At 67.3% G+C, this 56,011-nt stretch carries 57 protein-coding genes and 1 pseudogene (1 of these 58 cut by a window edge); 34 read left to right on the top strand and 24 right to left on the bottom strand.

Annotation, left to right across the window (positions count from 1 at the left end):
- The 6 genes from EV580_RS10865 to EV580_RS10840 form a co-directional block, all read left to right on the top strand.
- Positions 1-641 carry the 3' portion of an MFS transporter gene (locus tag EV580_RS10865; RefSeq protein ID WP_133691198.1) on the top strand. It extends 634 nt beyond the left edge of the window, so 641 of the gene's 1,275 nt are visible here — the last part of the coding sequence; its start codon lies beyond the left edge, outside the window; it ends in the stop codon at positions 639-641.
- Positions 642-670: 29 nt separating this feature from the next.
- The gene (locus EV580_RS10860) at positions 671-1,333 is read left to right on the top strand and encodes a TetR/AcrR family transcriptional regulator (RefSeq protein WP_133691197.1); all 663 of its coding nucleotides are present in this window, start codon (positions 671-673) and stop codon (positions 1,331-1,333) included.
- Between the two features lie 39 nt (positions 1,334-1,372).
- A complete protein-coding gene (locus EV580_RS10855; protein WP_133691196.1) occupies positions 1,373-2,014 on the top strand; it encodes a TetR/AcrR family transcriptional regulator in 642 nt (213 codons plus the stop codon).
- Positions 2,015-2,117: 103 nt separating this feature from the next.
- Positions 2,118-3,413, top strand: coding sequence for a citrate synthase (locus EV580_RS10850; RefSeq protein WP_133691195.1), 1,296 nt, complete (start codon positions 2,118-2,120; stop codon positions 3,411-3,413).
- A 123-nt stretch (positions 3,414-3,536) separates the two neighbouring features.
- A complete protein-coding gene (locus EV580_RS10845; protein WP_133691194.1) occupies positions 3,537-4,979 on the top strand; it encodes an MFS transporter in 1,443 nt (480 codons plus the stop codon).
- Entirely contained in the window at positions 4,969-5,385 is a 417-nt protein-coding gene (locus tag EV580_RS10840) for a MarR family winged helix-turn-helix transcriptional regulator (protein ID WP_133691193.1), read from the top strand. Before EV580_RS10845 ends, EV580_RS10840 begins: the two co-directional genes overlap by 11 nt.
- Here the strand turns inward: EV580_RS10840 and EV580_RS10835 are convergent.
- Genes EV580_RS10835 through EV580_RS10825 form a run of 3 tightly spaced genes read right to left on the bottom strand, consistent with a single transcriptional unit; the run spans position 5,378 to position 8,588 of the window.
- Positions 5,378-5,626, bottom strand: coding sequence for a DUF2630 family protein (locus EV580_RS10835; RefSeq protein WP_133691192.1), 249 nt, complete (start codon positions 5,624-5,626; stop codon positions 5,378-5,380). The two genes, EV580_RS10840 and EV580_RS10835, sit on opposite strands and share 8 nt — an antisense overlap.
- Positions 5,627-5,654: 28 nt before the next feature.
- Positions 5,655-6,974 carry an aspartate aminotransferase family protein gene (locus EV580_RS10830; protein ID WP_133691191.1) on the bottom strand — a complete coding sequence of 440 codons (1,320 nt, stop codon included), beginning with the start codon at positions 6,972-6,974 and terminating at the stop codon, positions 5,655-5,657.
- Between the two features lie 42 nt (positions 6,975-7,016).
- A complete protein-coding gene (locus EV580_RS10825) occupies positions 7,017-8,588 on the bottom strand; it encodes an APC family permease (protein ID WP_133691190.1) in 1,572 nt (523 codons plus the stop codon).
- Between the two features lie 283 nt (positions 8,589-8,871).
- Here EV580_RS10825 and EV580_RS10820 point away from each other — a divergent pair, with 283 nt between their 5' ends.
- From EV580_RS10820 to EV580_RS10800, 5 genes are read left to right on the top strand one after another with little or no spacing between them, the layout of a single operon-like run.
- Positions 8,872-9,891 carry a phosphotransferase enzyme family protein gene (locus EV580_RS10820; protein WP_133691189.1) on the top strand — a complete coding sequence of 340 codons (1,020 nt, stop codon included), beginning with the start codon at positions 8,872-8,874 and terminating at the stop codon, positions 9,889-9,891.
- A complete protein-coding gene (fabG, locus tag EV580_RS10815; protein ID WP_133691188.1) occupies positions 9,884-10,660 on the top strand; it encodes a 3-oxoacyl-ACP reductase FabG in 777 nt (258 codons plus the stop codon). The genes EV580_RS10820 and fabG overlap by 8 nt, the downstream gene beginning before the upstream one ends.
- 4 nt (positions 10,661-10,664) lie before the next feature.
- Positions 10,665-11,450 (top strand): GntR family transcriptional regulator, encoded by a 786-nt coding sequence (locus tag EV580_RS10810; RefSeq protein WP_133691187.1) that lies wholly within the window; start codon positions 10,665-10,667, stop codon positions 11,448-11,450.
- Positions 11,451-11,467: 17 nt separating this feature from the next.
- Positions 11,468-11,827: an FKBP-type peptidyl-prolyl cis-trans isomerase gene (locus tag EV580_RS10805; RefSeq protein ID WP_133691186.1), complete on the top strand. Its 360-nt coding sequence runs from the start codon at positions 11,468-11,470 to the stop codon at positions 11,825-11,827.
- A gap of 41 nt (positions 11,828-11,868) precedes the next feature.
- Positions 11,869-12,609, top strand: coding sequence for an SDR family oxidoreductase (locus tag EV580_RS10800; protein WP_133691185.1), 741 nt, complete (start codon positions 11,869-11,871; stop codon positions 12,607-12,609).
- Here EV580_RS10800 and EV580_RS10795 read toward each other — a convergent pair.
- Positions 12,606-13,514 carry a D-2-hydroxyacid dehydrogenase gene (locus EV580_RS10795; RefSeq protein ID WP_208114599.1) on the bottom strand — a complete coding sequence of 303 codons (909 nt, stop codon included), beginning with the start codon at positions 13,512-13,514 and terminating at the stop codon, positions 12,606-12,608. The two genes, EV580_RS10800 and EV580_RS10795, sit on opposite strands and share 4 nt — an antisense overlap.
- 60 nt (positions 13,515-13,574) lie before the next feature.
- Here EV580_RS10795 and EV580_RS10790 point away from each other — a divergent pair, with 60 nt between their 5' ends.
- Positions 13,575-14,324: a class II aldolase/adducin family protein gene (locus EV580_RS10790; protein WP_133691183.1), complete on the top strand. Its 750-nt coding sequence runs from the start codon at positions 13,575-13,577 to the stop codon at positions 14,322-14,324.
- Positions 14,325-14,327: 3 nt separating this feature from the next.
- Here the strand turns inward: EV580_RS10790 and speB (EV580_RS10785) are convergent, their stop codons facing one another.
- Genes speB (EV580_RS10785) through EV580_RS10770 form a run of 4 tightly spaced genes read right to left on the bottom strand, consistent with a single transcriptional unit; the run spans position 14,328 to position 18,553 of the window.
- Positions 14,328-15,278, bottom strand: coding sequence for an agmatinase (speB, locus tag EV580_RS10785; RefSeq protein WP_133691182.1), 951 nt, complete (start codon positions 15,276-15,278; stop codon positions 14,328-14,330).
- A complete protein-coding gene (gene speB / locus EV580_RS10780) occupies positions 15,278-16,372 on the bottom strand; it encodes an agmatinase (RefSeq protein ID WP_133691181.1) in 1,095 nt (364 codons plus the stop codon). Before speB (EV580_RS10780) ends, speB (EV580_RS10785) begins: the two co-directional genes overlap by 1 nt.
- Positions 16,373-16,391: 19 nt before the next feature.
- Complete coding sequence (locus EV580_RS10775) at positions 16,392-16,994, bottom strand: TetR/AcrR family transcriptional regulator (protein WP_133691180.1); 603 nt, start codon at positions 16,992-16,994, stop codon at positions 16,392-16,394.
- Entirely contained in the window at positions 16,991-18,553 is a 1,563-nt protein-coding gene (locus EV580_RS10770; protein ID WP_133691179.1) for an ABC transporter substrate-binding protein, read from the bottom strand. The genes EV580_RS10775 and EV580_RS10770 overlap by 4 nt, the downstream gene beginning before the upstream one ends.
- A gap of 153 nt (positions 18,554-18,706) precedes the next feature.
- Here EV580_RS10770 and EV580_RS10765 point away from each other — a divergent pair, with 153 nt between their 5' ends.
- On the top strand, positions 18,707-19,501 hold the full coding sequence (locus EV580_RS10765) for an SDR family NAD(P)-dependent oxidoreductase (protein ID WP_133691178.1): 795 nt from the start codon (positions 18,707-18,709) through the stop codon (positions 19,499-19,501).
- Here the strand turns inward: EV580_RS10765 and EV580_RS10760 are convergent.
- Together EV580_RS10760 and EV580_RS10755 are read right to left on the bottom strand one after the other, a co-directional pair.
- Positions 19,498-20,835, bottom strand: coding sequence for a HAMP domain-containing sensor histidine kinase (locus EV580_RS10760; RefSeq protein WP_133691177.1), 1,338 nt, complete (start codon positions 20,833-20,835; stop codon positions 19,498-19,500). The two genes, EV580_RS10765 and EV580_RS10760, sit on opposite strands and share 4 nt — an antisense overlap.
- Before the next feature lie 4 nt (positions 20,836-20,839).
- Positions 20,840-21,541: a response regulator transcription factor gene (locus tag EV580_RS10755; RefSeq protein ID WP_005139558.1), complete on the bottom strand. Its 702-nt coding sequence runs from the start codon at positions 21,539-21,541 to the stop codon at positions 20,840-20,842.
- Between the two features lie 221 nt (positions 21,542-21,762).
- On the opposite strand from EV580_RS10755, the gene EV580_RS10750 reads away from it, so the two are divergent.
- From EV580_RS10750 to EV580_RS10735, 4 genes and pseudogenes are all read left to right on the top strand, one after another.
- Positions 21,763-23,697, top strand: a complete 1,935-nt coding sequence (locus tag EV580_RS10750) for an ABC transporter ATP-binding protein (RefSeq protein ID WP_370581577.1) — start codon at positions 21,763-21,765, stop codon at positions 23,695-23,697.
- Positions 23,694-25,511 carry an ABC transporter ATP-binding protein gene (locus EV580_RS10745; RefSeq protein WP_133691174.1) on the top strand — a complete coding sequence of 606 codons (1,818 nt, stop codon included), beginning with the start codon at positions 23,694-23,696 and terminating at the stop codon, positions 25,509-25,511. Before EV580_RS10750 ends, EV580_RS10745 begins: the two co-directional genes overlap by 4 nt.
- A gap of 27 nt (positions 25,512-25,538) precedes the next feature.
- Positions 25,539-26,186 (top strand): annotated as a pseudogene (locus tag EV580_RS10740) (phosphoribosyltransferase); the annotation flags it as partial.
- A 58-nt stretch (positions 26,187-26,244) separates the two neighbouring features.
- Complete coding sequence (locus EV580_RS10735) at positions 26,245-26,838, top strand: NUDIX hydrolase (RefSeq protein WP_133691172.1); 594 nt, start codon at positions 26,245-26,247, stop codon at positions 26,836-26,838.
- 8 nt (positions 26,839-26,846) lie between these two features.
- Here EV580_RS10735 and EV580_RS10730 read toward each other — a convergent pair whose 3' ends face one another.
- Entirely contained in the window at positions 26,847-28,079 is a 1,233-nt protein-coding gene (locus EV580_RS10730; RefSeq protein ID WP_133691171.1) for an acyl-CoA dehydrogenase family protein, read from the bottom strand.
- An 81-nt stretch (positions 28,080-28,160) separates the two neighbouring features.
- Here EV580_RS10730 and EV580_RS10725 point away from each other — a divergent pair, with 81 nt between their 5' ends.
- Entirely contained in the window at positions 28,161-28,751 is a 591-nt protein-coding gene (locus EV580_RS10725) for a TetR/AcrR family transcriptional regulator (protein WP_133691170.1), read from the top strand.
- Here EV580_RS10725 and EV580_RS10720 read toward each other — a convergent pair.
- Positions 28,748-30,220, bottom strand: coding sequence for a carboxyl transferase domain-containing protein (locus tag EV580_RS10720; RefSeq protein ID WP_133691169.1), 1,473 nt, complete (start codon positions 30,218-30,220; stop codon positions 28,748-28,750). The genes EV580_RS10725 and EV580_RS10720 overlap by 4 nt on opposite strands.
- Before the next feature lie 34 nt (positions 30,221-30,254).
- Between EV580_RS10720 and EV580_RS10715 the strand changes: the two genes are divergently transcribed.
- From EV580_RS10715 to EV580_RS10690, 6 genes are read left to right on the top strand one after another with little or no spacing between them, the layout of a single operon-like run.
- Complete coding sequence (locus EV580_RS10715) at positions 30,255-30,989, top strand: enoyl-CoA hydratase (protein WP_133691168.1); 735 nt, start codon at positions 30,255-30,257, stop codon at positions 30,987-30,989.
- A 5-nt stretch (positions 30,990-30,994) separates the two neighbouring features.
- Positions 30,995-32,104 (top strand): MBL fold metallo-hydrolase, encoded by a 1,110-nt coding sequence (locus EV580_RS10710; protein ID WP_133691167.1) that lies wholly within the window; start codon positions 30,995-30,997, stop codon positions 32,102-32,104.
- Positions 32,105-32,122: 18 nt separating this feature from the next.
- Positions 32,123-33,703: a serine hydrolase gene (locus EV580_RS10705; RefSeq protein WP_133691166.1), complete on the top strand. Its 1,581-nt coding sequence runs from the start codon at positions 32,123-32,125 to the stop codon at positions 33,701-33,703.
- A complete protein-coding gene (locus EV580_RS10700) occupies positions 33,700-36,102 on the top strand; it encodes a cation-translocating P-type ATPase (protein WP_133691165.1) in 2,403 nt (800 codons plus the stop codon). The genes EV580_RS10705 and EV580_RS10700 overlap by 4 nt, the downstream gene beginning before the upstream one ends.
- 3 nt (positions 36,103-36,105) lie before the next feature.
- Positions 36,106-36,312: an antitoxin gene (locus EV580_RS10695; RefSeq protein WP_133691164.1), complete on the top strand. Its 207-nt coding sequence runs from the start codon at positions 36,106-36,108 to the stop codon at positions 36,310-36,312.
- Between the two features lie 3 nt (positions 36,313-36,315).
- Entirely contained in the window at positions 36,316-36,762 is a 447-nt protein-coding gene (locus tag EV580_RS10690) for a type II toxin-antitoxin system Rv0910 family toxin (RefSeq protein ID WP_133691163.1), read from the top strand.
- Here the strand turns inward: EV580_RS10690 and EV580_RS10685 are convergent.
- Positions 36,759-37,130 carry a hypothetical protein gene (locus EV580_RS10685; protein ID WP_133691162.1) on the bottom strand — a complete coding sequence of 124 codons (372 nt, stop codon included), beginning with the start codon at positions 37,128-37,130 and terminating at the stop codon, positions 36,759-36,761. The two genes, EV580_RS10690 and EV580_RS10685, sit on opposite strands and share 4 nt — an antisense overlap.
- Before the next feature lie 143 nt (positions 37,131-37,273).
- On the opposite strand from EV580_RS10685, the gene EV580_RS10680 reads away from it, so the two are divergent.
- Positions 37,274-37,498, top strand: a complete 225-nt coding sequence (locus EV580_RS10680) for a three-helix bundle dimerization domain-containing protein (protein WP_255496888.1) — start codon at positions 37,274-37,276, stop codon at positions 37,496-37,498.
- Here the strand turns inward: EV580_RS10680 and EV580_RS10675 are convergent.
- Together EV580_RS10675 and EV580_RS10670 are read right to left on the bottom strand one after the other, a co-directional pair.
- Positions 37,495-39,054, bottom strand: coding sequence for a GAF domain-containing sensor histidine kinase (locus EV580_RS10675; RefSeq protein WP_133691160.1), 1,560 nt, complete (start codon positions 39,052-39,054; stop codon positions 37,495-37,497). The two genes, EV580_RS10680 and EV580_RS10675, sit on opposite strands and share 4 nt — an antisense overlap.
- A complete protein-coding gene (locus EV580_RS10670; RefSeq protein ID WP_133691159.1) occupies positions 39,047-39,688 on the bottom strand; it encodes a response regulator in 642 nt (213 codons plus the stop codon). Before EV580_RS10670 ends, EV580_RS10675 begins: the two co-directional genes overlap by 8 nt.
- Positions 39,689-39,915: 227 nt before the next feature.
- Here EV580_RS10670 and EV580_RS10665 point away from each other — a divergent pair, with 227 nt between their 5' ends.
- Positions 39,916-40,803, top strand: coding sequence for an amidohydrolase family protein (locus EV580_RS10665; RefSeq protein ID WP_133691158.1), 888 nt, complete (start codon positions 39,916-39,918; stop codon positions 40,801-40,803).
- Here EV580_RS10665 and EV580_RS10660 read toward each other — a convergent pair.
- Both EV580_RS10660 and EV580_RS10655 read right to left on the bottom strand, forming a co-directional pair.
- Positions 40,800-41,687 carry a hypothetical protein gene (locus tag EV580_RS10660; protein ID WP_133691157.1) on the bottom strand — a complete coding sequence of 296 codons (888 nt, stop codon included), beginning with the start codon at positions 41,685-41,687 and terminating at the stop codon, positions 40,800-40,802. The genes EV580_RS10665 and EV580_RS10660 overlap by 4 nt on opposite strands.
- A gap of 17 nt (positions 41,688-41,704) precedes the next feature.
- Positions 41,705-43,408, bottom strand: coding sequence for an NAD-binding protein (locus EV580_RS10655; RefSeq protein ID WP_133691156.1), 1,704 nt, complete (start codon positions 43,406-43,408; stop codon positions 41,705-41,707).
- A gap of 50 nt (positions 43,409-43,458) precedes the next feature.
- On the opposite strand from EV580_RS10655, the gene EV580_RS10650 reads away from it, so the two are divergent.
- The gene (locus EV580_RS10650; RefSeq protein ID WP_133691155.1) at positions 43,459-44,190 is read left to right on the top strand and encodes a 3-keto-5-aminohexanoate cleavage protein; all 732 of its coding nucleotides are present in this window, start codon (positions 43,459-43,461) and stop codon (positions 44,188-44,190) included.
- Here the strand turns inward: EV580_RS10650 and EV580_RS10645 are convergent.
- Positions 44,180-44,626: a cupin domain-containing protein gene (locus EV580_RS10645; RefSeq protein ID WP_133691154.1), complete on the bottom strand. Its 447-nt coding sequence runs from the start codon at positions 44,624-44,626 to the stop codon at positions 44,180-44,182. The two genes, EV580_RS10650 and EV580_RS10645, sit on opposite strands and share 11 nt — an antisense overlap.
- A gap of 147 nt (positions 44,627-44,773) precedes the next feature.
- On the opposite strand from EV580_RS10645, the gene EV580_RS10640 reads away from it, so the two are divergent.
- From EV580_RS10640 to EV580_RS10630, 3 genes are read left to right on the top strand one after another with little or no spacing between them, the layout of a single operon-like run.
- A complete protein-coding gene (locus EV580_RS10640; protein WP_133691153.1) occupies positions 44,774-46,342 on the top strand; it encodes an ABC-F family ATP-binding cassette domain-containing protein in 1,569 nt (522 codons plus the stop codon).
- A gap of 9 nt (positions 46,343-46,351) precedes the next feature.
- On the top strand, positions 46,352-46,774 hold the full coding sequence (locus EV580_RS10635) for a hypothetical protein (protein WP_133691152.1): 423 nt from the start codon (positions 46,352-46,354) through the stop codon (positions 46,772-46,774).
- Positions 46,771-47,364 carry a GNAT family N-acetyltransferase gene (locus tag EV580_RS10630; RefSeq protein ID WP_133691151.1) on the top strand — a complete coding sequence of 198 codons (594 nt, stop codon included), beginning with the start codon at positions 46,771-46,773 and terminating at the stop codon, positions 47,362-47,364. The genes EV580_RS10635 and EV580_RS10630 overlap by 4 nt, the downstream gene beginning before the upstream one ends.
- A 33-nt stretch (positions 47,365-47,397) precedes the next feature.
- Here the strand turns inward: EV580_RS10630 and EV580_RS10625 are convergent, their stop codons facing one another.
- Entirely contained in the window at positions 47,398-47,847 is a 450-nt protein-coding gene (locus EV580_RS10625) for an Hsp20/alpha crystallin family protein (protein ID WP_133692188.1), read from the bottom strand.
- Between the two features lie 163 nt (positions 47,848-48,010).
- Between EV580_RS10625 and EV580_RS10620 the strand changes: the two genes are divergently transcribed.
- Positions 48,011-48,622 carry an LpqN/LpqT family lipoprotein gene (locus EV580_RS10620; protein WP_133691150.1) on the top strand — a complete coding sequence of 204 codons (612 nt, stop codon included), beginning with the start codon at positions 48,011-48,013 and terminating at the stop codon, positions 48,620-48,622.
- Here the strand turns inward: EV580_RS10620 and EV580_RS10615 are convergent.
- Genes EV580_RS10615 through EV580_RS10605 form a run of 3 tightly spaced genes read right to left on the bottom strand, consistent with a single transcriptional unit; the run spans position 48,615 to position 52,307 of the window.
- Positions 48,615-49,571 carry a winged helix-turn-helix transcriptional regulator gene (locus EV580_RS10615; protein ID WP_133691149.1) on the bottom strand — a complete coding sequence of 319 codons (957 nt, stop codon included), beginning with the start codon at positions 49,569-49,571 and terminating at the stop codon, positions 48,615-48,617. The genes EV580_RS10620 and EV580_RS10615 overlap by 8 nt on opposite strands.
- Complete coding sequence (locus EV580_RS10610) at positions 49,571-51,088, bottom strand: carotenoid oxygenase family protein (protein WP_133691148.1); 1,518 nt, start codon at positions 51,086-51,088, stop codon at positions 49,571-49,573. The genes EV580_RS10615 and EV580_RS10610 overlap by 1 nt, the downstream gene beginning before the upstream one ends.
- Entirely contained in the window at positions 51,078-52,307 is a 1,230-nt protein-coding gene (locus tag EV580_RS10605) for an acetyl-CoA acetyltransferase (protein ID WP_133691147.1), read from the bottom strand. Before EV580_RS10605 ends, EV580_RS10610 begins: the two co-directional genes overlap by 11 nt.
- A 230-nt stretch (positions 52,308-52,537) precedes the next feature.
- On the opposite strand from EV580_RS10605, the gene EV580_RS10600 reads away from it, so the two are divergent.
- Both EV580_RS10600 and EV580_RS10595 read left to right on the top strand, forming a co-directional pair.
- Positions 52,538-53,221 carry an ANTAR domain-containing protein gene (locus EV580_RS10600; protein WP_133691146.1) on the top strand — a complete coding sequence of 228 codons (684 nt, stop codon included), beginning with the start codon at positions 52,538-52,540 and terminating at the stop codon, positions 53,219-53,221.
- A gap of 56 nt (positions 53,222-53,277) precedes the next feature.
- Complete coding sequence (locus EV580_RS10595; protein WP_133691145.1) at positions 53,278-54,402, top strand: GGDEF domain-containing protein; 1,125 nt, start codon at positions 53,278-53,280, stop codon at positions 54,400-54,402.
- Here EV580_RS10595 and EV580_RS10590 read toward each other — a convergent pair.
- Both EV580_RS10590 and EV580_RS10585 read right to left on the bottom strand, forming a co-directional pair.
- Complete coding sequence (locus EV580_RS10590) at positions 54,390-55,043, bottom strand: phosphoribosylanthranilate isomerase (protein WP_133691144.1); 654 nt, start codon at positions 55,041-55,043, stop codon at positions 54,390-54,392. The genes EV580_RS10595 and EV580_RS10590 overlap by 13 nt on opposite strands.
- Positions 55,040-55,375 carry a YciI family protein gene (locus tag EV580_RS10585; protein ID WP_133691143.1) on the bottom strand — a complete coding sequence of 112 codons (336 nt, stop codon included), beginning with the start codon at positions 55,373-55,375 and terminating at the stop codon, positions 55,040-55,042. Before EV580_RS10585 ends, EV580_RS10590 begins: the two co-directional genes overlap by 4 nt.
- Positions 55,376-55,519: 144 nt before the next feature.
- On the opposite strand from EV580_RS10585, the gene EV580_RS10580 reads away from it, so the two are divergent.
- Positions 55,520-55,909 (top strand): VOC family protein, encoded by a 390-nt coding sequence (locus EV580_RS10580; RefSeq protein ID WP_133691142.1) that lies wholly within the window; start codon positions 55,520-55,522, stop codon positions 55,907-55,909.
- The last annotated feature ends 102 nt before the right edge of the window (positions 55,910-56,011 follow it).

Genomic DNA, 56,011 nt, shown 5'->3' with positions numbered 1-56,011 from the left:
CCGTTTTCGAGGGCTTCCGCTTCCTGTCCGGGAACCGGGTCGTGCTGATGTCCTTCGTCGTCGACCTGATCGCGATGATCTTCGGGATGCCCCGGGCGCTGTTCCCGGAGATGGCGCACCAGAGTTTCGGCGGCCCGATCGAGGGCGGCACCACGATGGCCCTGCTGGCGGCCGCGATGTCGATCGGCGCGGTGGCAGGCGGTGTGTTCTCCGGCTGGTTTCCGCGCATCCGGCGCCAGGGCCTGGCCGTGGTGATCTCGATCGTGGTGTGGGGTCTGGCGATGGTCGGCTTCGGTGTCGCCGGTGGGCTGGCACACGGCGGCACCGGCACGATGCTGTGGATTGCCGTGGCGTTCTTGGCCATTGGCGGCGCCGCGGACATGGTCTCGGCGGCCTTCCGGTCGACCATCCTGCAGCAGGTGGCCTCCGACGATCTGCGTGGCCGGCTGCAGGGGGTGTTCACCGTCGTCGTCGCGGGCGGTCCCCGGCTGGCCGACGCCGCGCACGGCGCGGCCGCCGCGGTGGTCGGAACGACGATCGCCGCCGCGGGTGGGGGAGCGCTCGTGGTGGTCGGTGTACTCATCGCGGCGGCCGCGGTACCGGTGTTTGTTCGCTACCGGGTGCAACCGGCCAACCCGTAGGTCGGGACGTTCCGACTACGATTACTCAGGTGGCCGACGTCATCGCGCAGGCACTGCCTGGGCTGCGCGAACGAAAGAAACAACGAACCCGCGCCATGCTGGTCGATGCAGCAGTGAAGTTGTGCATCGAGCACGGCTACGACAACACCACGGTCGAGCAGATCGCGGCGGCCGCCGAAGTGTCGCCGCGCACCTTCAGTCGTTATTTTCCGACGAAGGACTCGGTGATGATGACCGTGCTCGACGACCTGGTGAACGCCGCGGTGGTCGAGCTGGCCACGATCGGGGACGACGTCCCGCCGCTGACCGCACTGGCCCAGGCCCATACCCAGGCGCTGCGCCGGGTGCCGTCGGGCGATGTCACCGAGCTGACCACTCACCGCCTGGTGCTGATGGTCAACGTCATCTCCTCGTCCAGCGCGCTGCGGCTGGCCGCGGCGGCGACGCGGCTCGTGCCGCTGGTCATCGGGGTGGCCGCTCGCCTCGGCGTCGACCCGAGGGACAAGCAAGTGGCACTGATCGTGTCCCTGTGGGGTGCGATCACCGCGGGTGCGTGGGGTCAGCTGGTGATCGGGCCCGACGACTACGACGACTGTGCGGCGATCATGGCCGAACGGCTCGAGACCGCCTTCGGTGAATTCCTCGATATCGCCGCCATGGAAGTCCGATCGGGGCTACCCTCGACCCCTTGACGTCCGGGGGCTCGCGAGAGGCGAGGGGGGTGGCGCGACGTGGCTGTTGTCGCGAACGCTGCCGCCACCGGCCTACGTGAACTGAAGAAACAACGAACCCGGGCCACCCTGATCGACGCGGCCATCCACCTGTGCATCGAGCAGGGCTACGAGAACACCACCGTCGAGCAGATCGCGGCCGCCGCGGAGATCGCACCGCGCACCTTCAGCCGCTACTTCCCGAGCAAAGAGGCGGTGATCGTCGCCATCCTCGGTGAGGTGGCAAACGATGTGGCCGCCTGTTACGCCGGTCAGCCGACCGACATCACTCAGTACGAGGCCCTGGCCCGCGCCCATCTCGAGGTCTTTCGCAGCACCCAGTACGGCAACCGGGACTCGGTGGCGTTCGAACGGATGCGGCTGTTGCTGACGATCGTGAACTCCGCTCCGGCGATCGGCCTCGGACCGTTCATGTTCCGCGCGGACGGGTTTCACTATGCGGCGGTCGAGGTGGCGGCGCAGCGGATGGGTGTGCCGGCGGGCCACCCGGCCATCCGCATCCTGTTCGACACCTGGGCGGTGGTGATGGGGGTGGCCTGTCACGGTCTGGGCACCGCGGGAGAACCGCCCGTCGAACCCGACATCCTGTGCAACCGAATCGAGTCCGTGTACGGCGTTTTCACCCGGCTCTGGAGGCCGTGACCGACCCCGCGCAAACCCCCCGCAAGCGTGTCGGCAGAATAGCGACTACCTTCACCTAATACGGACGCCTCAGCCGGCGTCGAAGAGCTCAGAAGGGGTTCCTGTGGCCGCAACCGACGAGACCGCCACCCTGAAGTACCCGGGTGGCGAGTTGGATCTCGACATCGTGAAAGCGACGGAGGGGTCTGACGGGATCGCGCTGGGCCCATTGCTGTCCAAGACCGGTTACACGACGTTCGACCAGGGTTTTGTGAACACGGCTTCGACCAAGAGCGCCATCACCTACATCGATGGTGACGCCGGCATCCTGCGATATCGCGGGTACCCGATCGAGCAGCTCGCGGAGAAGTCGACGTTCATCGAAGTGAGCTACCTGCTGATCTACGGCGAGCTCCCGACCACCGAGCAGCTGGAGAAGTTCACCACCCAGATCCAGCGCCACACCCTGCTGCACGAGGACCTCAAGCGGTTCTTCGATGGCTTCCCCCGTGACGCGCACCCGATGCCGGTGCTGTCCAGCACGGTCAACGCTTTGAGCGCGTACTACCCCGATTCGCTGGACCCGCTGAACAAGAAGCAGGTGGAGCTGTCCACGATTCGGTTGCTGGCCAAGCTGCCGACCATCGCGGCCTATGCGTACAAGAAGTCCGAGGGGCAGCCGTTCCTGTACCCGGACAACTCGCTGACGCTGGTGGAGAACTTCCTGCGGATGACCTTCGGTTTCCCCGCCGAGCCCTACGAGGTGGATCCCGAGATCGTCCGCGCGCTGGACATGCTGCTGATCCTGCACGCCGACCACGAGCAGAACTGCTCGACGTCGACGGTGCGGCTGGTCGGCTCCTCGCAGGCCAACCTGTTCACCTCGATCTCCGGTGGCATCAATGCGCTGTGGGGCCCGCTGCACGGCGGCGCCAACCAGGCGGTGCTGGAGATGCTGGAGAAGATCCGCACCGGTCAGGACGATGTGCAGACCTTCGTCAAGAAGGTCAAGAACAAGGAAGACGGTGTGAAGCTGATGGGCTTCGGGCACCGGGTCTACAAGAACTACGATCCGCGGGCGCGCATCGTCAAGGAGCAGGCCGACAAGATCCTGGGCAAGCTCGGCGGCGACGACGAACTGCTCGACATCGCCAAGCAGCTCGAAGAGATCGCCCTGACCGACGACTTCTTCATCGAGCGCAAGCTGTACCCGAACGTCGACTACTACACCGGCGTGATCTACCGGGCGATGGGCTTCCCGACGCGCATGTTCACCGTGCTGTTCGCGCTCGGCCGGCTGCCGGGCTGGATCGCGCACTGGCGGGAGATGCACGACGAGGGGAGCAGCAAGATCGGCCGTCCGCGCCAGATCTACACCGGCTACACCGAGCGGGACTACGCCCCGATCGACGGCCGCTAACGCTCCTTCTCTTTCGCCCAAACCGACATTTGGGCGAGGACGTTCGAGTGATCTTCACCATTTCGTCGATTTCGACGCTGTCCCCGCTTGACCTCTGAACGGTTGTAGTTTCACAATAGTTGTGTGATTACAACTGTCGGTGAGCTCAGCGCGCGGCGCAAGACGATCATCCTCGCGTCCTGCTGCCTGAGCCTGCTGATCGTGTCGATGGATTCGACGATCGTGAACGTCGCGATCCCCGCGATCCGCACCGACCTGCATGCGTCGGCTCCGCAGATGCAGTGGGTCATCGACATCTACACCCTGGTGCTGGCCTCGCTGTTGATGCTGTCCGGTGCGACCGGCGACCGGTTCGGCCGGCGCCGGGTGTTCCAGATCGGGCTGACCGTCTTCGCGCTGGGATCGCTGCTGTGCAGCCTTGCCCCCGATATCGACACCCTGATCGGCGCCCGGTTCGTCCAGGGTCTCGGCGGATCGATGATGAATCCTGTTGCGCTGTCGATCATTTCGCAGGTCTTCGTTGGTCGTGTCGAGCGTGCCCGCGCGTTGGGCCTGTGGGGCGCAGTGGTCGGCATCTCGATGGCGCTCGGTCCGATCGTGGGCGGCTTCCTGATCCAGGCGATCGGCTGGCGCGCGGTGTTCTGGATCAACCTGCCGATCTGCGCGGCCGCCGTCATCCTCACCGCGATCTTCGTTCCCGAGAGCAAGTCGGCCACCATGCGCGATATCGATCCGGTCGGCCAACTGCTGGCCGTGCTGGCACTGTTCGGTCTGGTGTTCGTGCTCATCGAGGCACCCGGGCTGGGCTGGACGAACCCGCGCATCATCGCGATCGCCGCCGGCGCCGCGGTTGCCCTGGTGGCCTTCCTGCGCTACGAGTCGCGCCGCCGCGATCCCTTCATCGATCTGCGGTTCTTCCGCAGCATTCCGTTCTCCTCGGCTACGGTCACTGCCGTGTGCGCCTTCGCCGCCTGGGGGGCCTTCCTCTTCATGATGTCGCTCTACCTGCAGGGAGAGCGCGGCTACTCGGCCGCCCACACCGGCCTGATCTACCTGCCGATCGCGATCGGTGCGCTGTTCTTCTCGCCGCTGTCGGGCCGCCTCGTCGGCCGGTTCGGCGCCCGCCCGTCGCTGCTGGTGTCCGGTGTCCTGATCACGGCCGCGTCGGTGATGCTGACGTTCCTCAACGCCACCACGCCGATCTGGGTATTGCTGGCGATCTTCGCGGTGTACGGCATCGGCTTCGGGATGATCAACGCACCGATCACCAACGCCGCGGTCAGCGGTATGCCGAGCGACCGCGCCGGCGCCGCCTCTGCGGTGACGTCGACCAGCAGGCAGGTCGGGGTGAGTATCGGTGTGGCACTGTGTGGTTCGGTCGCCGGCTCGGCGATGGCGGTGGCCGGCGTGGACTTCACGGCCGCGGCGCGGCCGCTGTGGTGGGTCAGCATCGGGCTGGGTCTGGTGATCACTGTGCTCGCTGTGGTGTCGACGTCGGGACGGGCCAAGCAGTCCGCGCAGCGGCTGGCCCCGCTGATCGAGCAGGAGCCCGCTCATGTCGGGTAACCCGGTGGCCGACCAGGTGTGGCGGTCGATGTCCAGCCTGGTGCTGGACAACAAGGACGGCTGGCGTCGTGCGGTGGTGGACCGAACGGGCTTGCCGTTCAGCAGGATTCGGATTCTGCGCCGGCTCGCCTCCCAACCGATGACGGTCAAGGAGGTCGCCGAGGCGGCCACCATCGATGCGCCGGCCGCGACGGTGGCGGTCAATGATCTGGAGACGCGCGGGCTGGTGGTCCGGGCGCCCCACCCGGACAACCGGCGCTGCAAGCTGGTGTCGCTGACCGACGCCGGCCGCGACGTCATCGCCGTACTCGACAACACCGACGACCCGGCGCCCCAAGCACTGGCCGCGCTGGACGAGCAGGACCTTCAGGCGTTGCGGGCGATCCTGGCGCGCCTGATCAGCTGAGGTAGCCCTCGACTTCGTCACCGGGCCGCACGCTGGCGTCGCTCGGATCGCCACCGGTCTCGCGCAGCGCTCGACGCTGGCGCAGCAGGTCCCAGCACTGGTCGAGCTCGACCTCGATGGCCCGCAGGCGCGCATGCTCCTCGGACTCGTCGATCTGCCGGTGTACCAATCGTTCACGCAGTTCGCGCTCCTGGGCCACGAGGTCGTGGATGCGCGCGAGGGTTTCGTTGTCTGATGCCACGGCTCCAGTGTGCCCGAGTGTGCGCTCGTCAGAACGGAGAAGCGAGCACAGCGGCGAATTCGGTGCAGAACCAGTCGACATCGGTGCTCGAGAACACCAGCGGCGGGCGGATCTTCAGCACATTGCCGTCCCGGCCGCATACCGAGATCAGCACCCGGCGGTCCCGCATCGCGTTGACCAGAGCCCGCGCGCCCGCCCGGTCCGGCGCGCCGGTATCGCCGATCACCTCGACGCCGACGTACAGGCCGGTGCCACGCACGTCGCCGATGCGCGGATGCCCGGCGCCGAGGGCGACCAGTTCGGTGCGTAACTCGGTGCCCACCTCGGCAGCGTTGCGCATCAGCTTCTCGTCCTCGATGACATCGAGGACGGCCGCGGCGGCGGCCACCGTCACCGGGTTGCCGCCGAACGTGTTGAAGTAGGGCACCCCGCGGGCGAAGGCGTCGAGGATGTCGGCGCGGGCCGCCAGCGCCGCGATCGGCATGCCGTTGCCCATAGGTTTGCCCATCGTCACCAGGTCGGGGACGACGCCGTGGCGCACGAAGCCCCACATCGCGTCGCCGGTGCGGGCGAACCCGGGCTGGACCTCATCGGCGATGAACACCCCGCCCGCGCGGTGAACGGCCTGCACCGCGGGAGCCAGCACCGAGGGATCGGGATAGATGCCGTCGGACGAGAAGATGGTGTCGACGATCAGCGCGGAGAATCCGGCACCGGAAGCCTTGAGGTCGGCAATCGCGGCGACGACGTCTTCGGTGAAGCGGGTCGCCAGTTCGTCTGCCGGGATCCGGTAGCTGTCCGGCGGTGGGATCGCGCGGACGTGTTCGCCGAGCGCCGTCGCCCCGCCGATCGACGGCGAGATGGCAGTGACCGCGGCGGTATTGCCGTGGTAGGCGTCGCTGGTGACGATGACACCTGTTGCACCCGTGTGCATTTCGGCCACCCGCAGGGCCAGGTCGTTGACCTCCGAACCGGTGCAGGCGTACATCACCTGATCGATCTGTTCGGGCATCGTGTCGAGCAGCCGCTGGCTGTAGTCGACGATGCCCCCGTGCAGGTAGCGGGTATGGGTGTTCAGGGTGGAGAGCTGCCTGCTGACGGCCTCCACCACGTGCGGGTGGCAGTGGCCGACGCTGGCGACGTTGTTGTAGGCGTCGAGATAGCAGGCGCCGTCGGCATCGTAGAGCCGAGTGCCCTCGCCGCGGACCAGGTGCACCGGCCGCTGATAGAACAGCCGGTAGGCCGGGCCCAGCATGCGGTCACGGGCCGCGATCAACGATTCGGTGGCGGGATCGACCGGCTGATCCGCGGAGTAGCTGTTGGAATCCATGATGTTCGAGAAACTCATAGCGCTACTCCTTCGCCTCGTTGACGCGACCCGTGACTGCCACTAGCGTTCGTGTGCTTCTTCGAGCACCGTCCGGCCCAGCTCCGAATACCGCTGCGGCGACGTGTATTTCAACACCACCGCCAGCACGATGCCGCCGATGCCGACCACACCCACCACCCAGGGGATCGCGGCGAAGACCCAGTCGGAAGCCGCGGTGCCCGCGGCGAACGACGCGTTCTTGGCCAGCAGGTAGATCACGTAGAGCATGCCCAGCCCGCCCAGCAGCGGCGCCAGGAAGGTGCGGAACCAGTTGGCCGTCTCCGGGTGGTTCTTGCTGACGTGGAAGTAGGCGATCACCGAGAACGCGGCCAGCGCCTGTACCAGCATGATCGCGGTGGTACCGAGCAGCGCCATCAGCCCGTACAGGCCGGTGTAGGGATCGCGTCCGGTGAGCGCGAAGAACAGCACCACGACCGTGGCGAAGCCGGTCTGGACGAATCCGGCGATGTGCGGCGACCCATGCGACGGGTGGGTGGCGCCCAGCGTCTTGCGCATGCCCGGGATGACGTTCTCACGGCCGATCGCGTAGATGTAGCGGGCGGCGCAGTTGTGGAACGCCATGCCGCAGGCGAACGATCCGGTCATCAGCAGGATCTTGAACAGGTCCACGGCCCAGGTACCCAGATGTGCACCGACCGGGCCGAAGAAGATGTCACCGGCAGTCGTCGAATCCTGGGCTAGCGCAACGGCATTCTGCGGGCCGGTGCCCACGATCGCCAGCCACGAGATGATGACGTAGAAGACGCCGATTCCGATCACCGAGCTGACCACCGCGATCGGGATGATCTTCTTGGGGTTCTTGGACTCCTCGCCGTACATCGCGGCGGACTCGAAACCGACCCACGACCAGAACGCGAAGAACAGGCCGATGCCTGCCGACCCGGCCACCGTGATCATGCTGCCGTCGGCGCCGGCCACCGCACCGGAGAGATTCTGAAATGCGTTGAGCGGGTTCAGCGATCCCCACGACCAGCCCTGCGGGCCGCCGCCGGTGAACAGCACCGACAACGCCATCAGCGCGAGCATCACGATCTCGGTGATCAGGAAGACCCCGAGCACCCGGGCGGCGACGTTGATGTCGAAGTAGGTCAGTAGCGCATTGATGGCCAGCATCGCGATGGCGAACACGATCCACGGAATGTTCACGTGGAAAAGGGAATTGAAGGTGTCATTGCCGAAGAAGGCGAAGATGCCGATCAGTGATGCCTCGAACACCATGTAAGCCATGGCGGTCAGGAAGCCTGCGCCGAGTCCGGCGATGCGGCCCAGACCGTGCGAGATGTAGCCGTAGAACGCGCCGGTGGCGGTGATGTGCTTGCTCATCGCGGCATAGCCGATCGCGAACAGCGTCAACACGATGGTGGCGACGAAGTACCCGGCGGGCGCGTAGACGCCGTTGCCGAATCCGACCGCGATCGGCACGTTGCCGACCATGGCGGTGATCGGCGCGGCGGTGGCGACGGCCATGAACAGCACGCCGATCAGGCCGACGGCATTGGGCTTGAGCCGCTGCACGGTTTCGGTCTTGCCACCCGTACCCGCGGGGGCGGGCGGATCGATGATGTCGCTCATAGTGTGAATATCCCATCTCGAGCGTGACTGGTGGTCGCGCCTGTTTTTGGTCTGGTTTGGCCCGGTTGCTGGTGCACCCGGGGAGCGAGGGCGATGTCGACGACGGCTCTGTGGTGCGACGACGACATTGTTACTCCCGCCAGATCGCCTGGTCAACAGGAACAATGGAGTGAATGCCGGCCGAATGTTTCGATCGTGTTTCCCAATCCTTTGGTAGGAAACAGCCGCGTTAAAACTGCCGATTTGGTCTGCTCGGTGCGCCATTATGGTCCACACTTGTCGCATGCCGGGACTGCCGCCGACTCATGAGTTCTTCGCGCGTGCAGCGCTGTCGGCCTATGGCCGTGACGGCGAGACACCGCTGCGGCTGCTCAGCCTGTCCGAGAACGCCACCTACCTGGTCGACGACGACGAGCCGATCGTGCTGCGTGTGCACCGGCCCGGCTACCACTCACTGGAGGCGATTCGCTCCGAGCTGGCGTGGATGCAGGCACTACGCGCCGAGACCTCGGTCGCCACACCGGAGTTGATCGCGGCCCGGGACGGGACCGACGTCGTGGTCGCCGAGTTCGACGGCGGCGCGCTGCACGTCGACGCAGTGACGTTCGTCGAGGGCTGTACCGCCGAGGAGGATCCCGAGGCCGTCGGGTTCGACGAGCTCGGCCGGCTCACCGCCGTCATGCACTCCCATGCGAGGAACTGGACCTTCCCTGCCGACTTCACCCGCTTCCGCTGGGACCTCGAGACGATCCTCGGTCCGCAGGCCCGCTGGGGCAATTGGCGCCTTGCTCCGGGTCTCACCGACGACGATCGGGCCCTGATCCAGCGTGCGGTCGACGACATCACCGCCAGGCTGACCGAATTCGGCTGCGGGCCGGACCGATTCGGGCTCGTGCACGCCGACCTCCGCCTGGCGAATCTGATGGTCGACCCCACCGATGTGGCAGCCGGTATCACCGTCATCGACTTCGACGACTGTGGCTGGTCGTGGTATCTCGCCGACCTCGGGGCGGCGGTGTCGTTCATCGAGGACACCCCGGCCGGTGAACGCATCATCGCCGAATGGCTCACCGGCTATTTCGAAGCCGGATCGTTCCCGGCCGAGGACCTGGCGTTGATCCCGTCGTTCGTGATGATGCGACGGATCATGCTCACCGCCTGGATCGCGTCGCACCATGACGCCGACGCGGCGATCGGCGTCGGTGAGCAGTTCGCGCCGAACACCGCTCGGCTCGCCCAACGTTATCTGGAAGACCCCACGTGGCTAAAGGATGCGATAGCAGAAGGGATTGCGCGTGTTTGATCTGCAGTCGACCGCGGTCGTGGTGACCGGTGGTAGCAAGGGCATCGGGCGGGGGATCGCCGCGGTGTTCGCCACGGCCGGAGCCAACGTGGCGATCGCCGCGCGATCCGCGGCCGAACTCGACGCCGCGGTGGCCGATCTCGACGCATTGGGTACCGGGAAGGTGATCGGCGTGCAGACCGATGTCGCCGATCCGATGTCCTGCGCCAACCTGGCGGCAGCGGCCGTCGACGCCTTCGGCGGCATCGACGTCGTCTGTGCCAATGCCGGTATCTTTCCCGACGCGCCGCTGGCCACCATGACCCCGGCGCAATTGTCGGAAGTTCTCGACGTCAACGTCAAGGGCAATGTGTTCACCGTGCAGGCCTGCCTGGACGCGCTCATCGCATCCGGGCGCGGCCGGGTGATCCTGACGTCGTCGATCACCGGGCCGATCACCGGGTTCCCGGGCTGGTCGCACTACGGCGCGTCGAAGTCGGCACAACTGGGCTTCATGCGCACCGCCGCAATCGAATTGGCTCCGCACGGCATCACCGTCAACGCGGTGCTGCCGGGCAACATCTACACCGAGGGCCTGTACGACAAGGGTGAGGAGTACATCGCGGGCATGACCGCGGCGATCCCGGCGGGCACGTTGGGCAAGCCGGAGGACATCGGTCATCTCGCCGCGTTCCTGGCCACGGTCGAGGCCGGCTACATCACCGGACAGGCCATCGCGGTCGACGGCGGCCAGGTGCTGCCCGAATCGCCGGATGCGGTGCGCCCCTAGTCCGATGGAGGAGTCGGAGGGGGGACCGATTGCCGAGGATGTGCGGCGACGCATCCTCTCCATGCTGGCGCAGGGCACCCTGCGGCCAGGATCGCGGCTGGGTACCGAGCGCGAGATGGCCGATCGCTTCGAGGTCTCCCGGTCCACCCTGCGCAGCGCGCTGCTGCCGTTGAGCCGGGCCGGCGTGCTGGAGCGCCGAACCGGCCGCAACGGTGGCACATTCGTGCGGGCCGATGTGGTGGAACGCAATGCCGCCGAATTGGCCGGGCTCCCAGCGAGGTTGCGCAGTGGCGGGCACACCAGTGCGACCCGCGTGCTGGCCACCGATCGCAGGCCGCCCACTCCGGCAGAGGCCGCGGCACTGGAAATCGACGATCGCCGAGAGGTTTTCGCGATCCGCAGGCTGCGCTACGCCGACGGGGTACCGCTGTCGGTGGACTTCTCCTGCTTCGTTGCCGATCACGTCGTCGATCTGCTGGAACAACCACTCGGCGGCTCGCTCTACGAGTTGTTCGCCGTCCGCTACGGCCTGGTGCCCGCCACGTCCAGCGAGACCATCGAGGTGGTCAGCGCCAGCCCGCGTGAGGCGCAGTGGCTCGGCGTCGCGCACCGGCGCCCGCTGGTGGCGATTACCCGGGTCACCCGCGACGCCGCCGATCGGCCGTTCGAGTACGCCTACGACCTGTTCCGGGCCGACCGGGTGCGGTTGACCGCGACAACCTCGACGGTCACCGCGCGGGAACGCAGGGGCACCGATGGTCGGGTAGAACGCTCGGTCAGCAGCGCCTGACCGGCTAGGGTGAGTGCGTGACCAAACCCGTGATCGAATTCCCCGACGGCCCGGCACCCACCGAACTGGTCATCAAAGACCTGGTGGTGGGCGATGGCGACGAAGCCAAGCCCGGTGCTGTCGTGGATGTCCACTACGTGGGTGTCGAGTACGACACCGGTGAAGAGTTCGACAGCTCGTGGAACCGCGGGGAGTCCATCTCCTTCCCGTTGCGTGGGCTGATCCAGGGCTGGCAGGACGGCATCCCGGGCATGAAGGTGGGCGGCCGTCGGCAGCTGACCATTCCGCCCGAGCAGGCCTACGGTCCGGCCGGTGGCGGACATCAGCTGTCCGGCAAGACGCTCATCTTCATCATCGATCTGCTGGCCACCCGCTAGCTCGACGTGCGGGCTGCTCCGCCGGCATGTGTAATGCCTCTGTGAGCAGCCAACCACGCAGTGCGATCCTCACCGGCGCGTCCGGCGGGATCGGTTCGGCGATCGCGGCGATGCTGCGCGAGGAGGGTTTCGCGACCACGCTCGTCGGTCGTGATCCGGACAAGCTTTCGGCGGTGGCGTCATCGCTGCCGGACGGGCCGCCCGTACACACGCTGTCGGGATCGCTGGCTGATGACGGGTTCCTCGACCGGATCGTCGACGAGCACACCGCGCGGCACGGCACGCTAGACCTGCTGGTCAACAATGCCGGCGTGGCGGGTGCTCGCCCGGTCGGTGAGATCACCGCGGAGTTTTTGGACGAGCAGCTCGCCGTGAACCTGCGCGCCGTCATCATGCTGACGAGCAAATGTCTGCCAATTCTCAAAGAGGCTGTGCAGGAGCGCAAGTCGGCGCAGGTGGTCAACATTGCGTCGAACGCGGGCAAGCGCGGCGAGGCCGGGCTGGCGTCGTATTCGGCGACGAAGTTCGGCGTCGTCGGGTTCACCGAGTCATTGCACGACGAGTTGTCCACCTCCGGGATCAAGGCCACCGCGATCTGTCCGGGCCTGGTTAACACCCCGATGGCCGACGGGTATCGCGACACCGTCGGTTCCGACGAGATGATTGCCCCCGCCGATATCGCCGAGGCGATCCGGATGACCATCCGGGTGTCTCGCAGCTGTGTGGTGCCCGAGATCGTGTTGCTGCGCCCGATCGAATGGCTGCAACCACCCGGTGCCTAACTCGGCACGTAGCCCAATGCCGGATCGACGACATTGTGCAGCTGCTCGCCGCGCCGCCAGCGCGCCAGGTTGTCGGTGAACACTGCCATCATGTCGATCTCGAACCCGATGTAGTCCCCCGACATATGCGGGGAGACAAGCACATTGGGCATCGACCATAACGGCGAGTCCACCGGCAGCGGTTCGACCTCGAACACGTCCAGTGCCGCGCCGGCGATGGTCCCGGACGTCAGCGCTTCGACCAGATCCGCCTCGACGACCGTCGGCCCGCGACCGACGTTGACCAGGAATCCGCGTGCTCCCAGCGCCCTGAGCACCTCGGCGCCGACCAGTGCGGTGGTCGCAGGCGTCAGCGGTGCGGCCAGGACCAGAAGATCCACCTCCGCGGCCACCGCGACCAGATCGGAGTCACGGCCGACGAGGGTCACGTCGACGTCGAGGCGCTGTAGCCGCTCGGCGATCGCCCGGCCGATCGAGCCGGTGCCCACCACGGCGGCGGGGGTACCGGCCAGCCGCCCGGTGGTCCGGTACTGCCAGCGGTGGTCGCGCTGCAAAGCCAAGGTGTCGGCAAGGCCCTTGACGTGGCTGAGCACCGCGGCGACCACCCACTCCGAGATCGGGATGTCGAACACCCCACGAGAGTTGGTCAGGGTGACCGCCGCCAGCTCGGGGCAGATCAACCTGTTGACCCCCACCGAGGCGGCGTGCACCCAGCGCAGCGTGCTGGTTCGGCGCAACAGCGCACCCAGCTCGGCGAAGCGGTGGTCCCAGATGTACAGCACCTGTGCGCCTGCCAACTGTTGGTCGGTGGGTGTCGCGCCGACTTCGACCACCTCGACGTCGGCAGGAATCAATTCCAGCGGGGGCGGGGGCAATTCGGGGTCGGGCTCGGTGAGGACCAGCACGACGGGGCGCTGAATGGTGTTGATTTCGCTAGGCTATCTCCAGACGAAGCGAGGTGCAGGATGGACGCTGACAGTGCGTTCCTCGACCCGGACGCCGCCGAGCCGGTCATCGCCGATCCGATCGAGTCACGGGCCCACCGCAAGCGCCGACTGGCGTTGGCCTACCGGGTTTTCGGCGCGATGGGGTGGGGCTCGCTGGGCGACGGGCACATCTCGGCGCGTGACCCCGAATACCTCGACAGTTTCTGGCTCGGACGCTACGGGGTGCCGTTCCGGTTCATGACCCCCGAGGATCTGGTCCTGGTACATGCCGACGGCACGGTCGAGGGCGGGGGCCACATCAATGTCGCCGCCTACTACATCCACGCCCCGGTACACGAGGCCCGTCCCGACGTCATCGCCGCCGCGCACTGCCACACCCCTTACGGCACACCGTTTTCGGCGGAGGTGACCAAGCTGACCCCGATCTCGCAGGAAGCGTGTGCGTTCTTCGACGATCACGAGATCTTCGACGACGAGGAAGTCAACATCGGCTCCACCGACGGCGGTAAACGCATCGCGGCCGCCATCGGCGAATGTAGGGCGGCGATCCTGCGCAATCACGGGCTGCTCACCGTGGGGGAATCGGTCGACGCCGCCGTCGGCTACTTCCTGCTGATGGAGCGCTGCGCCGAGGTACAGGTCAAGGCGCGGCACGCGAAGCCGATCAGCGCCGAGGCCGCGCGACGGGTGCACGACATGTACGACGAGCTCGCGGCCTGGCAGGTATTCCAGTGGGCGCAAAGGACATACGTGCCGGACGCGAGCTGATGGTCAGCCGCCCGCCACCATCAGGCTCAGCAGATCGAACACCACCGTCGCCGCCGCGATCGATGTGATCTCGGCATGATCGTAGGCCGGCGCGACCTCCACGACGTCCGCGCCGACCACGTGGAGCCCGTCCAGCTTGCGGAGCATCCGCAGCAGTTCCCGTGAGGTCAGGCCGCCCGATTCCGGGGTGCCGGTTCCTGGTGCGAAAGCCGGGTCGAGGACGTCGATGTCGATCGAGAGGTACACCGGCAGATCGTCGACGCGGCGGGCGACGACGTCGACGGCAGCCTCGACACCCATGACGTCGAGGTCGCCGGCCCGGATGATGCGAAAGCCCATCCTGGCGTCGTCCTCGAGGTCCATCCGGTCGTAGATCGGGCCGCGGATGCCGACGTGGATCGAATGGTCTTCGACCAGCAGGCCCTCCTCGAACGCCCGGCGGAACGGCGTGCCGTGGGTGACCGGAGCGTTGAAGTAGGTGTCCCAGGTGTCCAGATGAGCGTCGAAGTGCACCAGGGCAATTGGTCCGTGCACGGCATGCAGCGCACGCAGGTTCGGCAGCGCGACGGTGTGGTCACCGCCGATCGCGACGAACCTGCGCCCGCGGGCGCCGATGATGTCGCGCATGCCATTCTCGATCTGGGTGCAGGCTTCCGGGATGTCGAACGGAGTGATGGTGACGTCGCCGGCATCGACGATCTGCATGGCTTCCAGTGGCGCGACGCCGAATTCGACGTGGTAGCCGGGACGCAGGGTGCGAGCCGCTTGGCGGACGGCCATCGGCCCGAACCGAGCCCCCGGGCGGTAGGACGTGCCGCCGTCGAAAGGCAAACCCACGACGGCGATGTCGTAGTCGCCGACCTCGTGGATATCGGCGATGCGGGCGAACGTGCCCTTGCCGGCGTAGCGGGGGACCTGCGTCGACGGCAGCGCGCCGATGGGCGGCTCGGCCATCAGTGGTGGTGATGCGGTCGGGGGCTGCCTTCGCCACGGCGGCGGGCCTCTTCGCCCTCGGCGATCAGCCGGAGCTGTTCATCGACTTCGCGCCCGGCCAGCAAGGGTTTCATCGGATCCCACGTCGTGCCTTCGGCTTTGTCCTTGCGGCGTCGCGCGATCGCCGACACCACCTCCAGGATCACCCGATTGCCGAGCAGTGCGGTGATGTCGGCGTGGTCGTACGGGGGTGCCACCTCGACGACGTCCACGCCGAGGACCGGAAGCTCGTAGCAGATCCGCCGGACCGCGTCGAGCAGCTCCCGGGCCGAGAAGCCGCCCGGCTCAGGTGTTCCGGTGCCCGGCGCGTGCCCGGGATCGCACACGTCGATGTCCACCGACAGGAATACGCCCTCGCAGTCCGAGGTGGCGATGTCGAATGCCTCGGTCAGGCAGGTCTCCAGACCGCGCGCGACGATCTCGGTCATCTCGTAGGATCGCAGGCCGTGCGCCGCCATCCACTGCAGGACCGGCTCGTCAGGCCAGTAGCCGCGCAATCCCAACTGCAAGAACCGGTCTCCGCGCAGCGCACCGGATTCGATGAGCCTGCGCATCGGGGTGCCGTGCCCGATGAGTGAGCCGTTGTGAATATCCCCGGTGTCGGCGTGGGCGTCGAAGTGGATCATCGAGACCTTGCCGAACCCGTGGTGGCGGGCCACCCCGGTGTGGTCGGGCCAGGCGATCGTGTGGTCGCCGCCGAGGATGATCGGGATCGCGCCCGCCGCGCTGATCTTGTACACATCCTCTTCGATCAGCTGCACGGCCTGTTCGATATTGCCGCTGTAGAGCATCACGTCGCCGGCGTCGTAGACCTTCAGGTCTTTGAGGCCGTCGACCCGCAGCGCCAGGCTGGGGCGCGAACCGTCCTGCGGTAGATAGCAGGCCTGGCGCAGGGCCGACGGTCCGAACCGCGCGCCGGAGCGGTAATTCGTGCCGCCGTCGAGCGGGGCGCCGAGGATGACGATATCGGCGTCGGCATAACTGGACGGGTCGGTGAGATCGCAGCGGGGGACACCGAGAAACGTGATGTCGGGCCCGAAGAGGACTCCTGCCATGTGCGTTGCCTTTCGTTAGTCAGGTGTCGTGCAGGGCGATGACGGCGGTGAAGGCGTGCCGAAGGGTGGCGCGGATCCGCCGCTTGTCCACCGGCCCCAGCGGGCGGTACAGATTGTCGATCTCCAGGCCTGCCATCACCGCCATCACGGTGCGGGAGTCGAGTTCGGGCTGGCGCGAGCCGAGCTCACGAAACAACCGGCTCAGTGCGGGAATCATTGCCGCATACCAGGCTTCGAACATCGGCCGCAGGCGCTCGTCGCGGCTGGCCTCGGTGACCAGTTCGTAGCGGGTGACGATGGCGCCGCGCGGTGTGCTGAACCCGTCGATGATCATGTCGGCGACCAGATCGGCGAGCTGCTCGGGTGACATCGACGGTTCGAGACGCTCCGCGGTACGCACGACGCGGTCGATCTCGCGATCCGACAGTTGGGCGAACGCCTGCGCGATCAGATCGGACTTGTCGTCGAAGTAGTAGCTCAGGGCGCCCAGCGGGATCTGAGCCTGATTGGCCACCAGGCGCATCGACAGACCCGCGAGGCCGACCTGAGCCATCACCTCGATCGCGGCGTCGATGATCTCGGTACGGCGCGCCGCACCACGGGCGGTGGTGCCCGCCGTCATCCCTGATGCTTCAGGGCGGAGAAGTCGGTATCCCACATCCAGGCGGGCTGACTCTGCCAGCCGGAGTAGCCCTTTCGGGCCGCGACAGTGTTGTACAGATCGGACAGGTTGATCCAGCAGAAGGAATCCCGGTAAGCCTTGGCCGCGTCGACGTAGAGAGCCTGCGACTTCGCCGCGTCGGGCTCGGCACTGCCGGCGTCCAGGAGCTTGTCGGCCTCCGGAACCGAGCAGCCCTGAATGTTGACCGGTGCGTTGGTGTACTGGTAGATCCGCGACCAGGTGTCGGGATGCGCGGCGTCAGGATTGAACGAGGCGAGCATCAGATCCGGTCGCTGGTCCGGGTTTTGGGGCAGGGCGAAGAGCTGGGCCAGCGGAAAATCGCGGACGGTCGCCTTGAACCCGGCTCCCTGCAGGATCACCTGGATCTGGTTGGACAGGTCCTGCAGGCTGCTGTCGCCGGACGGATAGCCGATCGAGACATCACCACCGGCCTTGCCGAGCGCGGCCAGCTTCGAGGGGTCATAGTCGTGCTTGTCGGGAACCGCGCCGTCGGGCAGCATTCCGATCGGATAGAACTGGGTGGATGGGGCGCCTTGCGCACCGAATGCCTGTGTGGTCAAGGCGGTTTGGTCAAGACCGGCGCTCAACGCGGCCCTCGCTTCGCGGGAAGCGAAGACCGGGGAACTCGGACTGACCATCACCAGCGCCTTGACCAACGCCTTTTCCTGAAGAACCTCGGTGTCCGGGCCCGCGCTCAGCGCTTCGTAGTCGCCCTTGGACAATCCGTGCAGGACCATGTCCAGCTGGCCGTTGCCGAGCTCGAGGCGCTGCACCGCCGAGGCGGTGATCACCGGCATCTGCACCGAGGTGATCTGGCCGGCCGTGCCCCAGTAGTTCTTGTTCGCGCTCATCGTGTAGTGGCTGGCCGGTACCGCCTCGGTCAGTTCGTAGGGCCCGGTGCCCGCGGTGTGCGACGCCAGCCAGGCCGACGCGTGATCGTTGCCGGTGGCGTGCTGGGCGACCGCGGTCGGGCTGGTCATCAGCGGTCCGTAGGGCGAGGCGAGGTAATCCAGAAACGGCGCAACGGGTTTGGTGAGAGTGACGACGAAAGTGTGCGGATCCGGCGTCTGCATGTCCTTGACGTCGGCCAGCATGTAGGCCGGCCCGCCGGCCATGTCGACGCGCCGCTGGAAGCTGGCCTTGGCGGCCGCGGAGTCGAACGGTGTGCCGTCGGAGAACTTGACGCCGTCGCGCAGGGTGAAGGTGTAGGTCAGCCCGTCGGGGGTGACGTCCCACTTGGTGGCCAGCAGCGGTGCGATCTTCGTCGACCCCGGTGCGTACTGCAGTAGCCCCTGGTAGGCCGACGTCATGATCAGCAGACCCTCGGGCTGATAGAAGGTGTCGGGGTCCAGCGGCGGCGGATCGGACATCAGGGGAGTGCGCACCGTGGACGCGGCTCCCGCGGCATCGTTGGTGTTGTTGGTCTTTCCCGAACAGGCGGTGCCGGCCAGCAACAGCGCGGCGATCGCCAGGGGTGCGATTCCCGACCTGAGTTTCATGCGACGAGTCTCGGGGCAGCTGATTTCGGCGGTGTGACATGGCGGTTACCACCTTGTACGAACGTCCAAGATTTGGACGATTGACCTAGAAATGCCCGCTGCGGAGCCTTACCCTCGGCGAAGCACAGCCGAAATCCGAAGGGAGCAAGCACAATGCCCGCTACGCCACGTGCGTTCGATCTCACCGGACAGGTGGCCTTGGTCACCGGGTCGAGCAGCGAGATCGGCATCGGCTTTGCCTCGGCCCGGTTGTTGGGCCAACTCGGCGCCGCGGTGATGGTGACGGGGACGACCGAGCGGGTCCACCAGCGTGCCGAGGAACTCACGGCCGAGGGTATCCAGTCTGCAGCGCACATCGCCGACCTGTTCGACCGTGACGCGGCCGCCGGGCTGGTCGAGGCCGCCATTGCGGCGTTCGGCAAGCTCGACATCCTGGTGAACAATGCCGGCCTGGCGTCGGTGTACAGCCCCGAGGAACCGAACCCGTTGATGGTGATGACCGACGAGGAGTGGTCACTTGCCTTGCGGCGCAACCTCGATAGTGCGTTCTACGTCACCCGCGCGGCATTGCCGGGGATGGTCGAGCGCAACTACGGCCGCGTCGTCAACGTGGGATCGACGGCCGGTGTGCTGACCGCATACGCCGGCGATGTCGGGTATCACACCGCCAAGGCCGCGATGCTGGGGATGACCCGGTCCCTGGCCGTCGACTACGCCAAGACCGGGATCACCGCCAACCTGGTACTGCCGGGCTGGATCGCCACGGCGGCCCAGCTGCCGTCGGAGGTCGCTGCGGGAAACGCCACGCCGATCGGCCGGTCGGCCAGCGCCGACGAGGTCGCCTCCGGGGTGGCCTATCTGGCCACGCCGGGCGCGTCCTACGTCACCGGCACCACGCTGATCATCGACGGTGGTAATGCCATCTGCGGGGCCACCCCCGCTGCTTAGTGTGGCGCGGGCAGCCGCAGCACCAGGCGCGCACCGCCGAGTGCACTGTCCTCCAATGCGGCTGTGCCGCCGTGCAGTTCGGCCTGCTGAGCTACCAGTGCCAGACCGAGCCCGGAGCCGGAGTGCGACGCGGTCGACCCGCGGGCGAAGCGCTCGAAGACCGCCGTGCGTTCGGCCTCCGGTAGCCCGGAGCCGTTGTCGTCCACGGCGATCTGGACGCCCTCTCGCGAGCTGACCGCCGACAATACAACGCGAGTCGCGCCGCCGTGCTTGACCGCGTTGGCGATCGCGTTGTCCACCGCCAGCCGGAGCCCCGCGGGCAGGCCGATGATGATGCATGTGGGGGAGGGCGCCAGCGACACCTCGAGGTCGGGGTACACCCGCATCGCGTCGTGCGCGGCCCGGTCGAGCAGCTCGGTGATGTCGACCGGCACCTGGTCGGCCTCGGTCGAAAGTTCGCCCTGGGCAAGGCGTTCCAGCGCGCCGAGGGTGGCCTCGATGCGGTTCTGGGTACGGGTGACGTCGCCGAGCAGTTCCGCGCGCTGCTCGTCGGTCACGTCCAGGGTGGCCAGGATCTCGATGTTGGTGCGCATGGCGGTCAACGGCGTGCGCAGCTCATGGGCTGACACCGCGGCGAAGTCGCGTGCCGAAGCCAGCGCGGCCTGGGTGCGCTCCTGCTCGGTCCAGATGCGTTCCAGCAGATCCCTGATCGCCTCGCCGATCTCCACCGCCTCGGTGGCACCGCCGATTTCGAGATCGGGCGCCTTGTCACCGGCCTGGATCTCCCGGGTCTGGGCGGCCAGTCGCCGCAACGGCCGCACCGCGAATGTGGCCAGCGCCCAGCCGAGCAGGGCGGCCGCGCAGACGGCGAACACACAGATCACCAACACCCGCCGATGCAGATTGTTGGTGTCGGCGATGGTGTCGTCAAAGGTCGCGCCGACCTCCAGCGAGGTGGCTTCCGGGTAGGCGAGTTCGACCGTGCGCACCCGGTAGCGGACACCGCCGACCTCGGCTGTGCCGTAGTCGGAATCCAGCCGCGGCAGCACGACATCGGAGTTGGACCGGACGGTGTCCCCGCGGCGCACGGTGATCACCACGTCCTGATCGTTGGGCGACGGCGGGATCTGGTCGAGCCCGCGAGGCACGAACGGGACCGCGAAACCCGCCGCCTCGTCGAGCCGGCGGTCGAGCCGTTCCAGACGGTCGTTGGTGATACCGATCCAGACGATGGTGCCGACAATGGTCACCACGATCGCCGCGCCGATCGCCGTCGCGAAGGCCACCCTGGTCCGCAGAGACGGCGTGCGGCGAAAGACCCGCGCGAGCTTCACGGGGTCACTGGGTGCGTAATACGAAGCCCACGCCGCGCACGGTGTGCAGCAGTCGGGGCGCGCCGCCGGCTTCCAGCTTGCGGCGCAGGTAGCCGATGAAGACGTCGACGACGTTGGTGTCGGCGGCGAAGTCGTAGCCCCACACCAGTTCGAGCAACTGGGCGCGGGACAGCACTGCCGTCTTGTGCTCGGCCAGCACGGCCAGCAGATCGAACTCGCGCTTGGTCAGGTCGACGTCGACGCCGTTGACCCTGGCCCGCCGGCCGGGGATGTCGACCTCGAGCGGGCCGACCTGAATGGTCTCCGAGGAGAACGTGGCCGTCGCGCCCCGCCGCCGGAGCAGGGCCTTCACCCGGGCCACCAGCTCGGCCAGCACGAACGGTTTGACCAGGTAGTCGTCGGCCCCGGCTTCCAGACCGGCGACCCGGTCGTCCACCGAACTGCGGGCCGAGAGCACACAGACCGGCACGTCGTTGTCCATCGCACGCAGCGCGGTCACCACGCTCACGCCGTCCAGCACCGGCATGTTGATGTCGAGGATGATCGCGTCGGGTCTGGTCTCGGTGGCCGAGCGCAGGGCTTCGGCGCCGTCGACGGCGGTGGCCACCTCGAATCCGGAGAGGCGCAGCCCGCGGTCCAGCGAGGCGAGCACATCGGGATCGTCATCGACCACCAGTACTCGGGGTGCGGCCGAACTACTGTCCATGGGCCCCATCTTGCCTGATCGACGGTCGTACCAGTGGGAGGCAGCCACGACACGGCGACGTGCGGCGGAAGGGTTTGACCTCAATGATTGTTGAGGTTCTAACGTGGCCGATAACCGATTGCGGCGCGTGGAATCATCGAATGCGGGGGAGTCGTGTCATACGTGCCGCATATGTTCAGCGGTGATCTGTATCGAGGGAAATGGTTGATGGGGTGGACAAGGTGACTGCCGGACCGGGCACGGTGCGCGCGGATCCGGCCATCGCCGCCCCGCGCCCCGCCCCGCGAGGGGCCTCCGACCTGTTCCGGCTGCTGCCGTACCTGCTGCCGTATCGCGCCCGCTGGATCGCGATGATCATCGTGGCGGCCACCAGCCTGGTGGCCACCGTCGCCATCCCGCTGATGACCAAGGCGGTGATCGACGGGCCGGTGCGCCACCAGGATCAGCGCGGGCTGTGGGTGCTGGGTGCGGCCGCCATGGGAGTGGGCATCTCCGAGGCCGTGCTGTGGTTCATCCGGCGCTGGTTGGTGGCCCGGGCCACGATGGGCGTCGAGGCAGATATCCGCAAGGATCTCTACGCCCGGCTGCAGATCCTGCCGATGTCGTTTCACGGCCGGTGGCAATCCGGCCAACTTCTGTCGCGAATCATGAACGACCTCAGCACTATTCGGCGACTGCTGTCCTTCGGCCTGGTTTTCCTGATCCTCAACATCCTGCAGATCACCGTCGTCACGATCATCCTGCTGGCGATGTACTGGCCGCTCGGGGTGGTGGTGCTGGTCTCGATCGCGCCGATCACGCTGACCGTGCTGCACTTCGAGCGGGCCTTCACCCGGCTGGCCCGCCAGGCCCAGGATCAGGCAGGCCACATCGCCACCCATGTCGAGGAGTCGGCGCTGGGTCTGCGGGCGGTGAAGTCCTTCGGCCGCGAGGATTACGTCTACGACCGCTTCGACGAGCAGGCCAGCACGCTGTACGACACCCAGATCCAGAAGGTGAAGGTGTCTGCGAAGTTCTGGACCATGCTCGAGGTCATCCCCAACCTCACGCTGATCGTCGTGCTGGGCTTCGGTGCCTACGCCGCCGGGCACGGCCTGGTCACCCTGGGCACCCTGGTCGCGTTCATCACGATGATGCTGTCGCTGGTCTGGCCGATCGCCTCGCTGGGCTTCCTGCTGTCGATGACGCAGGAGTCGATGACGGCGGCCAACCGGATCGCCGAAATCTTCGATGCCCCGCGGGAGATCGCCGACGGACCGAGCGCGGTCGCGCCGCGTGGCGGCCGGTTGGAGCTCGATGATGTCGGGTTCCGCTTTCCTGACAGCGACACGTTCGCGCTCCGCCATGTCAATGTCACCGTCGAACCGGGGGAGACCCTCGCACTGGTGGGTGCCACCGGTTCGGGCAAGTCGGTGCTGGCCTCGCTGCTGCCCCGGCTCTATGACGTCACCGAGGGCGCGATCCGCATCGACGGCACCGATATCCGCGACCTCTCGCTGGACGCGTTGCGCGAGACCGTCGCCACCGCCTTCGAGGACCCGACGCTGTTCTCGATGTCGGTGGTCGAGAACCTCCGGCTCGGCCGGCCTGAGGCCACCGACGAGGACATGCACCGGGCCATCGAGATCGCCGCCGCGCAATTCGTCTACGATCTGCCGTTCGGTCTGGCGACGCGCATCGGCGAGCAGGGCATGAGCCTGTCCGGTGGTCAGCGGCAACGACTTTCACTGGCCCGCGCCATTCTGGCCGCGCCGCGCATCCTGGTGCTCGACGACACGCTGTCGGCCCTCGACGTCCACACCGAGGCCGAGGTCACCGAGGCGCTCGGCCGGGTGTTGGCCGGGGTCACGGCCGTCGTCGTCGCCCACCGTGCCTCGACGGTCCTGCTGGCCGACAAGGTCGCCCTGCTGGACACCGTCGACGGCGCGGGCACGATCACCCATATCGGCACCCACGCCGAATTGCTGGCCACCGTCCCGCGTTACCGCTTCCTGCTGGCCGCCGACGACGAGCTCGACGACGGCTGCGAGCCCCGGCCCGGCTGGGAGGACGACGACCAGCGCCGCCGCCTCGACCGCGCGTACGACGAGGCCTGCGAGGAGCGTGAGGCGGCCCGCCGCGCGGGAGATTTCGCGTCGGAAGGCAGGCGGCGATGACCGCGACCGAATGGCGGGGCCGGCTCGACGAAGAGCCCGACGACCTGCCGATCGACGAAGCCAAGCCACGTCGCCGGGAGGCACGTGCGCTGCTGGGCTCGCTGCTGGCGCCCTTCAAGCTGACCGTCGGGCTGCTGGCGATCGTGGTGGTCGTGGAAAACGCTGCGCGCCTGGCGGTTCCGCTACTCGTCCAGCGCGGCATCGATCACGCGATCCCACCGCTGGTGGCCGGGGGTTCGGCGCGGGAGCTGATCATCGTCGTCGCCGTGCTGTGCGGCGTGGTCTGTGTGCAGGCGATCAGCAGGCTGGTGTTCCTCAACCGCTCCGGGCGGATCGGGCAGAAGGTGCTGCTGGAGGTGCGGCGGCGGGTGTTCCGCCACTTTCAGCGCCTCGACGTCGCCTTCCACGACCGCTACACCTCGGGCCGGGTGGTCAGCCGGCTGACCAACGATGTCGAGGCGATCCAGGACATGCTGGAGACCGGCTTCGACAGCCTAATCACCGCAGTCCTCACACTGTTCGGGACGGCCATTCTGCTGGTCGCCCTTGACGCGAAGCTGGGACTGATGTGCTTGGCGGCCTTCCCGATTCTGGTCGCGCTGGTGTGGTGGTTCTCGGCGGAGTCGGCCAAGACCTATCGCCGGGTCCGGGAAAGTGCGGCCCTGGTGATCGTCCAGTTCGTCGAGACGATGACGGGGATCAAAGCGGTGCAGGCCTACCGCCGCGAACCGCGCAATCAGGAGATCTTCGAAGAGGTCGCCGACCGGTACCGCGCGGACAACGAGCAGACGTTCCGCCAGCTCGCGATCTTCATGCCCGCCGTCAAGCTCGTCGGCAACCTCACCACCGGCGTGGTGCTGCTCTACGGCGGCTACCGGGTGCTGCACAGCGAGATGACCATCGGCACCCTGGCGGCGTTCCTGCTGTACCTGCGGATGTTCTTCGAACCGATGCAGGAGATCTCGCAGTTCTTCAACACCTTCCAGTCGGCGTCGTCGGCGTTGGAGAAGCTGGCCGGGGTGCTGGCCCAGAAGCCCGCGATCGCCGACCCGTCGGTCCCGGTGCACCCGGAGTCGATTCGCGGTGAGATCGCGTTCGACAACGTGCAATTCAGCTATGTGCCGGATCGTCCGGTGCTGCCCGACCTGTCGCTCGTCGTTCCCGCCGGGCAGACCGTCGCGCTCGTCGGCACCACCGGTGCGGGCAAGACCACCATCGCCAAGCTGATCGCGAGGTTCTACGACCCGACCGCGGGTGCGGTCACCCTCGACCGCGTCGATCTGCGGGACTTCGCGCAGAGCGACCTGCGCCGGCATGTCGTGATGGTGACTCAGGAGAACTTCCTGTTCTCCGGAAGCGTTGCCGACAACATCCGGTTCGGCCGGCCGTCGGCGACCGATGCCGAGGTGCAGGCCGCCGCGACCGCGGTGGGCGCCGACGAGTTCATCGCCGCGTTGCCCGAGGGTTATGACACCGACGTCGCCACCCGCGGGGGACGGCTGTCCGCCGGCCAGCGTCAGCTGATCGCGTTCGCCCGTGCGTTCCTCGCCGATCCGGCGGTGCTGATCCTCGACGAGGCGACCTCGTCGCTGGACATCCCGAGCGAACGGCTGGTGCAGCGGGCGCTGCGGACGGTGCTGGCCGACCGGACGGCGCTGATCATCGCCCACCGGCTGTCGACGGTCGAGATCGCCGATCGGGTGCTGGTTCTCGAGCACGGCCGCATCGTCGAGGACGGCCCGCCCGCGGATCTCGTCGACTCGCAGGGGCGCTACGCCGCGCTGCACCGGGCTTGGCTGGAATCGCTCGCTTAGCTCGCGTCCAGCCGGATACTCAGAGGCATGCAGCGCTACGTCGATCGGGCCGACGCGGGCCGCCGGCTGGCAAGCTGGCTGCTGGCTTATCGCGACCGCGACGTGCTGATCCTTGGCCTGCCGCGCGGTGGCGTGCCGGTGGCCTACGAGATCGCCGAGGCGCTCAAAGCCCCGCTGGACGTCCTCGTGGTGCGCAAGCTCGGGGTTCCGAGTCAGCCCGAGCTGGCGTTCGGCGCCATCGGCGAGGGCGGCGTGCGCGTCCTCAATGATTCGGTCCTGCGCCACGTGTTGCTGAGTGACGCCGAGATCGCCGAAGTGGAGGCAGGCCAACGCATCGAACTGGCGCGCCGTGTCGAGCGCTACCGCGGTGGCCGAGAACCGATTCCGTTGACGGGCAGGGTCGTGGTGATCGTCGACGACGGGTTCGCCACCGGCTCGACGGCCCGGGCGGCCTGCCTGGTGGCCCGGGCGCACGGTGCGGCGACGGTGGTGCTGGCCGCCCCGATCGGCGCGCCCGACACCATCGCCGAATTGCGCCACTATGCCGATGACGTCGTATGTCCAGGGGCGCCAACATATTTCAGCGCGGTCGGCCAGGGCTACGACAACTTCGACCAGACCACCGACGAGGAAGTCTGCACGCTACTGGAATGCGCGGGGCACGGCTTTACGCAATGATGAGTTAATCAGCGATACAACGAAACAACCACTGGATCACTATCCGCGCCCGAACGTGGCGGTGGACACCGCGCTACTGACCCTCGATCCGGCCGACCCGGAGCTGATGGTTCTGCAGGTGCGCGGCACCGACGCTCCCGGCTGGGTGCTGCCCGGCACCTTCCTGCATCCCGGTGAGCGGCTTGCCGATGCGGTCGAGCGCTCCCTACAAGCCAAGGCCGACGTGGGGGGACTGCGCCCGCGCCAGCTGCACGTGTACGACGACCCCGCGCGCGACAGCCGCGGGTGGGCGCTGTCGGTGGCGCACGTCGAGGTCGTGCCGATCCGCCGGCTGGACTCCCGCAGGCCGGGCCAGACCCGGCTGGTCGCGGTGGCGCGCCCCGGCCGGCTGCGCTACGGGCACGCCGAGATCATCGCCCGCGCGGTGGAACATGTCCGCGACCGTTACGCCGAAGCGCCCGACCCCGGCCACCTGCTGGGGCGCCAGTTCACCCTCGGTGAGCTGCACCGGGTGCACCAGGCGGTGGCCGGCCGACCCCTCCAGCGCGACAGTTTCCGGCGCCTGATGAAACCGCTGCTGCGGCCCACCGGCCACTTGATCACCGGCACCGGCGGGCGGCCCGCCGAGCTGTTCCGGCGCAATCACTAGCCGAGTTCTCAACCGGTGATCTCGCGCCCGATCAAGCGGCGGGCCACGATCCACTGCTGGAGTTCGTTTGCGCCTTCGAAGATCTCGAGGATCTTGGCGTCGCGGTACATCTCTTCCAGGCGCAGTGATTCACCGGTCTCGCCGACTTGGCGGGCGAAGCCGAGCGCGCCGTGGATCTGAATGGCCTCGCGTACGAGGTCGTTGGCCAGCCGGGTGCCGTAGGCCTTGGCCATCGCGGCCTCGGGTTCGGCGGTAGCGTCGCCGGTGTCGAGCAACATCGCGGCCTTCTGGTACAGGCTGCGAGCGCATTCCAGTTCGGTGGCGCGCTGGGCCATCTGGAATTGCCAGTGCTGCATGGCGCCCAGCGGCTTGCCGAAGACGTGGCGGGTCCGCAGCCGCTGCACCGCGAGGTCCAGGGCGGCTTGGGCTACGCCGACGCCGGCCGCACCGATCCCGATCCGGCCGCGGACGAGTGCCGACAGTGCCACGGCCATTCCCCGGCCCGGCTCACCGAGGAGGTTCTCGCGCGGCACGCGGACCTCGTCGAGGACGATGTCGGCGGTGATCTGCCCGCGATGGCCCATCTTCAGGTCGGGGCTACCGATCCGGACTCCCGGGCTTGCCAGGTCGATCAACAACATGTGCGCCCGGCTGCCGGTCCGCCCGGCTCGCACCAGCATCGAAACCCAATTGGCCACAACGCTGTTGGTGATCCAGCGCTTCCGGCCGGTGACGATGAACTCGCCGTCGCTCTCTTCTGCGAACGTGCCGAGCCGCTCGGCGGTCAGATCCGAACTGGTCTCGGGTTCGGTGGTGGCGAAAGCGAATGCCGTTCGGCCGGAGATCAGCTCGGGCACGAGCAGGTCGCGCAGCTGAGGGCCGGCGTAGCCCAGGGTGGCGGGAACCAGAATGCACTGACCGTCATAAACCCCTGCCATCGAGGACGATTCGTACGCGATCTCCTCGGCGACCGTGCAGGTACCCAGCATCGGATAGTGCAATCCGGCGCCGTGTTCGGGTCCGAACGGCACCGCGAACAATCCATCGGAGGCGAGCCCGCGGAACGCTTGCCAGGGAAAGCTGTCGGCCGACTCCTCACGGGATCCGATCTCGCGTGCGAGGGGCGCGAGATGGCGCGCGACGGACTCGCGTGCTCGTGCCCGCAGCTGGACGGTCTCCTTGGGCAGGAAGACGTCGTGGGACATGTCATCTTGCGTACGGCGAACGGCGGCGGTGGTCATTGGCGAAGCTCCTCATTAATCGGACGATCGTTCGAATGCTAGCTGAATTCGAACGATCGTCCGATTCGATAGGATGGGCCAGTGGAGATCGTCGACAGCAAGGCCGCCCGGACCCGGCGAAGAATCCTCGACGTCTCAGCCAGAGTGTTCGCCGAACACGGGTACGGGGGCGCGAGCCTGCGCCGGATAGCGGCCGAGGCCGGATTGCAGGTGGGAAGCCTCTATTTCCACTTCCGCACCAAGGACGAGTTGGTCGCGGCAACGCTGGTGGACGGTGTCGACTCCGCGCGGGCAGCCCTTCAGGAGAGCATCAATTCGGTTCCTGACGATGCCTCAGCGCGCGATCGGCTCAGGGCGGCGATCCGCGGGCACCTTGACGCTCTGCATGCCAGCGACGACCGCGCTGCTGCCGTGGTGCGGATGGTGGAGACACTCCCGCCGCACCTCCGTTCGGCGCATGTGCCCCACGAGCGCCGCTTCGCACGTGTCTGGCGCGACGTGCTCGAACGTGGACGTCACGCCGGTGTGGTCCGAACCGACATCGACCCGCGGACGCTGCGAGATCTGGTGATCGGAGCACTCAACAGCACGTCGACCACCAGCCCCGCGGCGAAGAAGGACCTGAACGCAGTCACCGATGCGGTGTTGACACTGCTGCAACCGCAGGCCTAGCCGGGCAGTCCGATCCGCCGATAGCGCTCCAGGCGCGCTGAATACCGCAATTCCGAAGGCTGCTCACGCAGGTCGTGGATCTCCCTGGCGATCGCGTCGGACAGCCGGCGGGCGAACTCGATGGGTTCGTCGGCGGCGTCGGGATGTTCGGGCACGATCGCGTCGACGATCCCGTTGCGCAGCAGGTCGACTGACCGAACCCCTTGTGCGGCAGCCAATTCCGGGGCGTGCTCGGTGTCGCGGAACACGATGGCGCTCGCGCCCTCCGGCGGCAGCGGCGCCAGCCAGCCGTGCTGGGCGGCCAGCACCCGGTCGGCGGGAACCATCGCCAGCGCGGGCCCGCCGCTGCCCTGCCCGAGCAGGACCGACACCGTCGGGGTGTCCAGGGTGACCAGATCGGACAGGCAGCGGGCGATCTCGCCGGCCAGCCCGTCCTGCTCGGCCTCGGCCGACAGTGCGGGGCCCGCGGTGTCGATGACCAGCACCAACGGGAGCTGCAGGCCGGCGGCCAGTGCCATACCGCGGCGGGCTTCACGCAGTGCGGCCGGTCCGACGACCCCGCCCACCACGCGGCGCTGGCCGACGACGACGGCGGGCTGGCCGCCGAACCGGGCCAGCGCGAGCACCGTGGTGGCCGCCTCGCCGTGTGTGCCGGACAACAGCACCCGGTCGGTGGCGCCCTCCCGCAGCAGCCAGCTCACACCCGGGCGGTCGGGGCGCCGCGAGGCAATCACCGACGCCCACGCAGGCACGTCGGGCACCGCCTCTTCGGGGCCGGCGGCCGGCGGTGCCGCCGGCGCATCGGTGATGACGGTCAGGGCGCGATCCAGCGTCGCGCGCAGCGCCTCGACACCGACTACAGCGTCAATTACGCCGTGCCGCAGCAGATTCTCTGCCGTCTGCACCCCGGGCGGAAACGGTTCGCCGTACAGATGCTCGTACACCCGCGGCCCGAGGAAACCGATCAGCGCCCCCGGCTGGGCCGCGGTGATATGCCCCAGCGAACCCCACGACGCGAACACCCCGCCGGTCGTCGGATGCCGCAGATAGACCAGATACGGCAGGTGCGCCCGCTTGTGCTGGGTGACGGCCGCGGCGATCTTCACCATCTGCAGGAAGGCGACCGTGCCCTCCTGCATGCGGGTGCCCCCCGAGCTCGGCGACGCCAGCAGCGGCAGCTTCTCGGCGGTCGCACGTTCGACAGCTGCGGTGATGCGTTCGGCGGCGGCCACCCCGATCGACCCGGCGAGGAAATCGAACTCGCACGCCACGACCGCCACCCGGCGGCCGAACACGGTGCCCTCACCGGTCAGCACGGCCTCGTCGAAACCGGTCGCTGCGCGGGCCGCCTCCAGCTCGCGGGTGTAGGCCTCGTCGGCGCTGACCAGCAAAGGTGCGTGATCCCAGCTCCGGAACGACCCCGGGTCCAGCGCGGCGTCGCGCAGTTCGGCAGCCCCGATGCGACTCATGAGGGGAGGCTATCGGGCCAGTACGCTCGTCCACATGATCGGTATCAACCGCGTCGGGGATGTGACCACAATCGAGCTGCAGCGTTCGGAACGACGCAATGCACTCAATTCCGAGCTCGTCGACTCACTGCGCGAGGCAGTGGAGAAGGCGGCCGCCGACGATGTGCGCGCGATCGTGCTGACCGGGCAGGGCACCGTGTTCTGCGCGGGGGCCGACCTGTCCGGGGATGTCTTCGCCGCCGATTTCCCCGACAAGGCCATCGCCCTGAACAAGGCGATCGATGCCGTCCCGATGCCGGTGATCGGCGCGATCAACGGCCCGGCGATCGGCGCCGGCGTCCAGCTGGCGATGATCTGCGACCTGCGGGTCGTGGCCCCCGGCGCCTATTTCCAATTCCCGATCGCCAAATACGGTCTGGCACTGGACAATTGGAGCGTGCGCCGGCTGGCCACGCTGGCCGGTTACGGCCGCGCCCGCGGCATGCTGCTGGGCGCGGAGAAGCTGGACGCCGAGACGGCCCTGATGACCGGGATGGCCAACCGGCTCGGTGACCTGGCCGACGCCCAGGCCTGGGCCGCCGAGATCGCAGGCCTGGCCCCGCTGTCATTGCAGTCCTCCAAGCGGGTGCTCAACGACGACGGCGCCTTCGCGGAAGACTGGCCTCCCGCCCACAAGGAGCTGTTCGACAAGGCGTGGGGCAGCCAAGACGTGATCGAGGCCCAGGTGGCGCGCATCGAGAAGCGTCCCGCGAAGTTCAAGGGGGCGTAGGCACTGTGTTGAGGGCGGCGCTGCGACTGGCCGCCGGGACCGCATCGCTGGCCACCGGCGGCTGGGTCCTGCGCGCCCTGAACGACGCGCCCGCCTCGCTGGGCGCCGGGCCGGGGGAGATCCACCCGGTCGCCGACGGCTCGCCGAACTACCGCGAGGGCGTGTTCCACAACCTGGAGCCCGCCTCACCCATGCGGCTGGACGCCGAGGAAAACCGCCTTGTGCTGTTCGACATGCTCGGCAGAAGCTCGGTCAGCCGCCCCGCCGGAATCATCCCACTGGCGCACTCGGCCGCACCGATCAGCACCGAGCCGCTCGCCGTCACCTGGCTGGGCCACTCGACGGCCCTCGTCGAGATCGACGGGTACCGGGTGCTGACCGATCCGGTCTGGAGCGACCGCTGCTCGCCGTCGCGCACCGTGGGCCCCCAGCGGCTGCATCCGGTGCCCGCCCCGCTGGAGACGCTGCCTGCCCTCGACGCGGTGGTGGTCAGCCACGACCACTACGACCACCTCGACATGGACACCGTTCTGGCGCTGGCCCGCACGCAGCGGGCGCCGTTCGTGGTGCCACTCGGCGTCGGGGCGCATCTGCGGCAGTGGCACATCCCGCCCGAGCGCATCATCGAGCTGGACTGGAACGAGGACACCCGGATCGGCGACCTGAAGTTGGTGTGCACGCCGGCCCGGCACTTCTCCGGCCGCTTCCTGTCCCGCAACACCACGCTGTGGTCGTCCTGGGCGATCATCGGCCCCCGGCATCGCGCCTACTTCGGCGGCGACACCGGCTACACCCGCAGCTTCGAACAGATCGGGGCCGATCACGGACCCTTCGACCTGACGCTGATGCCGATCGGGGCGTACAACACCGCCTGGCCGGACATCCACATGAACCCCGAGGAAGCGGTGCGCGCCCACCGCGACGTCAGCGACGCCGGGCTGCTGGTCCCGATCCACTGGTGCACCTTCCGGCTGGCGCCTCATCCGTGGGCCGAACCGGTCGAACGGATGCTGGCGTCCGCCGACGACGCGGGTGTGCGGACCGCGGTGCCGCGGCCCGGCGGGCGGGTCGTGGCCGCCACGGCTGGGGCGATAGACCGGTGGTGGGAGCTGTGAGCTACTACGGTGCAAGCCATGACTCTGGGCGCGCGTGCCGCGATCGTTGTTCTCGTCGCTGCGCTCACCGCGTGTAGCAGCACCGCCTCCAAAGAACCCGCCACGCCGCTATCGGATCAGCCGCCTCCGCTGGTGCCCGCGCTGGCACTGCCGGACAAGGCCGTTGACAACGCCGTCGCCAAGCTCGACGGCATCGCCGAGGACCTGATGAAGTCCTCCGGGATACCCGGCATGGCAGTGGCCGTGGTCCACGGCGGAAAGACGGTGTACGCCAAGGGGTTCGGCGTCAAGGATGTCACCCGTCCCGCCGACGACCCGGCCAACAAGGTGGATCCGGACACAGTGTTCCAGCTGGCGTCGGTGTCCAAGCCGATCGGCGCGACCGTGGTCGCCCACCAGGTCAGCCAGAACGCGATCAGCTGGAACACCCCGGTGACCGACAAGCTGCCGTGGTTCGCGCTGTCAGATCCGGTGGCCACCAAGATGGTAACCGTCGGCGACCTGTACTCGCATCGGTCCGGGCTGCCCGACCACGCCGGTGATCAGTTGGAGGATCTCGGCTACGACCGGCGCTATGTGCTGGAACGCCTGCGCCAGCTTCCGCTGGCCCCGTTCCGGATCTCATACGCCTACACCAACTTCGGGCTGACCGCCGCCGCCGAAGCGGTGGCGGTCGCGGCCGGGAAGTCATGGGAGGACCTCAGCGATCAGGTGCTGTACCGGCCGCTGGGTATGACGTCGACAAGTTCCCGATTCGCCGACTTCGAAGCCAGAGCGGACAAGGCGCTCGGACACATCCGGATCGACGGTTCCTATAAACCGCTGTACAAGCGCGACGCCGATCCCGAAGCGCCTGCGGGCGGGGTCAGTTCGTCGGTGAACGACGTCACCCACTGGCTCACCATGATGCTGGCCAACGGGACGTACGAGGGACGGAAGATCGTCGACCCGGCCGCACTGCTGCCCGCCGTGTCACCGCAGATCGTGTCGAGCCCGCCCAGTGAGCCGGCTGCCCGCTCCGGGTTCTACGGTTACGGGTTCAACGTCGGCACCACATCGGCGGCGCGGGTGCAGCTGAGCCATTCGGGGGCTTTCGATCTCGGTGCGGCAACCAATTTCGTCATCATCCCGTCGGCGGATGTGGCGATCGTCGCGCTGACCAACGCCACCCCCAAGGGCATCCCGGAGACGTTGACCGCGGAGTTCGCCGACCTGGTCCAGTTCGGTGAGGTCCGGGAGGACTGGCGCACGCTCTACGCCCACGCCTTCGCCGATATGGACAAACCGTTCGGGTCGCTGGCCGGCAAGACGCCACCCGCCAACCCGACGCCGGCCAAACCGCCGGCGAGCTATGCCGGCTCGTACCGCAACGACTACTGGGGCCCGGCCGTGGTCGCCGAATCCGGCGGCAAGCTCACGCTGTCGATGGGTCCGCGACCCGACACCGTCGAGCTGACCCACTGGGACGGTGACGTGTTCACCTTCAAGTTCCCGAGCGAAAACTTCCCGCCGGGAAGCATTTCCAAGGCAACGTTCGATGGGGACAAGCTGACACTCGAGTACTACGACGAGGACAAGATGGGGACCTTTATCAAATGAGCGTCGCAGCAGGTCTTTCCGACGACGATGTCGCCGACCGGATCGCGCAGGGCAAGGCCAATGACGTCCCCGCCCGCGCGTCGCGCAGCGTCTCCGAGATCATCCGGGCCAACGTCTTCACCCGCATCAACGCCATTCTTGGTGTGCTGCTGGGCATCGTGCTGTCCACCGGATCGCTGATCAACGGGATGTTCGGGCTCCTCATCATCGCCAACAGCGGCATCGGCATCATCCAAGAACTGCGTGCCAAGAAGACACTCGACAACCTGGCCATCGTCGGGCAGGCCAAGCCGACGGTGCGGCGGCGGTCGGGGACAAAACCGTTGCCGCCCAACGAGGTCGTGCTCGACGACGTCATCGAGCTCGGGCCCGGCGACCAGATCGTCGTCGACGGGGAGCTGCTCGAGGCCGCCAACCTGGAGGTCGACGAATCACTGCTGACCGGCGAGGCCGATGCGATCGATAAATATGCCGGCGACACCGTGATGTCCGGCAGCTTCGTCGTGGCCGGAACCGGCGCCTACCGTGCCACCAAGGTCGGCAGGGAAGCATACGCCGCCAAGCTCGCCGAGGAAGCCAGCAAGTTCACCCTGGTCAAATCCGAACTGCGCAGCGGTATCAACAAGATCCTGCAGTTCATCACCTACCTGCTCTGGCCAACCGGTCTGCTCGTCATCTACACCCAGTTGTTCACCACCGATGTCGGCTGGCGAGAATCGGTGCTGCGCATGGTCGGTGCGCTGGTCCCGATGGTCCCCGAAGGCCTGGTGCTGATGACGTCGATCGCCTTCGCCGTCGGCGTGATCCGGTTGGGACGCAGGCAATGTCTGGTTCAGGAACTGCCTGCCATCGAGGGACTGGCCCGTGTCGACGTGGTGTGCGCGGACAAGACCGGCACCCTGACCGAGAACGGGATGCGACTGGCCGACGTCATGCCGGTGTGCCAGGACGACACCGCGCACCGGGTGACCGACGTGCTGGCGTCACTGGCCGCCGACGATCCCAAGCCGAACGCCAGCATGCAGGCCATCGCCGAGGCCTACCCGGATGCCCCGGGCTGGACCGCAACGGCCGCAGCGCCTTTCAAGTCCGCCACCAAGTGGAGCGGGGTCTCTTACGGCGAACACGGCAACTGGCTGATCGGTGCCCCCGATGTGCTGCTCGACCCGGAGACGGCCGCCGCCGCCCAGGCCGAGGAGATCGGCGCGCAGGGCATGCGGGTGTTGCTGCTCGGTGCCAGTGACGTCGCGGTCGACAGCCGCGATGCGCCCGGCCACGTCACCCCCGTCGCGCTGGTGGTTCTCGAACAGCGGGTCCGCCCCGATGCCCGGGATACCTTGGAGTACTTCGCTTCCCAGAACGTCACGGTCAAGGTGATCTCCGGGGACAACGCGGTGTCCGTCGGTGCGGTGGCGGGGACGCTGGGTCTGCAGGGCGAGACCATGGATGCCCGGCACCTGCCGGACGAGCCGGACGCGCTGGCCGACACTATGCAGACCTACACCACGTTCGGCCGGGTGCGGCCCGACCAGAAGCGGGCCATGGTGCACGCCCTGCAGTCGCGTGATCACACGGTCGCGATGACGGGCGACGGTGTCAACGACGTGCTCGCCCTCAAAGACGCCGACATCGGCGTGGCCATGGGGTCGGGCAGCCCCGCCTCGCGGGCCGTGGCTCAGATCGTGTTGCTGGACAACAAGTTCGCCACGCTGCCGTATGTGGTCGGCGAGGGCAGGCGGGTGATCGGCAACATCGAGCGGGTCTCCAACCTATTCCTCACCAAGACGGTCTACTCCGTCCTGTTGGCCCTGCTGGTCGGGTTTGCGGGCTTGTCCCACAAGCTGTTCGGGACCGCACCGCTGCTCTTTCCGTTCCAGCCGATCCACGTGACGATCGCGGCGTGGTTCACCATCGGCATCCCGGCATTCATCCTGTCGCTGGCACCGAACAACGAACGCGCCCACACCGGGTTCGTGCGGCGGGTGATGACCTCCGCGCTGCCGTCGGGAGTGATCGTCGGCGTGACGACATACGCCGCGTACCTGATCACCTCGCACGGCTACGGCGCGCCGGTGGCCGAGCAGACCCAGGCCTCGACCGCGGCGCTGATCGCCCTGCTGATGGGAGCGATCTGGGTGCTCGCCGTCGTCGCTCGTCCGTACCAGTGGTGGCGGGTGGCGCTGGTGGCCACCTCGGCTCTGGCCTACGTGGTGATCTTCGCCATACCGCTGGCGCGTGAGGCGTTCATGCTCGACCCGTCCAACCTGGAGGTCACCTCGATCGGGGTGGCGCTGGGGTTGCTGGCGGCCGGCCTGATCGAGGTGTCCTGGTGGGTGCAGGGCCGTGTGCTGGGCGAACGGCGTACGTTGTGGCGGACCGAGCCCACGGTGCAAGATTGACCGATGGGATTCCTCGACAAAGCCCTCGGTAAAACCAAGGAAGTCTTGAGTCAGAACGCCGACAAGGTGGAGCAGGCCATCGACAAAGCCGGCGACATCATCGACCAGAAGACGCAGGGCAAGTACTCGAGCACCGTCGACAAAGTGCAGGACGCGGCCAAGAACGCCGTCGAGAAGAACCGCACCGACTCCGGTGATCAACCGACCTGACCCATGGCGAAACTCTCCGTATCTGTCGACGTCCCCCTCCCGCCCGAGCAGGCCTGGCAGCACGCCTCGGACCTGTCCCGCTACAAGGAATGGCTGACCATCCACAAGGTCTGGCGCTCGACGCTGCCCGAGACCCTGGACAAGGGCACCGTGGTGGAGTCCATCGTCGAGGTCAAGGGCATGCCCAACCGGGTGAAATGGACGATCGTGCACTTCAAGGCGCCGGAAGCGATGACGCTCAACGGCACCGGCGTCGGCGGGGTCAAGGTCAAGCTGATCGGCAAGGTCCGGGCCAACGACAAGAAGCCCGGCACGTCCGTGGTCACCATGGACGTCCATCTGGGTGGTGCGCCGCTGTTCGGGCCGATCGGCATGGTCGTGGCCGGTGCGCTGCGCGGCGACATCAAGGAGTCGCTGAACCGCTTTGTAGCGGTCTTTGCTCCGTCCTAGGTCCTGATGACCCGATGCGGGCTCGGGTAGGGGTGTACCCGGGCCGCGCCGTGCCGGACCGGCAGCGGGTGCCGGGGTTGCTCGGTGCGCGATTGCTGGGCGGCGAGGAACCGGCGCTCCAGCCCGGCGATCAGGTCATGCACCGCGCGGCGCTCCCGTTCGGCGGTGCGGATCATTCCCCGAATGCGGCGGGCCTGCGTTTGCTCACCGCGGCGTTGATATCGCTCGAGGGCTGACCCGTAAGTAGCCAGGTCAGCGTCAAGCTGTTCGCACTGGGCCAGCAGCATCTCCCGGAGATGTTCGGCCTGACGGCGATTCGCGGATTCGGGTGTCTGCTCGCCCGCGTCCACATTGCTCGGTGAGGTCACGGGCGAACTGTAGCCGACCTAGACTTCCGGCGCGCAATGGGTGAGATACCTTTGCCCGCACCGCTTTTTGTTCATTCACCCGACACCTTGCCGACACCCGCCGTCGTATCGGTAGTTGCGCGAAGCCCGTAGTTCGTCCGATGATGTCCGGCGTGGGACATGCTGAGGAGCAGCGCCAGATCGATCAGGTGGTCGACCGCCTGACCGAGTTGTTCCCCTACGTTCCCGATCACGTCATCAGCGAGACCGTGGACAGCGCGCATCACCGGTTCGACGGCGCTCGCATCCGCGAGTTCATCCCGCTGTTCGTCGAGCGGCACTGCCGCGAGCTGTTCATCTTGCAGCCCGCGGTCGAGATCTCGGTCTAACCCACCGGCAGCGGCGCCGACCACACCAGCCGGGTGCCCCCGCCGGGGCGCGGGGCGATGGCGAACCGGCCCCCACACTCCCGAGCCCGCGCGGCCAGATTGGCCAGCCCGCTGCGGGTGACCTCCTCGCTGATCCCCACCCCGTCGTCGCTCACGCCGATGGTCAGGTCGTCGTCGACGGTCACCGAGACGGTCACCGAACGCGCCTGGGCATGCCGCACGACATTGCTGACCGCTTCGCGCACCACCGCCTCGGCATGATCGGCGAGCGCGGCATCGACCACCGACAACGGCCCGCTGATGTGCAGCGCCGGGCGCACCGCCGAGTCGACGGTCATCTGCGTCACCGCTTGCTCGATGCGCTGACGCAGCCGGGTGACCGATCCGCCGTGCAGGTCGAAGATCGTGGTGCGGATCTCCTCGACCACCTCCTGCAGGTCATCCAGCGCGCCGGTCACCCGCCGGGTGCCCTCGGTCTGGTCGGCGCTCAGCGCACCCTGCAGCGACAGGCCCACCGCGAAGAGTCGCTGGATCACGTGGTCGTGCAGATCCCTGGCGATCCGGTCGCGGTCGGTGAGCACGTCGAGCTCGCGCATTCGCCGCTGCGCGGTCGCCAGATGCAGCGCCAGCCCCGCCTGAGCGGTGAACGCTGCCGCCATGTCCAGATCCGCTTCGGCGAACCGCTTGCCCGGCGCCGCCACGCACACCAGCACCCCGGTGGGGGTGTCGGGTTCACAGACGGGCAGCACCAGTGCGGCCAGTCCCTCATCCCCCAGATCGCGGAAATCGCTGACCCGCAAGGGAAGACAATCGGTGTACGCCGCCGACACCGACCCGCTGACCGGAACGTTGCGGCCCAGTATTTCGCTGCGGGTCGAGGCGGTGATCACCAGCCCGTCCGCGTCGTCGGGTGTGGCGTAGAAGCTGAATTCGCACCCGGTCAAAGCCAGTGCCTTGGCGATGATTTCGCGATGCACGGCCGCGGGATCGTCACCGGCCAGCAAGTCGGTGCTGATATCGCGGGTGGCTTCGATCCACAGCTGGCGACTGTGCGCCGCCTGGTAGAGCCGAGCGTTGTCGATGGCGATTCCTGCCGCGCCGGCGAGTGCGAGCACCAGTACCTCGTCGGCCTCTGTGAAGGCCGCCCCGTCTGCTTTCTCGGTCAGGTACAGGTTGCCGTACACCTGATCGCGGATCCGGATGGGCACGCCGAGAAAGCTGCGCATCGGCGGGTGATGGGCAGGGAATCCGATCGACGCCGGATGTTGTGAAAGATCGTCGACACGAATCGCTTTGGGATTCTTGAGTAGCAGCCCGAGCATTCCGTGCCCGGTGGGAAGCGGACCGATTTGCTGAGCGGTCTCCGAGTCGATCCCGTCGAACACGAATCTCTCGAGCACCGGTTCGGAGCCGATCACCCCGAGAGCGCCGTAGCGGGCGTTCACCAAACCCATCGCGGTGCGCACGATGGTGTTGAGTTTCTCCTCCAGCTCAAGCCCGGAGGAGACGGTCAGCATCGCGTCAATCAGACCGTCGCGGACATCCAGATCAAACATCGCTGCGGCGCAACGTGTCCGCGGCAAACAGGGCGGCTTGGGTGCGCCCGGACAGGCCCAGCTTGGTCAGCAGCCGCGATACGTAGTTCTTGATCGTCTTCTCGGCCAAGAACATCCGCTGGCCGATCTCGCGGTTGGTCAGGCCCTCGCCCAGTAGCTGCAGCAGGGTGCGCTCGGTGGACGTCAGGTCACGCAACCGCTCGTCGCATTCGGTGTCCTTGCGCAACCGGGACATGAGTGCGGCCGCAGCCCGGTTGTCCAGCAACGACTTTCCCGCGCCGACGGTCTTGATGGCCTCGGACAGGGCCATGCCGCGAATGTCCTTGACCACGTACCCGCTGGCGCCTGCCAGGATCGCGTCGAGCATCGACTGCTCGTCGGTGAACGAAGTCAGGATGAGACAACGCAATTCGGCTTGCGCGGCGATGAGGTCCCGGCACAGGTCGATGCCGCTGCCGTCGGGCAGGCGGATGTCCAGCACCGCGACATCAGGCCGCGCCGCGGGGATGCGGGCCAGCGCTTCGGCCACGGTGGCCGCCTCACCCACCACGGTCAATTCGGGGTCGCTGCTCAGCAGCTCAGCCAGACCACGCCGAACGACCTCGTGGTCGTCGACCAGGAACACCTTGATCACACCGCAGTACAGCCTGGAAGCCTCCCGCGTCGGTAGGGGCTTTGGTCCCGAAATCCGCAGACCAACGCCGCACGGGAGGGGACGGGAACTGCCTGGCGCAGGGACTGATCTGGGGGGATCGTTGTCAGTGCGCGACGGTAAGTGCACCCTCCGGAGCGCCCCTTGGGCCGGCGGGCGAAGTCCCTTCTTCGCTCCGCCGGCCCAAACTCGGGTTCTAGACTGCGTCGATGCCCGCCCGGTACGCACCCGCCATCGACGTCCATGCGGTCGACGCGATCGACTTCCACACCCACGTCGAGATCGACGGTGCCGGCCACTGCGCCTACGACGACGAGCTGGCGCAGGCCACCGGCCAGTACTTCAAGCTCGGCGGAGACTACTTCGCCCGCGTCGATGACCTCGCCGTGCACTACCGCCAGCACAACACCGCCGCCGTGGTCTTCACCATCGACGCCCACACGATGTCGGGCCACCAACCCAATTCGATAGAAGAGCTGATCGAAGGAACGGTCCGCAACAACGACGTGCTGATCCCGTTCGGCTCCGTCGACCCGTGGGACACCGACGCGGTGCGCCGGGTGCGGCAGCTGACCGGCGACTACGGCGTCAGGGGATTCAAGTTCCATCCGAGCCTGCAGGGCTTCGAACCCAACGACCGCCGGTTCTATCCGATCTACGAGGCCATCGCCACCGCCGGGGTGCCCGCCCTGTTCCACACCGGCCAGACCGGGCTCGGCTCGGCGCTGCCCGGCGGACATGGGATCAAGCTGCGCTATTCCGATCCGATGCTGCTCGACGATGTCGCCGCCGACTTCCCCGACCTCACCGTCGTGATGGCCCACCCGGCGGTGCCGTGGGTCGACGCCCAGATCGCGATCGCCTCGCACAAGGCCAACGTGTACGTCGACCTGTCCGGCTGGTCTCCGAAATACTTTCCGCCCCAGCTTGTCTCGGCGATCGGGCGCCAGCTGCGCACCAAGGCGCTGTTCGGCACCGACCATCCCTACATCGCCCTTGACCGCTGGCGTCGCGACTTCGACACGCTCGGTGTCGATCCCGCGGTGGTGCCGCTGATCCTCAAGGAGAACGCGGTGCGAGTGCTGGGCCTGGGCTAGTCGATTTGGGACTCGACGACCAGCTCGGAGGGTGCGTTGCGTTCCCACAGCACCGCCCCGACGCACGCGGTCAGCACCCATCCGGCGCCCACCGCACCGCACCAGATCAGCAGCGCCATCGCCACCCCGATCGGGCCGAAACCATCCCAGTCGTGCAGGAGCGAGGGGAAGAGCAGCCGGGAGCCCAACGGGATCGCGAGCCCGTCGATCACCACACCGGCCAGCCCGGCCAGCGCCAGCGAACGCAGCCCCCGGCCGCCATCGCGGACCAGCAGCGCGGGGGTCAGCGACCAGAACAGCCACACCGGTAGCAGGCCGATGACGAACAACAGCCCCCGGCTGACACCGTGGTGATGGTGGCCGAACATGATCCGCTCCCGCACCGCCATGGTGGCCAGATACAGCACGAACCAAACCGTGCCCCGCAACAGCCGGGTCAGCAGGCCGTACTGCTCGCGCCGCCAGGCCTTCGCGAAAATCGTCGCGACGCTGGCTGCCATCGGGATGCCCCAGATCAGGAAGCTCGCCACCCCGATCAGCGTCCAGTCCGCCCGCAGCGCAGCAGAATTGCCGAACGCCTCACGCAATCGGTCGGACAGCGGATGCTCCAGGGCGAACTGCCGGGTGAAGATCGTTCCGGGACTGGCATTGTCGGCGAAGCCCTGCATATAGCTGAAGCCGATGATCATCAGCGGGATGACCGTGGTGAACAGCTGCGTGCTGACGACCGCGCTCTGGGTGCCGCCGTCGATCTCGTTGTACCGGGCAACCAATGCCGTCACCGGCTTGAGCCGGCGCGACTCCTGCAGCCGCCGATACCGTTCCTCGACGCGCCTGCGGATGTCGTCGCGCCTGGTGCCGACGGGCTCACCCCACTGCGTCATGAGCAGAGGGTAGGTGATCAACCTGTCTGCGACGGACGGGCCGCGGCCGTCTGGCCCTTGCGCAGGGTGGCGATCAGTTCGCGATACGGCCCGACCAGATAGGCGGTATCCCCGGCGATCAGCTGGGTGTCGCGGCGCGGGTGCAACCGCAGCGGGGCGTCGTCCCGGGTGATCGCGATGACCCGCGTCTGGGTGGACAGCTCGAACATCTTGATCCCGTCCAACTCGCTGCCGGGCTGCACCTGCACGGCGCCCACCATGAACGAGCGGTGGCCCACCGAGAACGTGCCCTGGACATCCAGGCCCATCGCCGCGCCGATGAACCACGGGGTGGCCAGATCGACGGTGGAGCGGACGTATTCGAACTTGAACCGCTTGCCGACCGCCGAGCCCAGCGCCCGGTCGTAGATCCGCAACACGATCGGGACGTCGGGCCGTTGAATCTCGGGAAGTGTTCGTGGACCGAATATCTCGCGCACCACGATGCCGGTCTCGATGTTGACCATGTCGTCCGCGGTGAGCACGGCGACCGCGCGGGCTTCGCCGATGCGTGCCGCTTGCAGTGTCTGGCGCAGGGTGGCGTCGCCGAAGATCACGGGCACACCGAGTTCGGCAGCCGCCGACAGGTAGCGGTTGTCCTCGTTGCGCTCGATCACGACGACGTCGTGTCCGGCCGCCTTGACCACGGCGGCCACACCGATTCCGAACGAGCCGAGGCCGACCACCACGACGTGGCGCTGCAGGTGGCGCACCCGCTGCCGGCTGGTGCCCTGCGAGATCCGGTGCGAGAGCAGCACATCGGCGACGAACGCCACCACGATGGCGGTCGTGGCGACCCCGGCGAACATCATCACCACGCCCCACAACCGCAGCCAGGTGGGTTGCTCGAGGAAGTTGAAGTCGCCGTAACCCACCGTGGCGATGGTCTCGGCGGAGAAGTACAGCGCGTCGACCCAGCTCATCCCTGGCTGGTGATAGGCCAACCGCAGCATGACCGTCGAGCCGAGCAGCAGCGTGGCCGACACCGCCAGCGCGCGATAGAACATCGGATTCAGGTCGGCGGCGAACGCGCGCACGGCGTCGGAGATGCGGACGAACAGCGGGCGCGTCCGCGGGGTGGCGCGGATCGGCTTGGCGATCTTGATGTCCTGTTCGGTGAGTTCGTCGGCGGTGCCGATCATCGCCGTCCAGTCGCCCGCGTGGACCCGCACGTCGCGGCCAGGACAGGCGATCACTTCACCGGGGGTGTCGGCGTTGTCGCCGCGGATGATGGCGACCGGGGCGAGATCGCCGTAGATCTCGCGCAACGTGCCTTCCCGTGGTGCGGTGGCGCCGGAGACGACGAAGTCGATGCCGGCGGCCGAAATGGTGTGGGTGGTCCGCTTGAGCAGGGCTTCCACCACCGAGGGCGCGGCGATCTCCGCGACGTCGAGGATGGCCCCCGGCCCGTTGCTGTCGGCCATCGCCTCACGCAACACGGCGTTGGACAGCCGGGCCACCACCCGGGCGTTCGGGTTGGCTTGGCGGGCGAGCAGCGCGATCTCCAGGTTCAGATCGTCATCGTCATCGGCGCAGATGACGGCGTCGGCGGTGGCGATCCCCGCCCCCTCGAGATCCTCCGGCGCCTGCGAGAGCGCCACCGTGATCCCGGCGTTGTTCAGCTCGTCGATGATCCGCAGTCCGAGCGCGTCATCACCGCAGACGATGGTGTGGCCCCGCATGGGTGAAACGCTACTTCGGAAACCTCGCCCGCGACGGGTGAGAATGACCTATGCCCAAAGCTTCCTACGTCAAGGCCTGCATCAACGGCGCCCGCAGTCCGGAGGCGCATTCGGCGCTGCCGGTATCACCGCAGCAACTCGCCGACGCGGCGGTGGCCGTGCACAAGGCCGGGGCCAAGGCCGTTCACCTGCATCCCAAGACTGCCGACGGCGTCGATTCACTGGCTCCGGAGACCGTCGGCGCAGCCGTCAGCGCCGTCCGGCAGGCACTACCCGGCCTGCCGTTGGGGGTGACGACGGGATTCTGGGCGCTGCCCGACCCGCAGCAGCGGTTGCGCGCCGTCGAGTCGTGGACCGTGCTGCCCGATTTCGCCTCGGTCAACTGGCATGAGCCCGGCTCGCTGGAACTGGCGCAGCTGCTGCTGAGCAGGGGCATCGGCGTCGAGGTCGGCATCTTTCACGCCGAGGCCGCCGACTCGTGGGCGAGCTCAGAGGTGGCATCCCACTGCATGCGGGTGATGATCGAACTGCAAGCCGACGAGGGCACCGACACCGCCGACGACCTGCTGGCGCGGATCCGGCGTGCCGAATCACCCGCCCCGATCCTGTTGCACGGCCTCGACGACAGTTGTTGGCCGCTGCTGGCGCACGCCGGTGTGCGCGGGCTGCAAACCCGGATCGGGCTGGAGGACACCGTGTTGATGCCCGACGGGTCGACGGCACCCGGCAATGCCGAACTGGTCGCGGCCGCGTGGGACGTTCTGCGGTCGGTCAGTCAGTAGAAGGGGCCAGCGCGAAGTCCGCGAAGTCGAACCCCGGCACCACCACGCAGCTGACCAGGGTCGGCTCGTCATCGCGGGGAACGGCGCGCTGCCAATAGCCGGGCGGCACCAGCACCTGCGGCTGCTCACCCGCCACGATATCGGAACCGAGCAGAATCGTTGTCGCGCTTTCTTTTTCAGCGCCGATCTCCAGCAATAACGGACTGCCGCGGTGGTACAGCCAGATCTCGGCGCTGCGCACCGTGTGCCATGCGGATTGCTGGCCGGGAAGCAGGACGAAGTAGATGGCCGTGCCGGCGTTGCGCGGCCCGTTGTAGTCGGGCGGCAGCGCCGATTCGCCGACGACGAGTTCGCTGCGCCAGGTCTCGCGGAAGTAGCCGCCTTCGGGGTGTGGGCCCAGGTCGAGCTGCTGTACCCACTCGGGGATGTCCGTCACGGCATCAGCCTAGAGATAAATCGGTTGCCCGCGTTCGTGTTGCGGCATTAGCGTGGCGCTCGTTCATCTCCTGGAGCATCGGAAGGAAGTCCCCGTCGTGGATCACAGCGTCGTTCACCTGACCGCTGACAACTACTTCGGAGACCCATGCCTACCGACTCTGCAATCTCCCTGATCGATCTCGACTTCGTCTGGCCGGACGGCACTGTCGCACTCGACCGTCTGAGCGCCACGCTCTCGAACGGACGTACCGGACTGGTCGGCGCGAACGGCAGCGGAAAGTCGACCCTGCTGCGCCTCATCGCCGGTGAACTGGCGCCGACCCACGGCCGGATCGTGACGTCCGGTGACGTTGCCTATCTGCCGCAGACCCTGACGCTGGACGTGGCGCTGTCCATCGCCGACGTACTCGGTGTGGGTGCCAAGCTGGCCGCGCTTGCAGCCATCGAGGCGGGCGCGTCGACCGAGCGCGACTTCGAGGTCATCGGCGAGGACTGGGACATCGCCGAACGTGCCGCCGAGGCATTGCGCGTCATCGGGCTGGGTGCCGCCGACCTGGACCGCACGGTCGGCCAGGTGTCCGGCGGCGAGGCCATGCTCCTGGCCGTCACCGCACTTCGGCTCGGACAGGCCGAGATCACCCTGCTCGACGAGCCGACGAACAACCTCGACAGAACTGCCCGCGGGCGGCTGTTCGACCTGATCGGCGACTGGCCGGGCACGCTGGTCGTGGTCAGCCACGACGTCGCGCTGCTCAACCGGATGGACAACACCGCCGAGCTGCACGACCACCGGCTCACCTCCTTCGGCGGGCCCTACCACCAGTGGCGCGAGCACCTGGACAACGAGCAGGCCGCCGCGGCGCAGGCGGTGTCGGCCGCCGAACAGACGGTGCGGGCGCAGAAACGCCAGCGGGCAGCGGCCGAGACCAAACTGGCACACCGAAACCGCAAGGCGCAGAAGGACTATGCCAACAAGCGGGCGCCGAAGATCGTGATGAACAACTGGGCGTCGTCCGCCGAGGTCGCCGCGGGCAAGCTGCGGACCGAACTCGACGAGAAGGCGGCCGCGGCCGCCGGTGCATTGCAGGCGGCCGAGGCCAGGCTGCGCAGCGATGAGCACATCCGCGTCGACCTGCCCGACCCCGACGTGCCTGCCAGCCGCAGAATCGCCGAATTGCCCGGCGTCCGTGGACCCTTCGTGGTGATGGGCCCCGAACGGATCGCCGTCATCGGGCGCAACGGGATCGGGAAGACCCGCCTGCTGGACGACCTGCTCGCCGGCACCGCAGGCCGATTGCTCACCGACCGGATCGGATACCTGCCGCAGCGCATCGACGGATTGGACGAACGGGCCAGTGTGCTCGACACCGTGACGACGCCGGGCGCCGATGCCGCCCTGGTGCGCACCCGGCTCGCCCGGTTTCTGCTGCGCGGCGACGCCGTGCATCGGCCGGTGGCCACGCTGTCCGGCGGCGAACGGTTTCGGGTCGCGCTGGCGCGGCTACTGCTGGCCGATCCACCACCCCAGCTGATCGTGCTGGACGAACCCACCAACAATCTCGATCTGTCCAGCGTGGACCAGTTGGTCGACGCACTGCGGGCCTACCGGGGGGCCCTGATCGTGGTCAGTCACGACGACGAGTTCCTGGCCCGGCTCGATCTGAACCGCACGTTGTCGATGCGGCGCCCGGGCGTACTCGACGAAGCGGGTTAGGGTCTGACCATGGCACACCTGCGTGCGGGCTGGTTCGTCGTGCTTTGCGCGGTGGTGCTGGCGGTCAGCGCCTGGCTGCCGTGGCTGACGACCCCGGTGCTCGGCGGCGGGCGGGCCAGCGCGATCGGCGGCACGGTCGGCAGCATCGTGTTGCCGGCGCACTTCGGAGTGGGACAGCTGATCGTGCTGCTCACCTCGGTGCTGATCGTCACCGGTGCGATGGTGGCGCGCAATCTGTCTCCGCGGCTGGCCGCCGCGGCCGCGCTGGTGATCTCGCTGCTCATCGGGGTGCTGGTCTACTCGTACTACCAACACAATGTCAGCCCACCGGTGTCGGCGGGCTATGGGTTCTACCTCGGGGCCGCGAGCGCAGGGCTCGCGCTGCTGTCCTCGGTGTGGGCGTTGTTCTCGGCGTTGGTGCGCAGACGATGAGCCGATTCGTCGAGCCGGTCACTTTGACCGGCGCGCAATGGGTTTCGCTCGAGCCGCTCAGCGAAGACCACGTTCCCGAGATCACGGCGGCCGCCGCAGACGTCGGGGAATTGTGGTTCACCAGCGCGCCGTCACCGGACAACGCGGCGGCGTGGGTGAGCAGGATGTTGGCGATGCAGGCCGGCGACCAGGGCGTGACCTATGTGATCCGGCGGCGCACCGATGGCGCGGTGGTCGGCTCGTCGAGCCTGTTTCACGTCGACGCCGCCAACCGGCGTCTCGAGATCGGCCACACCTGGCATAGCGCCTCGGCGCGCCGGACCGGGGTCAACACCGAGACGAAGCTGGTGCTGCTTTCTCATGCGTTCGACCAACTCGGTTGTGTCGCAGTGGAGTTCCGCACGCACTTCTTCAATCAGGTCAGCAGGGCGGCGATCGAACGGCTCGGCGCCAAGCTGGACGGCGTGTTGCGTAGCCACCAGCTGCTACCCGACGGTTCCCGTCGCGACACCGTCGTCTACTCGATCCTGGACATCGAATGGCCCGCTGTTCGTAACAACCTGGAGTTCCGCCTCAGCCGTCATGACTGACGGCCGAGGCGGACTCGTGGAATCGGTTGGGCCTCAGCCCGCTTCGACGGTTGTCGGCGCGATCGGTGTGTTACCGCCTGAACGCGTGATTTCAATTCGGCGGGGTTTGGCTCTCTCGGCCAATGGGATTGTCACTGTCAGCACGCCGTTTTCGTAGGTGGCGGAGATCTTCGTCGTGTCGATTCCCTCGCCGAGTGACAGTTGCCGCCGGTAGGTGCCGAAGAATCTCTCACTGGTCAGCCATTGCACCGAGTCTTCGGAACGGGCCGAACGGTGCGCGGTCAGAGTCAGTGTCCCGTTGTCGACGTTCACGTCGACCGAGCCGGGATCCACCCCGGGCAGGTCGGCGGTGAGGACGTAATGGTCGTCGACCTTGTAGAGGTCCATCGGCATGAACCTGGGGCTGCGATCGGTTCCGGCTTGGCTGGTCAGCAGTCCCCGGGCCATGGCGTCAAGGTCATTGAACGGATCGAAGCGGAGCACAGTACTCACCTCCCTGGATTACTGAACGCAAGCCCACCACCCTGGCGGGCAGCTTTACTGTGCAGCGCCAGATTAGCACTCGAAGATGGAGAGTGCTAATACTTTTTTGCCGGGCTTTCCGCGGCCACCGGTAGGCTTGGCCAGGTTTGTGAGGGGATGAGATTTGCGAAATCTGACCGGGCAGGTGTCGGCTGTACTGGCCGCGGCGCTGGTGGTGACGATCGCGGGCTGTTCGGACGACGCGAAGCCGGTCGCCGCCGTCAAGTGCGACGAGGTGTCGGTGCCGATGATCGACATTCCAACCCGCACCGATCAGGAACCGCGGTTGCGGCTCCCGCAGCCGCAGGGTTGGGAGCGCACCACCAAATTGGACTCCGAGACCATCCGCTTCGCACTGCGCAACGAGGGGCTCACGGATCAGGGCTTCACCCCGAACGCCGTCGTCACCTTGCAGAAGGTGGGCACCGATGTGGGCAAGCCGCAGCAGATCCTCGACGCCCAGGACAAGCAGCTGGTAGCCAAGCTGAAAGTCAAGGACCTGAAATCCACCCCGACACAGATCTGCGGGTCGCCGGCGCAGTCGACCACGTACACCGCCCCCGCGATGGGCAAGATCCCGGCTCGCAACGCCGCGTCCCTGGCTGTGGTCTATCAGGCCGGTGACGTCAACTACGTGACCACGCTGACGGTGCAGACGATCAAGCCCGACAATCCCACCTACATCACGGATTCCGCCGCGATGCTCAAGGGTTTCCAGATCCTGCCGCCTAAATAGCGACGGTGTGGACCTGTCTGCCGTTCAGTCGTTCGGTGCACCGGTCGCAGGCCAGCTCCCCGGTGAATCCCGAACCGCAGTCGTGATGGGTCATCACCACCGCCGGGCCTTCGGGCGCCTGGAACCACCACTGCGCCCACTGCAGTGCCGCGGTCAGCACCGGGAAGAATGCCCGGCCCTTCTCGGTCAGCAGGTAGGCGGCGCGCTCAGGGCCCGACCGTTCGGTCGGTGAGGTGGTGAGAACGCCAATCGTGCAGAAGGTCTGCAACCGCTCGGCCAACAGGCTGGGCGGCGCGCCGAGCTGGGTCTGAAAATCGGTGAAGCGGGTGGTGCCAAGGAATGCTGCCACCAGAAGTGCCGCAGCCCAACGGTTTCCAAGGATGCTCATGGTTTCCGGGAACAGCCCGGCGTGCCGGGTTGCGGTGTCGGATTCCGAACGCCGCCGGGTCGACGCGGCCGGGGCCGAACGTGTCCATGCGCCGCTCGGGCCGAGGCTCAGCGCCACCTCCGAGCCGGTGACCACGGCATGGCAGGTGTTGCAACGCAATTGGGGTGCGAAATGGGACCCACAGGCCAGGTGTTGCATGGCGGGCAGGGCGTGCTGATGCCCGGTCACCCAGTTGCGTTCCCACTCCCAGATAGACAGCAGCGCCGGCCACAACGAACGCCCGCGGTTGGTGATCAGGTACTCGGTGCGTGCCCGGGTGGAGGCATGCACCTTGCGGGTGAGTAGACCGTCGTCGACCAGCGTGCGGAGCCGGCTGGTCAGAACGGAATTCGAGATCGGCAATCGCGACATGAACTGGCTGTAGCGGCTGACCCCGAGCAGCGCCTGCTGAACGATCAGCAGGTTCCACTCGTCGCCGAGCAGGCCCAGCATCCTGCCGATGGCATTGGGGCTTTCTGGCGCCAAGACGGTGGGGGTCTCGGCAGCGAGGGTTTCGGTCACTACAGTCCGATCGCCTCGGCGGCGCAGTCGCTGGTATGCCAGCGGCGCAGTGCATCGCCGGCCACCCAGGTGGAATGGGTGCCGCTGGAAATCCGTTCCGGCAGTTGAAGTTTGCACACCGGTCCGTCTGTGAGCCGGGCGGCGTCGAAAACCAGGCAATAGGAGGCGTCGGCACCCATATCCGTGGTGAGCGTCACCAGGTAGCCGTCGTCCTCGGACCGGGATCCGACCCGCGGAGCCATCGCCGTCTCGCTGCCGTAGACGCCGTCGCCGAATCCATAGCGCTGTTCGGTGCCGGTGTGCAGGTCGTGGCGGACCAGTCCGTCGAACAGGAACCAGCCCGGCTTGCCGGTGGCCGCATAGGTATAGCGGTACGGCTCGCCGGCATGGGTCCCGTTGATCATGCCGAACTCGGTGATGCTGTCGGACAGCGATTCTTCGGTCAGCCCGCCGGTACGAAGGTTGAGCCGCCAGCGGTGCAGCCTGGCCTGCATCCGGTCCAGTGCCAGGAACCGGAATGCCCGCTGCCACTTGGTGCCGGTGCCGTTGTCGCTCGGTTCGGGGTCGCCCTGGAAGAAGCCGTCCAGCACGATCTCGTCGCCGTCTTCATAGGCGTTGACGAAGTGCAGGACGTAGGTCGGGTCGGCCTCGAACCACTGAATATCAGCACTGGCCCCGCGGCGGGGGAGCACCGCGAACCGCGAGGGCATATCGCGGTGGAACCGTGCGACGTGCAGGTCGCGCTCCAGCAGCTCGGGATCCCAGAACAGCGGTAAGTCGTTGAGGATCACGTAGTTTCGCGTGAACGCCATATCGTGGGGGAGCCGCGGACCGGGCAGTGGCACGTCGGTGTAGTGCACCAGGTCGTTGTTCGCGTCCACCACTCCGTAGTGCATGAAGGGCGCGGACTTGGAGTAGTTGAAGAACAGCATCTCCCCGGTGCGGTCGTCGACCTTCGGATGCGCCGAGACGCCCCAGTCGCGGGGGAACCCGCCGCCCCACGTCTCCTTGCCCAGGGTCTCGCCGGAAAACGGGTCGACGCGGTACAGGTCGCCGCACTGGTAGAAGCTCGTCAACGCGGTGCCACGGTGCACTACGACATCCGTGCTGGAGGCGTCCTTCATCAGCGTGCGCGCGCCCCAGCCGTAGTCCACCTTCGCCAGCGGCAATGGCTCGGCGAGCCCCGGCCAGAGCGGACCCCCGGCGGCGTTCTCGGCCTCGAAGCCGTCGGTCCGGACAAAGCGGTTGCGGTAGAACGCCTTTCCGTCCCGGAAGCCGACGACGTGCAGCATGCCGTCACCGTCGAAGGGGTGGTAGGCCTTCAGTGCCGGGTGCAACGGGTTCTCGGTGTTGCGCAGATAGACGCCGTCGAGATCGGTGGGGATCTCGCCGTCGACGACGGTCAGATCATCGGCGCACCACTCAGTGTTCTGTGGGCGCCATGGCCCGGTGCGGTACGGGTGGTCGTCATCCTCAGGAAGGGTGGACAGAAATTTGCCGACGATCTCAGTGTGCATCGTCTGCCGATCTGATCATGAAACTGACTGTGGTGGCGGTACTACCGCCGAAATTCACAGTGCCGAAACGCCGGGCACCGTCGACCTGGTAGTCGCCTGCGAGATCGCTGACTTGTTTGGCGGCATCGAGCATCATCCGGATTCCCGAGGCGCCCACCGGGTGACCGCCACCGATCAGCCCGCCGCTGGGGTTGATCGGCAGCCGCCCGCCGATCTCGATCTCGCCGTTCTCGATCGCCTTCCACGATTCGCCCGGCCCGGTCAGCCCGATGTGATCGATGGCGAGGTACTCGCTCGGGGTGAAGCAGTCGTGCACCTCGAAACCGTCGACGTCGTCGAGCCCGACACCAGCCCGGCTGAACGCGTCGTGCACCGCGGCGCGCACGTGCGGCAGCACATAGGGGTTTTCGGCATCCCGGTCGAGTTTCTGGCGCAGGCCCAGGCCGACCGTGCGGTGGCCCCAGCCCTCGATCAGCCCGATCGGGCGCACCCCCGGGTGATCGCGCAGGAAGTCGTCGTTGACCAGAACGACGCCGGCGCCGCCGTCGGTCATCTGGCTGCAGTCGTAGCGGCGGATCCGGCCCTCGGTGGGTGGGTTGACGGCGTCGTCCCCGCCGTGCGCGACCAGATCGGGGACTTCCCAATCCCGGGTCTGGGCGTTGGGGTTGCGCCGGGCGTTGGCGAAGTTCAGTGCGGCGATGGCATGCAGGTGGCGGTCGTCGATGCCGAAGCGCCGGTCGTACTCGTCGGCGACGTCACTGAACATCGACGGCCAGATGTACTTGGCGTCAGCGCCCTCGTGGCCGGTCCAGGCTGCCGCGCCGAGGTGCGCGGCCGCGATGTCACCGGGCACCGTCTTTTCCAGTTCCACGCCGACGACAAGGGCGGTGCGGTAGTTGCCTGCCCGCAGGTCGGCCATCGCGGCCAGGGCCGCCACGCTGCCCGACGCGCATGCGGCCTCATGGCGCGTCGCGGGGGTGTCCCACAAGCCGTCCTGCACGGTGGCGGGCATGGCGCCGAGATGGCCCTGGGCGGCGAACATCTCACCGAATGCGTTGGCGACGTGTACGACGTCGATGTCGGCGGCGTCGATCATCGCCGCGGTCAGGGTGAGGTCGACGACCTCGCTGGTCAGCGACGCGAAGTCGCGGCCTTCCCTGGTGAGGTTGCGGGCGAAGTCGCTCTGGTAGCCGCCGAGGATCCAGACGTTGCCTGCCATTGCGCCGAAATTACTACAGCTAAGAGAGTGGCGGACCGGAATGCGTTATGCGACCCCAAATTGGGGGCGGCCCCGCCGGCTCTAGGTCTGAACCGACAGGACCTCAACGAGCGTGGAAGTCGACCACCGCGCTCGCTTGAAGCGGAGCATTGCCCCGCTTGTCCGCTCACAAACGTCATCGTCGGGACGGCCGCGCGTTACTTTTACTGGCTGGCGGGAACACACCAGAAATGTCTACGCCAATCCACGACCTGGCGCAGCGGATGGCTCAGCTGGCCAGGGACACGGCGCTGCCGCACCGCGTCGACGAGGTTCTCGCCGGCGTGACCGCCGCGGCGACCGAGATGATTCCGGGCACCGATACCTGCGGTGTCCTACTCATCGGCAAGGGCGGGAAATTCGACTCCCTGTTCGGCACCTCGGAGTTGGTCTACAAACTCGACAGGTTGCAGGAGGAGTGCGGGGAGGGGCCCTGCGTCGAAGCCGCGCTCGACGACCTGATCGTGCGGACCGACGATTTCATCACCGAGTCGCGCTGGCCGAAATACAGCCAGGCGGTCGCCGGCCTGGGGGTCCGCAGTGGTTTGTCGTTCAAGCTCTACACGAGCGCGAGTACGGCCGGCGCCCTGAACTTGTTCGGGATAGAACCGAACGCCTTTGACGCGCAGTCCGAGGCCATCGGTTCGGTATTGGCCGCCCACGCCGCGTCGGCGATCCTGGCCAGCCGGCATGGCGAGCAGCTGGAATCGGCGTTGACCACGCGTGACACCATCGGCCAGGCCAAAGGGGTGGTCATGGAGCGGTTCAACGTCGACGCCGTCCGTGCATTCGAAATGCTGCGGGAGCTGTCGCAGACGACGAACACCCGGCTGATCGACATCGCCACGAGGGTCATCGAAACCCGGGGCGGGTAGGTCGCGAGCGCCGGTATCGTGGTCGTAATTTTCCGGTGCTGGGGGGTCGCTCGATGATGAGGGATGCGCTCAGGCGTTGGTGGCAGCAGTCCACTCACTACGACTGGCTCAGCGGTTACCTCGCCGCGCATGGGATGCGTGGTGCCACCCGCGCGCTGATGGCCTTCCTGGCCGCCTCGATGGTGGCCTGCCTGCTGGGACTGCTCGGCTCGATCGACGGACCCGTCGGACCCGTGCCCATCACGATGACCTGGCTTGCGGTCGCGGGTGGGATCGGCTGCGCGGTCCTGTGGAGTCTGCGCTGGCCGACCCAACGTCAGTCGGTGGTGTTCGCGCTGGTGACCAACGCCTCGATCGCGTTGGCCTGCCTGGCGTATCCACGACCGATGCCCGCGGTGATCGGGTGTATCGCATTCGCCACCATCGGCGCTTATGTCGCGTTCTTTCACGGCACGGGATTGGTTCTCTACAACTTCGCCGTCGCGGCTGTGGTCGCCTCGATCGGCGCGGCCAGGATGTCGGCGGAGGGGCATACCGTTCTGGCTGCGGTGGACTGGTGGCTCATCATCCAGGTCAACATCGCGCTGCCGCTGGCGATCCAGATCATGGTCCGCGCGCTCGGGATGGATCTGATTCGCGCCGAACGAGACCCACTGACGGGGCTGCTCAATCGGCGAACCTTCCATCAGGAGACCGCCGGCCTGATCCAGACGGGACGGGCGGCCGGCTCGCATCTGGTCGTGGCGCTGATCGATCTGGACAAGTTCAAGTCCGTCAACGACCGCTACGGCCATGCGGCCGGCGACGAGGCACTGGTGCATGTCGCGGCGGCGATCGCACAGGCCGCTGGTGACACGGCGGTCGTCGCGCGCAGCGGGGGCGAGGAATTCCTGGTCGCCACCACGTCACCGACTGCCGATTGTCACGAGCTGGCCAACCGGTTGTGTACCGCGATTGCGGAATCTCCGGCCGGGGTGACCGCGAGCGTCGGCACCACCGCGGTCCGGCTGGCTGACACCGACGATGACGACAAGCCACTCGTCGACCGGCTCGTCGCCACGGCCGACTGGGCCATGTATCGCGCCAAGCGCGCCGGCGGCAACGGCGTCCGGCATCAGGACACCGGCCCGATCGGGCAGCGACCGCCGCAGCGCGGTGGCGGCGTGAGTCAATCGGCCTGACCCTTCGCGTTCTCGATGAAGCGCTTCAGCGTGGCACGGTCCTTGTAGCCGTCGGGTCCCTTGGTACCCGAGTTCACGTCGACCCCGTAGGGGCGGACGTTCCGGATCGCGTCGGCGACGTTGTCAGGGGTCAGGCCACCGGCGAGGATCGCCGGGATGGGTACCTGCGCGACGATCTGGCGGCTGATCGACCAGTCGTGGGTCTGGCCGGTGCCGCCGATCTGATCGGTCGAGGTGTTGATGGTGTCGAGCACGAGCGCGTCGACAGTGTTTGCGTATTGCCGTGCGGTGTCGATGGATTGGTGATCGATGACGTGGATTGCCTTGGTGAGCTTGATATCTGGCATCCGGTCTTTGATCGCTCGCGTCTGGTTCGGGGGGGTGTCGCCGTGGAGCTGGATCGTGGTGACGCCCATCGTGATGGCGAGTGTGGCGATGTCGTCCGGCTCGCTGAGGTGTGTGACGAGAACCGTCTCGACCGGTGGAAGGGCGGCGATGATGGTTGCCGCTTCGTCTGGTTGCAGAAAGTCTGGGGAGCTGTGTCGTTGGCCGACGAGGAAGCCGAGCGCGTCGGCGCCGTACTCAGCAGCCGCCAGCGCGTCTTGGAGCCGGCGGATGCCACAGATCTTGACGTGGATCATCGCAGGTGGTCGCCCGGAAACCCCCGACACGGATGCACGTCGTAGACGAAGACGCCGGCTGCCACGCCCGGGTCGCCGTCCATGATCGCGACAGTCTCCTCGACAGAGCAGTCAAAGACGCCGATGCCGCAGACGTCCGAGGAATCCGCCACGGGCAGCACCACCTGGAGGACCCCCTCGGCGCGCAGGCCGAAGTTTCGCCGCCCGTGCTCCCAAATGATCTGTGCTGCTTCAGGACTGCCGTAGTTCGGGCCGGCTTTCAGGATGGCCACGCTGTACGTCTTGGTGGTCGGCAGCAGGCTCTTCATCTCGTCGTCGCTGAAGTGCTTCACGGATGTAGTCAACCAAGCCCGGGCGCCGTCAGGAAGTGGTCGTCGGCGCCGCCCCAAACATCACCACCCCTACGCGCGTCGCGGCGTACGTTCCGGGGTAGACCTACCGAATCCCGGCACGACCGATGTCACTGGAGATATGTCATGTCCAATGAGAACGAAGATCTGGTCAGCGTCCGCTACATCGTCGACGACGTTCAGGCGGCGATTGACTTCTATACGAGCTATCTCGGGTTCATTCTGCGGTCCTCACATCTGCCCGCCTTCGCCGACGTCACCCGCGGCTCACTGAGGCTCCTTCTATCGGGCCCGCAGAGTTCGGGTGCCCGCGCCACACCGTCCGACGCGAATTCGGCGGGTAGAAATCGTATTCACTTGATCGTCGACGATCTGGACGCCGAGGTCGAACGGCTGCAAACCGCCGGGTTGCGGCTTCGCAGCGAGGTCGTCACCGGCCCGGGCGGACGTCAGGTGTTGATTGCCGACCCGGCGGGGAACCTCGTCGAGCTGTTTGCGCCGGCAACGTCGGACTGAAGTGCCCCTGTTCAGAGTGGGTTGATGGTTGACGGATCTAGTTCGGTTGATCCTTGACACTCTTGTGTGTGTCTTAGGTCTGGCCGCTGGGGCGGCAGGCCT

Origin of the sequence: Mycobacterium sp. BK086 (assembly GCA_004362315.1) — a bacterium.
Taxonomy (GTDB): Bacteria; Actinomycetota; Actinomycetes; order Mycobacteriales; family Mycobacteriaceae; genus Mycobacterium.
The sequence above is the reverse complement of the archived record's forward strand: the minus strand, read 5'-3'. Positions and strand labels throughout refer to the sequence as shown.

Excerpts from the sequence above, each read along its gene's own strand:
- EV580_RS10610 (WP_133691148.1), bottom strand. The coding sequence starts at position 51,088 with ATGCACACTGAGATCGTCGGCAAATTTCTGTCCACCCTTCCTGAGGAT.
- EV580_RS10690 (WP_133691163.1), top strand. The coding sequence starts at position 36,316 with ATGGCGAAACTCTCCGTATCTGTCGACGTCCCCCTCCCGCCCGAGCAG.
- EV580_RS10590 (WP_133691144.1), bottom strand. The coding sequence starts at position 55,043 with ATGATCCACGTCAAGATCTGTGGCATCCGCCGGCTCCAAGACGCGCTG.
- EV580_RS10755 (WP_005139558.1), bottom strand. The coding sequence starts at position 21,541 with ATGGACAGTAGTTCGGCCGCACCCCGAGTACTGGTGGTCGATGACGAT.
- EV580_RS10720 (WP_133691169.1), bottom strand. The coding sequence starts at position 30,220 with ATGAGTCGCATCGGGGCTGCCGAACTGCGCGACGCCGCGCTGGACCCG.
- EV580_RS10715 (WP_133691168.1), top strand. The coding sequence starts at position 30,255 with ATGATCGGTATCAACCGCGTCGGGGATGTGACCACAATCGAGCTGCAG.
- EV580_RS10840 (WP_133691193.1), top strand. The coding sequence starts at position 4,969 with ATGTCGGGTAACCCGGTGGCCGACCAGGTGTGGCGGTCGATGTCCAGC.
- EV580_RS10595 (WP_133691145.1), top strand. The coding sequence starts at position 53,278 with ATGAGGGATGCGCTCAGGCGTTGGTGGCAGCAGTCCACTCACTACGAC.
- EV580_RS10650 (WP_133691155.1), top strand. The coding sequence starts at position 43,459 with ATGCCCAAAGCTTCCTACGTCAAGGCCTGCATCAACGGCGCCCGCAGT.
- EV580_RS10830 (WP_133691191.1), bottom strand. The coding sequence starts at position 6,974 with ATGAGTTTCTCGAACATCATGGATTCCAACAGCTACTCCGCGGATCAG.
- EV580_RS10665 (WP_133691158.1), top strand. The coding sequence starts at position 39,916 with ATGCCCGCCCGGTACGCACCCGCCATCGACGTCCATGCGGTCGACGCG.
- EV580_RS10775 (WP_133691180.1), bottom strand. The coding sequence starts at position 16,994 with ATGACGGCGGGCACCACCGCCCGTGGTGCGGCGCGCCGTACCGAGATC.
- EV580_RS10600 (WP_133691146.1), top strand. The coding sequence starts at position 52,538 with ATGTCTACGCCAATCCACGACCTGGCGCAGCGGATGGCTCAGCTGGCC.
- EV580_RS10660 (WP_133691157.1), bottom strand. The coding sequence starts at position 41,687 with ATGACGCAGTGGGGTGAGCCCGTCGGCACCAGGCGCGACGACATCCGC.
- EV580_RS10765 (WP_133691178.1), top strand. The coding sequence starts at position 18,707 with ATGCCCGCTACGCCACGTGCGTTCGATCTCACCGGACAGGTGGCCTTG.
- EV580_RS10820 (WP_133691189.1), top strand. The coding sequence starts at position 8,872 with ATGCCGGGACTGCCGCCGACTCATGAGTTCTTCGCGCGTGCAGCGCTG.
- EV580_RS10635 (WP_133691152.1), top strand. The coding sequence starts at position 46,352 with ATGGCACACCTGCGTGCGGGCTGGTTCGTCGTGCTTTGCGCGGTGGTG.
- EV580_RS10825 (WP_133691190.1), bottom strand. The coding sequence starts at position 8,588 with ATGAGCGACATCATCGATCCGCCCGCCCCCGCGGGTACGGGTGGCAAG.
- EV580_RS10745 (WP_133691174.1), top strand. The coding sequence starts at position 23,694 with ATGACCGCGACCGAATGGCGGGGCCGGCTCGACGAAGAGCCCGACGAC.
- EV580_RS10630 (WP_133691151.1), top strand. The coding sequence starts at position 46,771 with ATGAGCCGATTCGTCGAGCCGGTCACTTTGACCGGCGCGCAATGGGTT.
- EV580_RS10730 (WP_133691171.1), bottom strand. The coding sequence starts at position 28,079 with ATGACCACCGCCGCCGTTCGCCGTACGCAAGATGACATGTCCCACGAC.
- EV580_RS10810 (WP_133691187.1), top strand. The coding sequence starts at position 10,665 with ATGGAGGAGTCGGAGGGGGGACCGATTGCCGAGGATGTGCGGCGACGC.
- EV580_RS10700 (WP_133691165.1), top strand. The coding sequence starts at position 33,700 with ATGAGCGTCGCAGCAGGTCTTTCCGACGACGATGTCGCCGACCGGATC.
- EV580_RS10580 (WP_133691142.1), top strand. The coding sequence starts at position 55,520 with ATGTCCAATGAGAACGAAGATCTGGTCAGCGTCCGCTACATCGTCGAC.
- speB (WP_133691181.1), bottom strand. The coding sequence starts at position 16,372 with ATGGCAGGAGTCCTCTTCGGGCCCGACATCACGTTTCTCGGTGTCCCC.
- EV580_RS10675 (WP_133691160.1), bottom strand. The coding sequence starts at position 39,054 with ATGTTTGATCTGGATGTCCGCGACGGTCTGATTGACGCGATGCTGACC.
- EV580_RS10655 (WP_133691156.1), bottom strand. The coding sequence starts at position 43,408 with ATGCGGGGCCACACCATCGTCTGCGGTGATGACGCGCTCGGACTGCGG.
- EV580_RS10605 (WP_133691147.1), bottom strand. The coding sequence starts at position 52,307 with ATGGCAGGCAACGTCTGGATCCTCGGCGGCTACCAGAGCGACTTCGCC.
- speB (WP_133691182.1), bottom strand. The coding sequence starts at position 15,278 with ATGGCCGAGCCGCCCATCGGCGCGCTGCCGTCGACGCAGGTCCCCCGC.
- EV580_RS10705 (WP_133691166.1), top strand. The coding sequence starts at position 32,123 with ATGACTCTGGGCGCGCGTGCCGCGATCGTTGTTCTCGTCGCTGCGCTC.
- EV580_RS10640 (WP_133691153.1), top strand. The coding sequence starts at position 44,774 with ATGCCTACCGACTCTGCAATCTCCCTGATCGATCTCGACTTCGTCTGG.
- EV580_RS10680 (WP_255496888.1), top strand. The coding sequence starts at position 37,274 with ATGTCCGGCGTGGGACATGCTGAGGAGCAGCGCCAGATCGATCAGGTG.
- EV580_RS10695 (WP_133691164.1), top strand. The coding sequence starts at position 36,106 with ATGGGATTCCTCGACAAAGCCCTCGGTAAAACCAAGGAAGTCTTGAGT.
- EV580_RS10790 (WP_133691183.1), top strand. The coding sequence starts at position 13,575 with ATGGACGCTGACAGTGCGTTCCTCGACCCGGACGCCGCCGAGCCGGTC.
- EV580_RS10770 (WP_133691179.1), bottom strand. The coding sequence starts at position 18,553 with ATGAAACTCAGGTCGGGAATCGCACCCCTGGCGATCGCCGCGCTGTTG.